At 45.4% G+C, this 54252-nt stretch carries 43 protein-coding genes and 1 pseudogene; 24 read left to right on the top strand and 20 right to left on the bottom strand.

Annotation, left to right across the window (positions count from 1 at the left end; genetic code table 11):
• Window positions 1-179: 179 nt before the first annotated feature.
• Complete coding sequence (locus tag C234_RS0108850; RefSeq protein WP_027325467.1) at window positions 180-1568, bottom strand: transposase; 1389 nt, start codon at window positions 1566-1568, stop codon at window positions 180-182.
• Between the two features lie 541 nt (window positions 1569-2109).
• On the opposite strand from C234_RS0108850, the gene C234_RS0108845 reads away from it, so the two are divergent.
• From C234_RS0108845 to leuB, 5 genes are read left to right on the top strand one after another with little or no spacing between them, the layout of a single operon-like run.
• Window positions 2110-3606, top strand: coding sequence for a 2-isopropylmalate synthase (locus C234_RS0108845; protein ID WP_027325466.1), 1497 nt, complete (start codon window positions 2110-2112; stop codon window positions 3604-3606).
• A 4-nt stretch (window positions 3607-3610) separates the two neighbouring features.
• Window positions 3611-5005 (top strand): 3-isopropylmalate dehydratase large subunit, encoded by a 1395-nt coding sequence (gene leuC / locus C234_RS0108840; RefSeq protein WP_027325465.1) that lies wholly within the window; start codon window positions 3611-3613, stop codon window positions 5003-5005.
• Between the two features lie 21 nt (window positions 5006-5026).
• A complete protein-coding gene (leuD, locus tag C234_RS0108835; RefSeq protein WP_027325464.1) occupies window positions 5027-5620 on the top strand; it encodes a 3-isopropylmalate dehydratase small subunit in 594 nt (197 codons plus the stop codon).
• Window positions 5596-7125 (top strand): alpha-isopropylmalate synthase regulatory domain-containing protein, encoded by a 1530-nt coding sequence (locus C234_RS0108830; RefSeq protein ID WP_027325463.1) that lies wholly within the window; start codon window positions 5596-5598, stop codon window positions 7123-7125. The genes leuD and C234_RS0108830 overlap by 25 nt, the downstream gene beginning before the upstream one ends.
• Before the next feature lie 32 nt (window positions 7126-7157).
• The gene (leuB, locus tag C234_RS0108825) at window positions 7158-8228 is read left to right on the top strand and encodes a 3-isopropylmalate dehydrogenase (RefSeq protein ID WP_027325462.1); all 1071 of its coding nucleotides are present in this window, start codon (window positions 7158-7160) and stop codon (window positions 8226-8228) included.
• A 130-nt stretch (window positions 8229-8358) separates the two neighbouring features.
• Here leuB and C234_RS0108820 read toward each other — a convergent pair whose 3' ends face one another.
• Both C234_RS0108820 and C234_RS0108815 read right to left on the bottom strand, forming a co-directional pair.
• A complete protein-coding gene (locus C234_RS0108820) occupies window positions 8359-9039 on the bottom strand; it encodes a phosphatase PAP2 family protein (protein WP_027325461.1) in 681 nt (226 codons plus the stop codon).
• 22 nt (window positions 9040-9061) lie between these two features.
• Entirely contained in the window at window positions 9062-10894 is a 1833-nt protein-coding gene (locus tag C234_RS0108815) for an LTA synthase family protein (RefSeq protein WP_027325460.1), read from the bottom strand.
• Between the two features lie 90 nt (window positions 10895-10984).
• On the opposite strand from C234_RS0108815, the gene cysK reads away from it, so the two are divergent.
• Window positions 10985-11935 carry a cysteine synthase A gene (cysK, locus tag C234_RS0108810; protein WP_027325459.1) on the top strand — a complete coding sequence of 317 codons (951 nt, stop codon included), beginning with the start codon at window positions 10985-10987 and terminating at the stop codon, window positions 11933-11935.
• Between the two features lie 30 nt (window positions 11936-11965).
• Window positions 11966-12802, top strand: coding sequence for a tetratricopeptide repeat protein (locus C234_RS0108805; RefSeq protein WP_051290217.1), 837 nt, complete (start codon window positions 11966-11968; stop codon window positions 12800-12802).
• Window positions 12803-13142: 340 nt separating this feature from the next.
• Here the strand turns inward: C234_RS0108805 and recQ are convergent, their stop codons facing one another.
• A complete protein-coding gene (gene recQ, locus C234_RS0108795; RefSeq protein ID WP_034537351.1) occupies window positions 13143-14954 on the bottom strand; it encodes a DNA helicase RecQ in 1812 nt (603 codons plus the stop codon).
• A gap of 157 nt (window positions 14955-15111) precedes the next feature.
• Between recQ and C234_RS0108790 the strand changes: the two genes are divergently transcribed.
• On the top strand, window positions 15112-16620 hold the full coding sequence (locus tag C234_RS0108790; protein WP_027325456.1) for a glycoside hydrolase family 10-like protein: 1509 nt from the start codon (window positions 15112-15114) through the stop codon (window positions 16618-16620).
• Window positions 16621-16623: 3 nt separating this feature from the next.
• Here C234_RS0108790 and C234_RS0108785 read toward each other — a convergent pair whose 3' ends face one another.
• The 4 genes and pseudogenes from C234_RS0108785 to purL form a co-directional block, all read right to left on the bottom strand.
• The gene (locus C234_RS0108785; RefSeq protein WP_027325455.1) at window positions 16624-17172 is read right to left on the bottom strand and encodes a chromate transporter; all 549 of its coding nucleotides are present in this window, start codon (window positions 17170-17172) and stop codon (window positions 16624-16626) included.
• Between the two features lie 45 nt (window positions 17173-17217).
• Window positions 17218-17805 carry a chromate transporter gene (locus C234_RS16200; protein ID WP_051290216.1) on the bottom strand — a complete coding sequence of 196 codons (588 nt, stop codon included), beginning with the start codon at window positions 17803-17805 and terminating at the stop codon, window positions 17218-17220.
• A 19-nt stretch (window positions 17806-17824) separates the two neighbouring features.
• Window positions 17825-18163: pseudogene (locus tag C234_RS0108775) on the bottom strand (helix-turn-helix domain-containing protein); the annotation flags it as partial.
• A gap of 500 nt (window positions 18164-18663) precedes the next feature.
• Window positions 18664-22368 (bottom strand): phosphoribosylformylglycinamidine synthase, encoded by a 3705-nt coding sequence (purL, locus tag C234_RS0108760; RefSeq protein WP_027325453.1) that lies wholly within the window; start codon window positions 22366-22368, stop codon window positions 18664-18666.
• Window positions 22369-22787: 419 nt separating this feature from the next.
• Here purL and C234_RS0108755 point away from each other — a divergent pair, with 419 nt between their 5' ends.
• The 8 genes from C234_RS0108755 to C234_RS17475 all read left to right on the top strand — a co-directional run bounded on the left by C234_RS0108755 (window position 22788) and on the right by C234_RS17475 (window position 29870).
• A complete protein-coding gene (locus C234_RS0108755; protein WP_027325452.1) occupies window positions 22788-23441 on the top strand; it encodes a LysE family translocator in 654 nt (217 codons plus the stop codon).
• Between the two features lie 12 nt (window positions 23442-23453).
• Window positions 23454-23999 (top strand): DUF4924 family protein, encoded by a 546-nt coding sequence (locus C234_RS0108750; protein ID WP_027325451.1) that lies wholly within the window; start codon window positions 23454-23456, stop codon window positions 23997-23999.
• Window positions 24000-24866 carry a dTDP-4-dehydrorhamnose reductase gene (gene rfbD / locus C234_RS0108745; protein WP_027325450.1) on the top strand — a complete coding sequence of 289 codons (867 nt, stop codon included), beginning with the start codon at window positions 24000-24002 and terminating at the stop codon, window positions 24864-24866. It begins immediately after the preceding gene.
• A gap of 49 nt (window positions 24867-24915) precedes the next feature.
• On the top strand, window positions 24916-26490 hold the full coding sequence (locus tag C234_RS0108740) for a peptide chain release factor 3 (RefSeq protein ID WP_027325449.1): 1575 nt from the start codon (window positions 24916-24918) through the stop codon (window positions 26488-26490).
• Between the two features lie 63 nt (window positions 26491-26553).
• Entirely contained in the window at window positions 26554-27132 is a 579-nt protein-coding gene (locus tag C234_RS16195; protein WP_051290215.1) for an RNA polymerase sigma factor, read from the top strand.
• 35 nt (window positions 27133-27167) lie between these two features.
• A complete protein-coding gene (locus C234_RS0108730; RefSeq protein ID WP_027325448.1) occupies window positions 27168-27992 on the top strand; it encodes a FecR family protein in 825 nt (274 codons plus the stop codon).
• Window positions 27993-28140: 148 nt separating this feature from the next.
• Window positions 28141-29304: an OmpA family protein gene (locus tag C234_RS0108725; RefSeq protein WP_027325447.1), complete on the top strand. Its 1164-nt coding sequence runs from the start codon at window positions 28141-28143 to the stop codon at window positions 29302-29304.
• 401 nt (window positions 29305-29705) lie between these two features.
• A complete protein-coding gene (locus C234_RS17475; protein WP_154656404.1) occupies window positions 29706-29870 on the top strand; it encodes a hypothetical protein in 165 nt (54 codons plus the stop codon).
• A gap of 153 nt (window positions 29871-30023) precedes the next feature.
• On the opposite strand, the gene glmM is transcribed toward C234_RS17475, so the two are convergent.
• The 4 genes from glmM to C234_RS0108690 form a co-directional block, all read right to left on the bottom strand.
• A complete protein-coding gene (gene glmM, locus C234_RS0108710) occupies window positions 30024-31412 on the bottom strand; it encodes a phosphoglucosamine mutase (protein ID WP_027325445.1) in 1389 nt (462 codons plus the stop codon).
• A 36-nt stretch (window positions 31413-31448) separates the two neighbouring features.
• The gene (gene bamK / locus C234_RS0108705; RefSeq protein WP_027325444.1) at window positions 31449-32105 is read right to left on the bottom strand and encodes a BamK family beta-barrel-assembly machinery protein; all 657 of its coding nucleotides are present in this window, start codon (window positions 32103-32105) and stop codon (window positions 31449-31451) included.
• A 119-nt stretch (window positions 32106-32224) separates the two neighbouring features.
• Window positions 32225-33262, bottom strand: a complete 1038-nt coding sequence (locus C234_RS0108700) for a DHH family phosphoesterase (protein ID WP_027325443.1) — start codon at window positions 33260-33262, stop codon at window positions 32225-32227.
• 214 nt (window positions 33263-33476) lie between these two features.
• Window positions 33477-35573: a ComEC/Rec2 family competence protein gene (locus tag C234_RS0108690; protein WP_423774566.1), complete on the bottom strand. Its 2097-nt coding sequence runs from the start codon at window positions 35571-35573 to the stop codon at window positions 33477-33479.
• A 298-nt stretch (window positions 35574-35871) separates the two neighbouring features.
• Here C234_RS0108690 and C234_RS17470 point away from each other — a divergent pair, with 298 nt between their 5' ends.
• Window positions 35872-36267, top strand: coding sequence for a hypothetical protein (locus C234_RS17470; protein ID WP_148295191.1), 396 nt, complete (start codon window positions 35872-35874; stop codon window positions 36265-36267).
• 143 nt (window positions 36268-36410) lie between these two features.
• On the opposite strand, the gene rpe is transcribed toward C234_RS17470, so the two are convergent.
• The 4 genes from rpe to C234_RS0108665 form a co-directional block, all read right to left on the bottom strand.
• Complete coding sequence (gene rpe, locus C234_RS0108680; RefSeq protein ID WP_027325441.1) at window positions 36411-37061, bottom strand: ribulose-phosphate 3-epimerase; 651 nt, start codon at window positions 37059-37061, stop codon at window positions 36411-36413.
• 98 nt (window positions 37062-37159) lie between these two features.
• Complete coding sequence (gene fmt / locus C234_RS0108675) at window positions 37160-38128, bottom strand: methionyl-tRNA formyltransferase (protein ID WP_027325440.1); 969 nt, start codon at window positions 38126-38128, stop codon at window positions 37160-37162.
• Between the two features lie 73 nt (window positions 38129-38201).
• On the bottom strand, window positions 38202-39995 hold the full coding sequence (locus C234_RS0108670; protein WP_027325439.1) for a chloride channel protein: 1794 nt from the start codon (window positions 39993-39995) through the stop codon (window positions 38202-38204).
• Window positions 39996-40559 carry an L-threonylcarbamoyladenylate synthase gene (locus C234_RS0108665; protein WP_027325438.1) on the bottom strand — a complete coding sequence of 188 codons (564 nt, stop codon included), beginning with the start codon at window positions 40557-40559 and terminating at the stop codon, window positions 39996-39998.
• A 78-nt stretch (window positions 40560-40637) separates the two neighbouring features.
• Here C234_RS0108665 and C234_RS0108660 point away from each other — a divergent pair, with 78 nt between their 5' ends.
• Window positions 40638-41072, top strand: a complete 435-nt coding sequence (locus C234_RS0108660; RefSeq protein ID WP_027325437.1) for an acyl-CoA thioesterase — start codon at window positions 40638-40640, stop codon at window positions 41070-41072.
• A gap of 378 nt (window positions 41073-41450) precedes the next feature.
• On the opposite strand, the gene rprY is transcribed toward C234_RS0108660, so the two are convergent.
• From rprY to C234_RS0108645, 3 genes are all read right to left on the bottom strand, one after another.
• Window positions 41451-42152: a response regulator transcription factor RprY gene (gene rprY / locus C234_RS0108655; RefSeq protein ID WP_021643928.1), complete on the bottom strand. Its 702-nt coding sequence runs from the start codon at window positions 42150-42152 to the stop codon at window positions 41451-41453.
• A gap of 1 nt (window position 42153) precedes the next feature.
• Window positions 42154-43710 carry a sensor histidine kinase gene (locus C234_RS0108650; protein WP_027325436.1) on the bottom strand — a complete coding sequence of 519 codons (1557 nt, stop codon included), beginning with the start codon at window positions 43708-43710 and terminating at the stop codon, window positions 42154-42156.
• A 309-nt stretch (window positions 43711-44019) separates the two neighbouring features.
• Window positions 44020-46176, bottom strand: a complete 2157-nt coding sequence (locus C234_RS0108645; protein WP_027325435.1) for an elongation factor G2 — start codon at window positions 46174-46176, stop codon at window positions 44020-44022.
• 429 nt (window positions 46177-46605) lie between these two features.
• Here C234_RS0108645 and hemW point away from each other — a divergent pair, with 429 nt between their 5' ends.
• The 6 genes from hemW (at window position 46606) to C234_RS0108615 (ending at window position 53598) form a co-directional block, all read left to right on the top strand.
• The gene (gene hemW, locus C234_RS0108640) at window positions 46606-47742 is read left to right on the top strand and encodes a radical SAM family heme chaperone HemW (RefSeq protein ID WP_027325434.1); all 1137 of its coding nucleotides are present in this window, start codon (window positions 46606-46608) and stop codon (window positions 47740-47742) included.
• A gap of 16 nt (window positions 47743-47758) precedes the next feature.
• Entirely contained in the window at window positions 47759-48304 is a 546-nt protein-coding gene (locus C234_RS0108635) for an RNA polymerase sigma-70 factor (protein ID WP_027325433.1), read from the top strand.
• Between the two features lie 209 nt (window positions 48305-48513).
• Window positions 48514-48957, top strand: a complete 444-nt coding sequence (locus tag C234_RS0108630; RefSeq protein WP_027325432.1) for a hypothetical protein — start codon at window positions 48514-48516, stop codon at window positions 48955-48957.
• Between the two features lie 13 nt (window positions 48958-48970).
• Window positions 48971-49855, top strand: a complete 885-nt coding sequence (locus C234_RS0108625) for a FecR family protein (protein ID WP_027325431.1) — start codon at window positions 48971-48973, stop codon at window positions 49853-49855.
• On the top strand, window positions 49852-52548 hold the full coding sequence (locus C234_RS0108620) for a TonB-dependent receptor (protein WP_027325430.1): 2697 nt from the start codon (window positions 49852-49854) through the stop codon (window positions 52546-52548). The genes C234_RS0108625 and C234_RS0108620 overlap by 4 nt, the downstream gene beginning before the upstream one ends.
• Before the next feature lie 6 nt (window positions 52549-52554).
• A complete protein-coding gene (locus C234_RS0108615) occupies window positions 52555-53598 on the top strand; it encodes a DUF4249 domain-containing protein (protein WP_027325429.1) in 1044 nt (347 codons plus the stop codon).
• Between the two features lie 368 nt (window positions 53599-53966).
• On the opposite strand, the gene C234_RS0108610 is transcribed toward C234_RS0108615, so the two are convergent.
• Window positions 53967-54252, bottom strand: a 286-nt coding sequence (locus C234_RS0108610; protein WP_027325428.1) for a transposase, incomplete at its 5' end; no start/stop codon positions are given.

Below are 54252 nucleotides of genomic sequence, written 5' to 3'. Positions count from 1 at the left end.
TAATTTAGGGAAAGTCATTTAATTTATTCCATTTGAGTCAACCGGCAGACTCTCCCGTATTTTTGCGATTGCACTCATCGTTATTTCTATATCATCGGCTCCGTTTTAGAGCCGATTTTTCATTTTCAATCACGTTTGGAGCCACCACCTCCGTAAAGTTGGGTTCCACGGGTGGAACTTTAGGCTGCAAGATTCCTTTGCTCTGCTTCTCTCTTTGCGAGGCTGACAACATTTGCCGTGTGGATGCCAAAGAAAATCAGTAAGATCTCTGTGGATTTTATCCTTGCGGCTACCTTTCGTAGTCCGTAATGCTCCTTCTGAGTTCCGAATGAACCTTCCATTGCTGTAGCCCGCACTCTTGCCAACTCCCTCTTTGTCGCATTCTTAACTTCATTCTTTCCCGTTCTGCCTTTCCGGGTGAATGAGGTTTCTATCTTGTTCTCCTTACAGAAAGTCCTATTGACATTGCCAGAGTATCCCTGATCACCACCTATCTTTGTCACTTGCTCACCGGTAAGCTTCCGTGCCAAGGATACACAATGCTTCAGTCTGGTACCCTCATTAAACGCATTAAAAGAGAGTTTCTCAATGAACGATATTCCATCAATCAATATATTGTTGCACTTCGCTCCAAACTCTACAGTCTTGGTCTCCTTGCCTCTGACTATCGGTCTCACATAAGGCTTGCTGAGGCTTACTATTCGATTCGGTATGCTCTCGCGGGAGTCGCCACTCCTAAAGTGCTTCTTCTGCTGTCGATATACCATCGTAATCCTCTCAAGTATATCCAACTGCTTGTCATTCAAGAGTTCATTACCCGGATGAATACGCATCTGTCTGCGGATCTCACCGAGTATCTTGCCCAGCAAGGAAAGCAGTCTCATTATCATCTTCCTAGTCTGCTTGTAAGTGTGCTTGCGCTGCTTCCTATAAGCCAGGTTCGCTTTCTCAATGTCATTGTATTTCGTTCTCTTCCTGTGCTCGCCAAGTCTGGTACTGATACAACACATCATCTTATATGCTCTCTCGACACATTCCCAAAGCAACTTCACATCGGTCGGGAAACGCATCAGGCTTTCATAGCAGCTCGCATCTGTGTAGACTGTATCAAGATTCTTCATGTATGGCTTCCAAGCATCTGCAAGTATCTTCTGCTGCTCCTGTATCTTCAACTTCTTGGACAGTTCCAACAATATGCTGTCAATTAATTTGTAGTTTGTCAACCGGCTCTCAGGACTAATACGAATTCCGCAGAAAATCTGATAATGAATGTTTCCATTCAGAGCATCCATTAACTTCGGAGCCGACAACCCGGTATACATCTTCAAGAACGCTAACGCCACCTTACCCTCAGGAGTAAAGAAACACTTTCTTCCTCTCTTAACTCTTATACTCTTCGGAGCCGCATCTATCAAACCAAACGATAGTGCCATCTCTCCAAGAGGAAGATGTGACTTGATGCGGCCAAGTTCACTGGATTTGAAAGTTTCTTCATATCGACGATAAAAATCAAACTCAGTAAATGCAATCTCTTGCTGTATATCAGATAAATTTTGTACTTTTGCCATGAGGTTTTCAACTTCATTTCCCCCGAATTTGACCTTTACCAGAGGTTCGGGGGATTTTTTATTTTCTGATACTAAGATACCAAATATTTATCAATCTGACAATCAATTGGTTGTATTTTAAACTCTTTTGTGCGACTATCCCTAATTTACCGAAATTCTGTTTAATGCTTATTCCTTTGATTGATACACCCGCTGGATTACCTCATTGTCTTGCTACTCAATCGCCCGATAACGTAATTTTGTTATTGAATAAAGAGATTTGCTTATAAAATGTTTGTTCGATGTGCAAAAATGTGATGTGTTATTTGGAAATAAAGAATTTATCCATACCTTTGCGTTGTCTTATCCAATTAATGGCAAGCATATGAATCAAATGTTTATACATATTTTGTTGAGCGGTATTATTATTCTACTATCGAGGGTTAGTGGAAGTGGGTGCTGTGCATAAATATGTATAATTAAAGGATAAACGAAAACCTTTCTCACTTCCCGGTGTGAAAGGTTTTTTTGTTTATAGGAATCTTTGAGAAAAAATAATGATATGGATAATAGGTTGTTTATTTTTGATACGACGCTTCGGGATGGCGAACAAGTACCCGGATGCCAGTTGAACACAGTGGAAAAGATTCAGGTGGCAAAGGCTTTGGAGGCTTTGGGAGTGGATGTGATTGAAGCCGGCTTTCCTGTTTCAAGTCCCGGCGATTTTAATTCCGTGATAGAGATTTCGAAAGCGGTGACTTGGCCTACTGTCTGCGCTTTGACACGTGCCGTACAGAAAGACATCGACGTGGCGGTGGAAGCGCTGCGTTTTGCCAAGCGTAAACGTATCCATACCGGTATCGGAACTTCCGATTCGCATATTAAGTATAAGTTCGGTTCGAATCGGGAGGAGATCATCGAACGGGCGGTTGCTGCCGTGAAGTATGCACGCCGTTTTGCAGAGGATGTAGAGTTTTATGCCGAAGATGCCGGACGTACCGATAACGAATATCTGGCGCGCGTCATCGAAGCGGTGATTAAAGCGGGCGCTACGGTGGTAAACATTCCGGATACTACCGGATACTGCCTTCCTGCGGAATACGGGGCTAAGATAAAATACCTGGTCGATCATGTGGAAGGTATCGACAATGCCGTTATTTCAACCCACTGCCATAACGATTTGGGAATGGCTACGGCAAATACGGTAGCCGGTATATTGAACGGAGCGCGGCAGGTGGAGGTAACAATCAATGGTATCGGCGAACGTGCGGGAAATACCGCGCTCGAGGAAATAGCGATGATCATGAAGAGTCATCATGAAATAGATATCCGGACGAATATCAATACCCGCAAGATATATTCCACCAGCCGTATGGTTTCCAGTTTGATGAATATGCCTGTACAGCCCAACAAGGCGATTGTGGGGCGGAATGCTTTCGCTCACTCTTCGGGCATCCATCAAGACGGTGTGCTGAAGAACGCGCATACGTATGAGATTATCGATCCCCGTGAAGTAGGAGTCGATGATAATTCAATCGTTCTTACTGCCCGCAGCGGACGGGCGGCACTAAAAAACCGCCTTTCTGTTTTAGGAGTGCAACTCGAGCAGGAGAAACTGGATCAGGTGTACGAAGAATTCTTGAAGCTGGCGGATAAAAAGAAAGACGTCAACGATGATGATATCCTGGTATTGGCAGGAGCCGACCGGACACAGAACCATCGGATTAAGCTAGACTATCTGCAAGTGACGAGCGGAGTAGGTGTTCGTTCGGTAGCGAGCCTGGGATTGAACATTTCGGGTGAGAAGTTTGAAGCCTGTGCTACGGGCAATGGGCCGGTAGATGCTGCCATCAAGGCCTTGAAGAAGATTGTGGACCGTAACATGACGCTGAAGGAATTTACCATTCAGGCCATCAGCAAAGGAAGTGACGACATGGGGAAAGTGCACATGCAGGTAGAGTACGACAAACAGATGTATTACGGATTCGGAGCCAACACCGATATCATAGCGGCTTCCGTCGAGGCTTATATAGATTGTATCAATAAATTTAAAATATAGATTCATGAATACGTTATTTGACAAAATATGGGATGCGCACGTGGTGGCTACGGTCGAGAACGGTCCTACGCAACTTTATATCGATCGGTTGTATTGCCACGAAGTGACCAGCCCGCAGGCGTTTGCAGGGCTTCGTGCAAGGGGGCTGAAAGTGCTGCGTCCCGAAAAAGTGTTCTGCATGCCCGACCATAACACTCCGACACACGATCAGGACAAGCCGATTGAAGACCCGGTTTCGAGGACTCAGGTGGATACGCTGAAGCAAAATGCCGAAGAATTCGGGTTGACTCATTACGGAATGATGCACCCGAAGAACGGAATCATTCACGTGGTGGGTCCGGAGCGTGCTTTGACTTTGCCGGGCATGACGATCGTTTGCGGAGATTCGCATACGTCCACTCACGGCGCTTTGGGGGCGATCGCTTTCGGCATCGGCACGAGTGAGGTGGAAATGGTTCTGGCTTCCCAATGTATATTGCAGTCTCGCCCGAAAACGATGCGCATCACCATAGACGGTGAATTGGGCAAAGGGGTAACGGCTAAGGATCTTGCTCTCTACATGATGGCGGAAATGTCTACAAGCGGCGCCACCGGTTATTTTGTGGAATATGCAGGTTCGGCTGTCCGGCGGTTGTCGATGGAGGGCAGGCTTACGCTTTGCAATCTCTCCATCGAGATGGGAGCGCGGGGAGGTATGGTGGCCCCCGACGAAGTGACGTTCGAATATTTGAAAGGACGCGAGCATGCTCCTACGGGTGAAGCGTGGCAGAAGGCGCTGGCCTATTGGAAAACATTGAAGAGCGATGACGATGCTGTATTCGATAAAGAAGTTCGTTTCCATGCCGCCGATATAGAGCCGATGATTACCTACGGCACGAACCCGGGAATGGGGATGGGAGTCACGCAACATATCCCGGTTGCGGAAAACATGGATGAAGTGACGCGGGCATCGTTTATGAAATCGCTCGACTATATGGGCTTTTCTCCCGGAGAGCGTTTGTTGGGCAAGAAGATCGATTATGTGTTTCTCGGCGCTTGTACCAACGGGCGCATCGAGGACTTCAGGGCCTTTGCCTCTGTGGTGAAAGGAAGGAAAAAGGCCGATGGCGTGGTTGCCTGGCTGGTTCCCGGTTCGTGGATGGTGGATGCGCAGATCCGTGAAGAAGGAATAGACAAGGTGCTTGCCGAGGCGGGGTTCGTGATTCGACAGCCGGGGTGTTCGGCTTGTCTGGCAATGAATGACGATAAAATCCCTGCCGGAAAGTATGCGGTTTCTACCAGTAACCGTAATTTTGAAGGGCGTCAGGGGCCGGGAAGCCGCACATTGCTGGCCAGTCCGCTGGTGGCTGCGGCAGCGGCGGTAACCGGCGTGATTACCGATCCGAGAGTGTTTATATGATTTTAAATGGCAGTTGAAGATATGAAAACGAAATTCAATATACTGACGAGCACTTGTGTGCCTCTCCCCCTCGAGAATGTGGATACGGATCAAATCATTCCCGCACGCTTTTTGAAAGCGACAACCAGAGAAGGTTTCGGAGAGAATCTGTTTCGTGACTGGCGATACCATCCGGACGGTTCTTTGAACGAAGATTTTGTTTTGAACAACCCGCTTTATGGCGGTCGGATTCTGGTTGCCGGAAAGAACTTCGGTTCGGGTTCGAGCCGTGAGCATGCAGCTTGGGCGATTGCCGATTACGGTTTCCGTGTGGTTGTTTCGAGCTTCTTTGCAGACATCCATAAAAATAACGAGCTGAATAACTTCGTTCTTCCCGTGGTGGTGACCGAAGCCTTCCTGAAAGAACTTTTCGATACCGTTTATGCCGATCCGAAAGCGGAAGTCGAAGTCGATCTTCCCCGGCAGACCATTACGAACAAAGCGACCGGTAAGAGCGAACATTTCGAAATAAATGCGTATAAAAAGCATTGTTTGATGAACGGATTGGACGATATTGATTTTTTATTGAGCAATAAAGACAAAATAGAAGCATGGGAAAAGAAAGTGTCAGAGTAGAAATCATGGACACGACACTCCGCGACGGCGAACAGACGAGCGGGGTTTCTTTCGTGCCTCATGAGAAGTTGATGATTGCCCGCCTGCTGCTGGAAGATCTTAATGTCGACCGGGTGGAAGTGGCGTCGGCACGCGTTTCAGACGGGGAGTTCGAGGCTGTGAAGATGATATGCGACTGGGCGGCCCGGCGCAACCTGCTTCACAAAGTGGAGGTTCTCGGGTTTGTCGACGGAAAAACTTCGGTCGACTGGATACAGCGAACCGGTTGCCGGGTGCTGAATCTGCTCTGCAAGGGTTCGTTGAAACATTGCAGGCAGCAGTTGAAAAAAACTCCCGAAGAGCATATTGAAGATATTCTCGATGTGATTCGTTATGCCGACGAGCAGGACATATCGGTGAATGTGTATCTGGAAGACTGGAGCAACGGCATGAAGGATTCTCCCGAATACGTGTTTCAGCTGATGGACGGCTTGCAGGGAACGAGCGTAAAGCGTTACATGCTGCCCGATACGCTTGGCATACTCAATCCGTTGCAGGTGATTGAATATATGCGGAAGATGAAGAAGCGTTATCCGGAGGTGCATTTCGATTTCCATGCGCACAACGATTACGACCTGGCAGTGAGCAATGTGTTGGCTGCCGTGTTGAGCGGAGTGAAGGGCTTGCATACCACCATCAACGGGTTGGGCGAACGGGCGGGCAACGCTCCTCTCGCCAGCGTACAGGCCATTCTGAAAGATCATTTCAACGCCGTCACCAATATCGACGAGAGCCGGCTGAATGATGTCAGCCGGGTGGTAGAGTCGTACTCCAGCATTGTGATTCCCGCCAACAAACCGATTGTGGGCGAGAATGTGTTTACGCAGGTTGCCGGCGTGCATGCCGACGGCGATAACAAAGACAATTTGTATTGCAACGATCTTCTGCCCGAACGTTTCGGACGGAAACGCGAGTATGCGCTGGGGAAAAACAGCGGCAAGGCGAATATCCGCAAAAACCTTCAGAATCTCGGGCTCGATCTGGACGAGGAATCCATGCGTAAGGTGACGGAACGTATCATCGAACTGGGCGATAAAAAAGAACTTGTCACGCAAGAGGATTTGCCGTACATCGTTTCGGATGTGCTCAAGCACGGAATGATCGGCGATAAGGTGAAATTATTGAGCTACATCGTCAATCTTGCGTATGGACTGAAGCCGATGGCGACACTGCGCATCGAAATCAACGGGAAAGAATATGAAGAGAGTTCGAGCGGCGACGGACAGTATGACGCGTTTGTGCGGGCTTTGCGTAAAATATATAAGGTGACGCTGAAAAGGAAGTTCCCGATGCTGACAAACTATTCCGTGACTATTCCGCCGGGCGGGCGGACGGACGCGTTTGTGCAGACCGTTATCACATGGAGCTACGAAGATCGGGTGTTCCGTACGCGCGGACTGGATGCCGACCAGACGGAAGCGGCTATTAAAGCGACAATCAAAATGCTGAATCTTATTGAAGAATAAAAACAGAGGAACATAAAAACAGAAAAAAGAATATGGAGTTTAAAATAGCTGTATTGGCAGGCGACGGCATCGGGCCGGAAATCTCCGTGCAGGGAGTGAAGGTGATGAGTGCCGTCTGTGAGAGGTTTGGTCACCGGGTGAGTTATGAATATGCGGTTTGCGGGGCGGATGCCATCGATAAAACCGGCGATCCGTTTCCGGAAGAGACGTTTCGTGTTTGTCGGCAGGCAGATGCCGTGCTGTTCTCTGCGGTGGGCGATCCGAAGTACGACAATGACCCTGCGGCGAAGGTGCGTCCCGAACAGGGATTGCTGGCGATGCGCAAGAAACTCGGATTGTTTGCGAACATCCGTCCGGTACAAACCTTCAAATGCCTGTTGCACAAATCTCCTTTGCGTGCCGAGTTGATAGAAAACGCCGACTTCGTTTGTATTCGCGAACTGACGGGAGGCATGTATTTCGGCGAGAAATATCAGGACAACGACAAGGCGTATGACACCAATTATTATACCCGTCCCGAAATCGAACGTATTCTGAAAGTCGGTTTCGAGTATGCGATGAAACGCAGAAAGCATCTGACGGTAGTAGATAAGGCTAATGTCCTGGCTTCCTCCCGCTTGTGGCGTCAGATTGCACAAGAGATGGCACCGTGTTATCCGGAAGTGCTGACCGACTATATGTATGTGGACAATGCAGCCATGCGCATGATTCAGGAGCCTTCTTTCTTTGATGTGATGGTGACGGAGAATACTTTCGGCGATATCCTGACGGATGAAGGTTCGGTCATCAGCGGCTCGATGGGATTGCTTCCTTCTGCTTCCATCGGCGAAGGCACTCCGGTTTTCGAGCCTATTCATGGTTCTTGGCCGCAAGCCAAAGGCCGGAATATCGCGAATCCGTTGGCTCAGATTTTATCGGTGGCGATGCTCTTCGAACATTTCGACTGTAAGGAAGAAGGCGCCCTCATCCGTAGAGCGGTGGACGCATCGCTGGAAGCGAAAGTCCGTACTCCTGAGATACAAGTCGCAGGAGAATCCGGATACGGAACCGATGAAGTGGGGCAGTGGATTGTCAGGTTTATTGAAAGCCGGAAGCGTGGTTGATAATAACCTGCTGCCGGCAGAGATTGTGTTCTGACGCGCTTTTATCAGCAGTCGGGTAGCGGTTGGGTTTCTCCTGCCCTCTTTCTTGTATTTCGCATAACTGTTGAAACGATGTCGCCGCATGTGTTTTCTACCACATCGCTATTGTGCTGTAGGTCACAATGCCGCTGAGAATAATCAGTCCGACATATATAATAAGGTTCGTTTGCCGGGGTTCCCTTTGCGGTAATTCCGGCATTCGTTTATTGATAACTATCCTACGGGCAATGAGATAAAACACCCCTGCTCCCAATATGCCGATCAGCGCGCCTGCCAGCAAATCGCCGGGATAGTGCAATCCTAAATACAAACGTGTGTACGAATTGGTGAAAGCCCAAAGCAGGATAAATATGCTTAACCATTTCCGGCGGAACAGGCAAATCAGGAAAAATGCCAGTCCGAAAGAGTTGGAGGCGTGGCACGATGGAAATCCGAATCCTCCTCCACGTTTTCCGTCGACTATATGTACCAATTCGGCGATCGGACTGCCTTCTCCCGATGGACGCAAGCGTTCCGCCAACGGGCGGATCACACCGTTGCACATCTGATCGGCAAATCCGATGGTAAGCGCAATGGCGGCTATGTAGCAGAGGGCTGTCTTCCAATGAAAGTTCCTGAACAACACATATAATATAGTGACGTACATCGGAATCCATATCAGTTTTCCGGTGAAGGCACTCATGAATTGGTCCCAAAAAGAATTGTGAAATCCGTTGAGAAACAGAAAAACTGCGGTATCGGTCTCAGATAGGTTTTGAATTAATTCATTCATGTGATAATTGTATACGGGTTGTCTATCGTTTGGCGAGGTCGTCGTAAAGTTTTTGCAGGAAAGCCTTTCCCTTTGCCAGATTGGCTCCTTTCGATCGTCCTTGATCCACTTGTACGGAATTTGACTCGCAGTTGAAAACCAGCTGATTCTCCTCTGTCACCATGCCGAAGAGCGAAGGTTCGGTGAAGTATCCGAAGTGCGGAGCATTGGGATTCAGTATGTTTTTGCTGAAAACAAATTCATCGTGCGGCAGTCCTAACTGAGCAAGCAAGGTAGCGGCAATATCTATCTGAGAGGCGTATGTGTCGATTCGCCGCGCTTCTTTTACCGCGCCTCCGATAAAGATAAGGGGAATCCTGTGCCGTTCCAGCGGATCGTCCAAAGGACGGGGATATGCTCCCCAGTGGTCGGGAACAAGTACGATCAATGTATTTTCCCATAAAGGTGTCTTTTCAATTTCTTCGACGAAGCTGCCTACGCAACTGTCTGCATAGGCAAAAGCGTTGAGCGTTTTGTTTTTCAGCCGGTGAAACGGGACCTCGAAAGGTTCGTGGCTGCTCGATGTCTGGATAAACTTCAGGAACGGTTCTTTCTGTTGCTCCTCTTTCAGATCCTTTAGAAATCGCCGGAACAGGGTGTCGTCATGAACTCCCCACTTGCCGGTGCGTTCGGACACAGGAAAATCTTTGTCGCAAACAATCTTCTCGATGCCCGCTGCAATCAGGTAAGAGCGCATGTTGGTAAAGTCCGCGTCTCCTCCGTAATAATACTCCGGATGATAGCCGGCCTGCTTCAGACTGCCCGGAATCGAAGGGAGTTTCTCCGTCTTCTCCGGATATTTCATAATACTTGTGCTCGGCTGTGCGGGGTATCCGCTGATGACAGACACTAAACCGCGGTCGGTACGGAAACTATTCGCATAGAAATTGGTAAAGAGCACCCCCTCCCGTCCGAAACGATCCATATTCACGGCTACATTGGGCGCTCCGCCGAAGGTTTCCATGATATGAGTCGAGAAACTTTCGAGAATGATAAATATTATATTCGGTCGGTTGACGGTAAATAATTGCGGAATGCTGTCCGTGGGAGCGTTCTTTTCTACGAGTCCGGCAAATAAGCGGTCGGCTTCTCCGGCTTCCATAAACCGATACTGCTTGTCGAAGTTGCTTTGATGGGTGACGGAATACATGAAGCTGAAGGCGGGATTGATGGCAGCATGGTTGAGGCGTTGTTCGCGGCTGAAGTAAACTTTGCTCAGATTCATGGTGGATACGCCGAACCCTCCACGGATAGGAATAAAGAGCAACCCGGTGAGCAATAAAAGTGTAAGCGATACTTTCGGACGGTGAAAAGGAGTCCTCAATTTTCTTTGCTTACGGATGAGCATGATATGGAAAATCCCGTAAACAATTGCCGTATAAATTGTTATCGAGAGAATGTCTAATAAAATAAACCAGATGCTGACACTTGCCATGGCGTCTTTCGGAGAAGAGAGAAAGTAGAAAAGAGGAGTCGCGTCGAGACGAAAATCCCAGAAACCGTAAAGTTCTAAATCCACAACAAAGATGCAGCCCATGGTGAATGCCACCAAACCGAAATAAATCCGGCGTATGTGGTGAAGTACCTCCGAATCGGTCCAGGCCGACACGGCCAATAAAATTCCGGGAATCAGCGTCAGGTATCCTGCCACCGATAAGTCAAGAGGTAGCCCATGCCATATGACAGAGAGATAATCGGTTAAAAAATATTCGGAGTAAAGTTCATGGTAATAAACCATGAATATAGGTTTTTGAAGAATAAACAGAAAAACAAATAAAAGATAAGTTATGAGAAATTGAAAGATTCTCTTTTTCATATGCTGTAAGCTTAAAAAGATTGAACGCCTGCAAAGGTACAACATCTTTTCTGTATCTTTGCGCATCAACCTGATAAAACGAGGTGAAAGATGGTAAAAATTGCAAAGAATTTGACCGAATTGATCGGCAATACTCCTTTAATGGAGCTTTCCGGATATAGTGGGAAGCACGGTTTGAAACAATGTCTCGTGGCTAAGTTGGAGGCATTCAATCCGGCAGGAAGTGTGAAAGACCGTGTGGGACTTTCGATGATTGAAGATGCCGAAGCTCGCGGCGTGTTGAAGCCGGGCGCTACCATCATTGAACCGACCAGCGGGAACACCGGAGTGGGACTGGCGATGGCGGCCACCGTCAAGGGATATCGGCTTATTCTTACGATGCCCGAGACGATGAGCCTGGAACGAAGGAACTTGCTGAAAGCATTGGGAGCACAAATCGTGCTGACCGATGGAGCGGGAGGGATGGCGGCTTCTGTTGCTAAAGCGCAGGAACTCTGCAAAGGTATTCCGGGTTCGGTGATTTTGCAACAGTTTGAGAATCCTTCAAACGCGGCTGCTCACGAGCGTACTACGGGCGAGGAAATCTGGCGTGATACCGATGGAAAGATAGATGCTTTTGTTGCCGGGGTAGGCACGGGAGGAACCGTTTGCGGTGTGGCGCGAGCGTTGAAGAAACACAATCCGGATGTTTATATCGTTGCGGTGGAGCCGGAATCTTCACCCGTGTTGAGAGGGGGAAAAGCGGCGCCTCATCGCATTCAGGGAATCGGCGCCAATTTTGTGCCGGGTATTTACGACGCTTCTGTGGTAGACGAGGTGATGGGCGTGCCCGACGAGGAAGCGATTCGTGCCGGGCGTGAACTTGCTTCGACAGAAGGTTTGTTGGCAGGCATCTCATCGGGAGCTGCCGTTTATGCGGCACGTCGGTTGGCGGAACGTCCGGAATTTGCCGATAAAATGATTGTCGTCTTGTTGCCCGATACGGGCGAACGGTATTTATCGACCGAACTGTTTGCTTTCGACGCCTATCCGTTGGATTGAGAATACACTTTTAATTTGATAAACGAAAATATGTGGCGAAAATATAAACTTATTTCTTTTACCGTTCTGCTTTTTCTCTGCCTTCCTTTCACGCTGTCGGCTCAAAATTATGAGGAGCTTTTCGGGCAGGCGCTTGAATGCATCGGCAAAGATAGCCTGCATCAGGCCGAAACATTGCTTCTTGAAGCTTTGAAACTGGAACCGAAGAATTCGAAAAACGTTTTGCTCTTTTCGAATCTGGGTTGGGTGCAACGCCGTTTGGGTAAGTACGATTATGCATTGGAGTCCTATTCGCTCGCGCTGAACTTCGCTCCGTCGGCCGTTCCTATTCTGCTCGACCGCGCGGCCATTTATATGGAAAGAGGCGAAACCGACCTTGCCTATGTCGATTACTGCCGGGTGATCGACGAAGACAAGCGGAATAAAGAAGCTTTGTTGATGCGGGCGTATATTTACATGCGTCGTCGTGATTATGTAGCTGCCCGGATCGACTATAACCGCTTGCTGGAAATAGAACCTTTAAGCTATAACGGGCGATTGGGACTGGCTACTTTGGAGCAGAACGAGGGAAAGTTTCGCGAATCGATCGAGATTCTGAATAAAATGATTGCGGAGAAGCCCGATGATGCCACATTGTATGTGGCGCGCGCCGACGTGGAACGGGATATGAGGCATGAAGATCTGGCATTGGTGGATCTGGACGAAGCCATTCGTCTGAATGATTCACTTGTGGATGCTTATTTGTTGCGAGGAAGCATTTATCTGTCGCGGAAAAAGAAAGCGGCGGCTAAAGCAGACTTTGAGAAAGCCATTGCATTGGGAGTGCCTCCTTCCGATTTGTACGAACAGCTCAGGCAGTGCAAATGAGTATGTTTTTATAGCTGTTCCACCGGTTGCAAAAGGTTGCTGCGGACTCTGAAAAAAAAGGCGGCGGGCTCTGAAAAAAAGGCGGCGGGCTTTGAAATCAAACACGGCGGGCTTTGAAATCAAAGGCGGCGGGCTTTTTTTGAAACGTCTTATTGATTTCAAAACAGCCTTTGTTCGAAACGTGTGATCTTTCGGCGGCAATTTCGATAGAATGAAGTGTATCGGGTGAACCGACCTAAAGATAAGGGAGTCCGCTCGTGTTTTAATGCGATGAGCAGATTGCCGGTAAAGATGAAACAAGGCAAATGTCGGTCCGCCTGCGACAGATGTTCCCGTCGGATCAGGCGTATTGACGAATCAGTTCGACAAACTCTTTTCCGTATTTCTTCTTTTTGTATTCTCCGATGCCGCTGACGGTTCCGAACTCTTCAACAGACGTAGGCCGGGCTATGCTGAGCAGGTGCAACACTTTATCCGAGAAAACGATATAGGCGGGCAGACCTTCCGCGTCGGCGAGCTGTTTTCTCAATCCGCGCAGGGCTTCGAACAAATCTTCATTCTCTGTATTCGGTAGTCCGAGGGCAATCTCTTTCATAACCGCCGCCTGTTTTTGCTTCTTCTTTTCTTTTGCTTTTGCAGGTTCTTCACGACGAATCACTACCAGCATCGCTTTCTCTCGGCCGAAGAGTATGTCGCTTCCGCTCGATGTTACTTTGAGGTGGTTGTTTTCATTATAAGCTATTTCGAAATAGCCGAGTTGGAGCATTTGAAGCAGGTAGTCGTGCCAGTCGCGCGCCGGGATTTCTCGTCCCGCGCCGAATGTTTTCAGTTCCTGATATCCTTTCCCGGTCACTTCGGCGGAATAGTTTCCGCGCAAAATATCGATCAATACGCTTATACCTACCTGTTGTTCCGTGCGTACGATGGCGCTCAACGCTTTTTGCACAATCACGCTTCCGTCAAACCGTTGCGGAGGATTTTTGCACACATCGCAGTTGCCGCAATCTTCGCCGGCAGTTTCGCCGAAATAATTGAGCAGGATTCTTCTCCGGCAAATATCGGCCTCGGCATATTGCTGCATCCGGCGGAGCTTTTCGAGGTTGATACTCTGTTGATTGCTTTCCGTGGCAAATTTGGTGAGCAGTATCAAATCGGCCAAAGAGTAGAACAATACGGTATCGCTGTTGAGACCGTCGCGTCCGGAGCGTCCGATTTCCTGATAAAAATTTTCGATGCTTTTGGGCAAGTTGTAGTGAATCACCCACCGGACATTCGATTTGTCGATGCCCATACCGAAAGCAATCGTGGCGCATACCACCTGAATGCGGTCGTTGATGAAGTCGTCCTGCGTTTCGTCCCTCTGCTTGGCGGAGAGTCCGGCATGGTATACTCCGCAGCCGATTCCGTGTTTTTTGAGTATTTGCGCCACAGTTTCCGTCTTGTTGCGACTCATGCAATAGATAATTCCGCTTTCGTTCCCGTGGCGTTGGATGAATTCCAGGATAGATTTGTTTTTCTCTTTTGTCTGAAAGCCTCGTTTCACCGTCAGGCTGAGGTTGGGACGGTCGAACGAAGATATGAAGACGCGGGGCTGCCGCAGATGCAACTGGCGGACAATATCTTCGCGGGTTATTTTGTCGGCGGTGGCGGTTAAAGCCACCATGGGGACGTTCGGGAATTTCTTGCGGAGCACGCTCATTTGCGTATATTCGGGACGGAAATCATGCCCCCATTGCGAGATGCAGTGAGCTTCGTCGATGGCAAACAAAGAGATGTTCATATCTTCCAGAAGATAATCCTTCTCGGCTATCAGCTTTTCCGGCGAGATGTATAGCAACTTGAGCTTCCCTTCGATACATGCCCGGCGAAGATTGGCGTTTTCGGTCTCGCTGTTACTGCTGTTCAGGGCGCCGGCGGCGACACCGTTTGCCTGCAAGGCCTCCACCTGGTCTTTCATCAATGAGATGAGCGGCGAAACCACAATGGCGGTTCCTTCGGAGAGCAGGGCGGGCAGTTGGTAACATATCGATTTCCCGCCGCCGGTGGGCATGAGAACGAGCGCGTCTTGCCCGTCTGCCAGATGCCGGATGATTTCTTCCTGCAAAGGGCGGAAACTGTCGTAACCGAAATATTTCTTTAAAGTCTTTTTCATCTTCCGTTTGCTTAAACTTTCCTGCAAAGGTACGTTTTGTTTATGAATTTTTATTATCCCGTGGCGGCTATTTCTGCGTCGAATGATGCTTCTATTTGTTGCAGATGGCGCAGGCTTATATTATCTTTGCCACCATTATTTACGACGAACAAATATTATGAAATTGAAACAGATTCTTTTCTTGTCGGCTCTGCTGCTGACTGTAGGAGCCGGGGCGCAGAGCAACCCGAATGGCAGATATCCGAAACGGGAATTCCGCGGCGCATGGATACAAACGGTAAACAGCCGGTTTCGCGGCATTCCTGCCGAGCAATTGAAGCAAACGCTTATCAGTCAGTTGAATTCTCTTCAGGAGGCGGGAATCAATGCGATTATCTTTCAGGTACGCCCCGAGGCGGACGCGCTGTACGCTTCGCAGCATGAACCTTGGAGCCGTTTCCTTACAGGGGAACAAGGCAGGATTCCTTCGCCTGTGTGGGATCCGATGCAGTTTATGATTGAAGCCTGCCACGAAAGGAATATGGAGTTTCATGCTTGGATCAACCCGTATCGGGTAAAGACTTCGTTGAAGAACGAATTGGCGCCTACGCATATTTACTATCAGCATCCCGAATGGTTCGTAACATACGGCGACCAGATGTTTTTCGACCCGGCGCTTCCTCATAGCCGCGAGTATATCTGCAAGATTGTGACGGACATTGTGTCGCGCTACGACGTGGATGCCATTCACATGGACGATTATTTCTACCCTTATCCCGTCAAAGGGATGGACTTTCCGGATGATGCGAGCTTCCAACGCTATGGCGGAGGATTTTCCGACAAGGCGGACTGGCGGAGGAGCAACGTGAATATTCTGATTAAAAAGATACATGAAACAGTTCGTGCGCTGAAACCGTGGGTTAAATTCGGTGTAAGCCCGTTCGGGATTTACCGGAATGAGAAAACAGACCCGTTGGGCAGCCGGACAAACGGATTGCAGAATTACGATGACTTGTATGCCGATGTTTTGCTGTGGGCACGCGAGGGATGGATAGACTACAATATTCCGCAGATATATTGGGAGGTGGGGCATAAGGCCGCCGATTATGAAACTTTGGTCAAATGGTGGGCGAGGCATGCCGAGAACCGTCCGCTGTTTATAGGGCAGTCGGTGATGAATAGCATTCAGAAGCCCGATCCGGAGAATCCTGCGATCAATCAGCTTCCCCGCAAAATGGCGTTGCAGCGTGCTTATCAGACAATCGGCGGAAGCTGTCAGTGGTATGCCGGTGCGGTGGTGGAAAACGCCGGACTTTACAGAGATGCTTTGGTTAAAGAGTATCACAAATATCCGTCGCTTGTTCCGGTGTTCGACTTCATAGACAACAAAGCTCCGGGTAAGGTGCGGAAAGTAAAAAAAGTATGGACTGAAGACGGATACATGCTCTTCTGGACGGCTCCGAAAGCAAAAACCGAGATGGACAAAGCCGTGCGGTATGTCGTTTATCGTTTTGAACCGGGTGAAAAGGTCGATATCGACGATCCTTCTCATATCGCAGGCATCACGAACAAAAACCACTTCAGGCTTCCCTATGATTCGGGGAAAAAGAAATACCGCTATGTGGTTACAGCGCTCGACCGCTTGCACAACGAATCGAAGTCGGTAAGCAAGAAAGTGAAGTTGTAATCTCTAATAAAGCAGCAAGCCGGCGATTCCGCAACCCACAATCATCAGGATGGGATTTATTTTATACTTTCGGGTTCCCACAAAAGCTGCGGTAAAAATCAATATGCTGATGACGAACGTGTAAGTGTCTGTGACGGGCGAACCGAAATTCCCGGCGTTCATCAGCATCAATGCCGCCGAAGCCAGCAACCCCACAATGGCCGGTCGTAACCCCTTGAAGACGGATGTTACGGCCGGATGTTTTTGATACTTCAGAAAGAACCTGCTGATTGTAAGCATCAGGATAAACGAAGGAAGAATGACGGCGAACGTGGCGATAACCGCACCCCACACGCTGTCGGTTGCTGTAAACCCAACATACGTGGCTGCGTTGATTCCGATAGGACCCGGCGTCATTTGGCTGACAGCTACGATGTCTGTGAATTCCTGCGCACTGATCCACTCATAACGGGCCACCACTTCACCCTGAATCATCGAAAGCATGGCGTAGCCTCCTCCGAATCCGAAAAGACCTATTTTGAAAAATGTGTAAAACAGCTGCAAGTAAATCATAGCTTCCTTTATTTTTTCTGTTTCTTAGTCTGTATGACTCTTTATTCATGGTTTTTGTTTCGTCCCGCTTACCGCATTGTTCTCCGCCGTCCGGCTCTCTTCTTTTTTTATTTTTCCCCATGCAAATCCACCTAATCCGGCTGCTATGATAATCCAAATCGGAGAGAAACCGAGCAACCAGATGAGCAATGCGGATAAAACGGGTATCCATATCGTGTAACGGTTGATGCGGGCTGCTTTGGCCATGGTGAATGTAGGTGCGGCGATTAAGGCTACCACGGCGGGGCGGATGCCTTTAAAAATGCGTTCGACTACGGGGTTGTCTTTAAAATTGTGGAAGAACAGGGCAATAGCCAGTATGATGGTAAACGACGGTAGGACAGTTCCCAGCGTAGTGACGATACTTCCGCGAACACCACGCAGTTTGTACCCGATAAAGATTGCTATGTTTACAGCCAGCACTCCCGGCGACGATTGCGCTATGGCAAGCAGATCGATGAAATCTTCCCGCGCGATCCATTTCCGTTTTGTCACAATCTCGTTTTCGATAAGGGGAACCATAGCGTATCCACCTCCGATGGTGAAAGCTCCTATCTTAAAAAAGATTCCGAACAGTTCGAAGTAGATATTCATTCTTTTCAATTTCCTCTTTTTATCTGTGTTCTCTAATCTTTTTACCGTATTGGCTGGGACTTACGTTGAAATGTTTTTTGAATACTTGCCGGAAATATCTGGCATCGTTGAATCCTGTCATTTCAGATATTTCGGTTATGTTGTGCTCTCCTTCTTTCAGTAGGCGGATCGCATATTCCAACCGGATGAGACGGATGTAATCGGCAGGCGCCTGATCCGTCAGGGATTTTAATTTGTTGTAGAAGCTGGTTCGGCTCATCCCCATCAGGCTGCAAAGCGTCTCTACATTAAACGACTGATTGTCTATGTTGTTTTCCACATGTCGTTTTACGGTAGAAATAAAGTTCCAATCCATATTTGTTCGTTTTCTGAGTTTTATAAATAAGTAGCTGGTAAGAGTTTAGAAAAAAAGAGTTATTGGGTATTATCAGGCTGTTCATGAAAATATATGCTTCTTTTTTCTGGCATTCGCAAACCGCAGCAGTTTGGATGAAAGAAAACGATATTAAAAAAAAGAAATCTTTTTCTCATATGAAACAGACCTTTTGAATTTGCTTAATTGTGTTCTTTTTTGATTTAGGAAAGATAGACAAAAATAAGTTTTTTTTTTGAGAACGCAAATTTATATTTCAGAATAACATGAAAACGTGTTTCAACAAGAAGCAATTTTATATTCTTTTATTTGCCATTGGGCATCCGGCAGATGCAGCAATCCCCTTATCAATATCTGTTTCGTTAACTGAAAAAGATTTGAATAAGGGGATTGAAAAAAGAATTTAACGTATCTATAAAGCTTTTGGAAAGCTTTGTTTATCGTTGGTTTATTCTCTCTTTCTTAGCGTTTGAATCGACTTTTATTTATTTTACTTTTGCTTCAATCCATTTCCGAGCATTAACGAATGCTTCTATCCACGGCGTAACTTGGTCGTTATTGATGCGTTCTGCCGGGTAATAAGCGTTTTGCCACGGGAAGACGGCACGTTCCAAATGGGGCATCATGGCGAGATGCCGGCCGTCCGCGCTTGCCAAAGCAGCTACCGAGTGGTCGGATCCGTTCGGATTGCCCGGATATTCGTCATAGTTGTATTTGGCCACTACATTGTATTTGTCTTCGTCATAAGGCAATGAGAACTTTCCTTCTCCGTGGGCTACCCAAATCCCCAGTTTACTGCCGCTCAACGAGCCGAACATTACGCTTCTGTTTGTAGGAATGGTGACTCCCACAAAGGTAGATTCGAACTTGTGCGAGTCGTTGTGCAGCATTTTGCCTTTCTTCTTCAGTTCCGGGTTGATAAGGTTCAGCTCCATCATCAGCTGGCAACCGTTGCAAATGCCCAAAGACAAGGTGTCTTTGCGTGCGTAAAACTTATCCAAAGCGGTTTTTGCCTTTTCGTTGAACAGGAAACCTCCCGCCCATCCTTTGGCGGAACCTAACACATCGGAATTGGAAAAGCCTCCGCAATAAACGACCATGTTCACATCTTCCAAAGTTTCACGCCCGCTGATGAGATCGGTCATCGTAACGTCTTTCACGTCGAATCCGGCGAGATAGAGCGAATAGGCCATTTCGCGTTCTCCGTTGGTTCCTTTTTCGCGGATGATAGCTGCGCGCACGCCGGTCGGAGTACGTCGGTCGGGGCTGATGCCGTATTGAGAAAGCTTGCCTTTGAACTCCGGCATAAACGCAAATTCTACGGGCTGCATCTTGTAATTTTCGAAGCGTTTTTTAGCACAACCGTTCATCGACTGTTTCCGGTCGAGCAGATAGGAAGAAGTATACCATACGTCTCTCATATAATCGATGCCAAACTGGTAAGTCGCACCGTCTTTTGATACGAGTATATGCCGTTCATCTGTCGGTTTGCCCAACTTCACGAAACCTACGCCCGCTTCTTCTAATGTTTTTTTCACTTCCTCCTTGTGTTTGTCGCTCACTTGGATGACAACACCCGGATTCTCGGCAAACAAAATTTTCACGATGTCTGCCTCTTTCAGTCTGTCGAGGTCGATTTCCATACCGCCTTCGGTGTTGGCGAAACACATTTCGAGCAATGTGGTAATGAGACCGCCGGCAGATATGTCGTGTCCTGCCAGAATCAGTTTTCTGTCAATCAGTTTCTGTATGGCAAGGAATGCGTCGCGGAAATATTCGGCGTCTTGTACGGAAGGTACGTTATCACCGATTTTTCCCAACGATTGGGCGAATGCCGAACCGCCGAGTTTCAGCTCGTCGAAGCTGAAGTCGATATGATACAAAGTGGTCTTCGCATCGTTTACCAATACGGGAGATACCACTTTTTTTACATCCGACACTTCGCCTCCGGCGGAAACAATTACGGTTCCCGGAGAAATGACTTTTTCTCCGTCGGGGTACTTCTGAGTCATCGAAAGCGAGTCTTTTCCGGTGGGCACGTTGATTTGCAGAGCGCAGCAGAAATCGCTCAACGCTTTCACGGCTGTGTACAGACGAGTATCTTCGCCTTCCTGCGAACGGCAGGGCCACATCCAGTTGGCCGAGAGGGAAATGCTGTCCATGCCTTCCGCCATCGGCGCCCATACGAGGTTTGTGAGCGCTTCGGATACGGAAAGAACCGAACCCGCCGCCGGATCTGCCAATGCTGCTTGCGGAGCGTGCCCGATAGAGGTGGCGATCCCTTTTTCGCCGCGGTAGTCAAGAGCTACCACGCCGCAGTCGCTCAACGGCAATTGAAGCTCTCCCTGGCATTGCTGGCGGGCGACTTTCCCCGTCACCGAACGGTCTACTTTATTAGTCAGCCAGTCTTTGCAGGCTACCGCTTCTAATTGAAGCACATTGGTGAGGTATTCGTGCAGTTTGGCTGCATTGTATTCCGGCGCTTTATAAGTACGTTCCACTGTTTTGTCTACCATATATGTCTTGGGCGACGAACCGAACATCTGGTCTACCGCCAAGTCGAAGGGGCGCACACCGTCGGCTTGTTGGAAAGCGAAGCGGTGATCGCCGGTGGTTTCGCCCACCACATACATCGGAGCACGTTCGCGTTCGGCTATTTTACGCACGTGTTCGAGTGCTTCCTCTTTGATGAGCAGTCCCATTCGTTCCTGACTTTCATTGGCTATAATCTCTTTGGCCGACAAAGTTTTGTCACCGATGGGCAGTTTGCTCATGTCGATTAGTCCGCCGCACTCTTCCACCAGCTCCGACAAACAGTTTACGTGCCCTGCCGAACCGTGGTCGTGAATAGAAACAATCGGGTTTGTTTCTTCTTCGCAAAGAGAGCGCACCACGTTGTTGGCACGTTTTTGCATTTCGGCGTTGGCGCGCTGCACGGCATTCAGCTCGATACCGCTGCTGTATCGTCCTGTATCGACCGAAGAAACGGAGCCTCCGCCCAGTCCGATGCGATAGTTGTCGCCGCCGATCACAACGATTTTATTTCCCGCTTCGGGCGAGCCTTTCAGGCAGTCGCGCTGTGTGCCGTAACCTACGCCTCCGGCCAGCATAATGACTTTGTCATAGCCGTAAACCTCGTTGTTCTCGGTATGTTCGAATGTAAGTACCGAACCGCAGATGAGCGGTTGCCCGAATTTGTTTCCGAAGTCCGACGCACCGTTAGAGGCTTTGATCAGAATCTGTTCGGGAGTTTGGTACAGCCATTTGCGTACCGGCAGTATCTCTTCCCAAGGGCGCTCTTCATCCGTGCGAGGGTAAGAAGTCATATAAACGGCAGTCCCCGCAATGGGCCATGAACCTTTGCCTCCGGCCATACGGTCGCGTATTTCGCCTCCGGTACCTGTGGAAGCGCCGTTGAAAGGTTCTACCGTTGTGGGGAAGTTGTGTGTTTCGGCCTTCAGCGAAATTACGCTTTTAATATCTTTGATTTGGAAAAAATCGGGTTTGGAGTGGTCGGCGGGAGCGAATTGTTCCACTATCGGACCTTCGGCAAAGGCCACATTATCTTTGTAAGCCGAGATAATCTTGTTCGGATTTTCCTGAGTGGTCTTTTTAATCATTTGGAACAGCGAAGATTCCTGTTCTACTCCGTCGATGATGAACGTTCCTCCGAATATCTTGTGGCGGCAATGTTCGGAATTGATTTGTGCGAATCCGAAAACTTCGGAATCGGTCAGCTTTCGTCCGAGGTCTTTTTCCACTTTCTTCAAATATTCCATTTCCTCTTTCGAGAGCGCCAAGCCTTCTTTCTCATTGTAGGCCTCCAGATCATCGATATAATAGATTGGCTCCGGCTGACGATTGGTCGTAAATATTTGCTGATCCAGGCCTTTATACATGCGCTGTAGCATTGGGTCGTAATCGGCTTTCTCGTCTTTCACGGGGAAAAACTCTTCAATGCGGACGATTCCTTCAATACCCATGTTTTGGGTAATCTCTACGGCATTCGTACTCCAGGGAGTAATCATTTCACGTCGGGGACCAACAAAATATCCATCTTGTTTTTCTTCGTTCTCCATCACAGCTTCGCCAAAAAGCCAGCAGAGTTTATCACTTTCATCGGGAGTGAGCCGGTGATTGCTCTCTACGGCAATCATGCTCTTGGAAGGGGTTCTGAAAAAAAGAATCATGTGTATTTTAGATTTTACGTTTTTTCTGTGGTGCAAAGATAAATAAAATCGGCGGTGGCAAGAAGAAAATACTCATAAAAAGAACATCATCATTTAAAGGGAATGTAAACTTTGTTGTTCCGCCCGGATACGATGGTGAAAAATAAGAGGAAATATGCTAAACACTTTACTTTCTGTTTAAAAAGTTATTCGTCTGCCGCCCGTGTTTCATTCGTTTTTCGTCTGTGTTTTATTCGTCTATCGAACGGCAGACGGATAAAACGCAGACGAAAGACGAACAAGTTTTATTATAAAAGTTCTAGACTGTAAAAGCATTCGAGGATAATATTCGTATGGATTCGAGGAACATGCAAAGCGTATGTTCCGAAAAAACGTTAATATACTAGCTTCTTCTCATAAAAAAGTGCGATATTTGCCGCATGATTCAGTTGGAAACTATATTTGATATTTTAATTAAAGGCTTTATCATAGGCATTGTAGTGTCCGCACCTTTAGGCCCGGTAGGGGTTCTTTGCATCCAGCGTACGCTGAACAAAGGACGTTGGTACGGATTTGTGACCGGCTTAGGAGCTTCGTTGAGCGATATTGCTTACGCGTTGCTTACAGGCTATGGTATGAGTTTTGTTTTCGATTACATTAATAAGAATATATTTTACTTACAGCTATTAGGCAGCATTATGTTGCTTATTTTTGGAATTTACACTTTTCGGAGCAATCCTGTGCATTCCATTCGACCGGCTTCGTCAAACAAAGGTTCTTACTTTCATAATTTTATTACCGCTTTTTTCGTCACTCTCTCCAATCCTTTGATTATTCTTCTTTTTATCGGACTTTTTGCCCGCTTTGCTTTTGTACAACCGGGAGTATTGGTATTTGAAGAGATCACGGGATATGTTGCTATTGTTTTGGGGGCATTGGTGTGGTGGTTTGGAATCACTTTTTTTGTAAATAAAGTGCGTACGAAGTTTAATTTGCGTGGCATCTGGATTTTGAATCGTGTGATTGGCGGTGTCGTGATACTGGCCTCGGTCGCAGGGTTAATTTATACATTGCTTGGAGAGTCGCTTTATTAAAAAGGAAGACGTATGAATCGGATAGCACAGCAACTGAAGGAAAAAAACATTGCGGAATATCTTATATATATGTGGCAGGAAGAAGATTTGATTCGTGCCTATGATTGTGAACTCGATGGATTGGCTGCCAATATCATTGCTCGCTACCCGGAGGAGCAACGGGCTGAAATGACGGAATGGTATCGGAACCTTATCACTATGATGAGGGAGGAGGGGGTGAGAGACAAAGGGCATCTTCAGATTAACAAGAATGTTGTTATTAATTTGACGGATCTTCATAACACATTGCTCGCTTCGTCTCAATACCCTTTTTATAACGCCGCTTATTTCAAAGCCTTGCCATTTGTTATAGAATTGCGTAACAAAAGCGGGAAAAAAGATGAGCCTGAATTGGAAACTTGTTTCGAAGCGTTGTATGGAGTATTATTGCTTCGTCTGCAAAAGAAAGCCATCAGTGAGGAAACTTTGAAAGCGATTGAAGCGATCAGCAGTTTCCTTTCCATGCTGGCAAATTATTATGATAAAGACAGCAAAGGCGAATTAAAATTAGCGGAGTAAATGAGAATCTTAGTAACAGGTGCCAAGGGACAGCTTGGAAACGAAATGCAAGCTTTGGCACATGAAAATCGGCAACATATTTATTACTTTACGGATGTACAGGAACTGGATGTCTGTAATGAAGAGTCTGTACGGAAGTATGTTTCCGGAAAGGAAATCGAACTGATTGTGAATTGTGCCGCTTACACGGCAGTGGATAGGGCGGAGGATGAGAAAGAACTTGCCTGGCAATTGAATGCTGTAGCTCCGGGAATCTTGGCACGGGCTGCCAAGATTGTTAATGCCGGGATGATTCATATTTCTACGGATTATGTATTCGACGGCGTTTCGCATATTCCTTATACGGAAAAGTGTATGCCTTCTCCGGTTTCTGTATACGGGTTTAGCAAATTGGAAGGAGAAAAAGAGGTTATGCGGCATTGTGAAGATGCGGTAGTGATTCGCACTGCATGGCTTTATTCTGTCTATGGGAGTAATTTTGTGAAAACGATGATCCGATTAGGGAAAGAACGTGAAGAGTTGAGGGTAGTGTTCGATCAGATCGGAACACCTACTTATGCCAAAGATTTGGCACGGGCTATTTATTCTATTATAAATAGAGGTATAGTCAGAGGAGTCTACCACTTCAGCAATGAAGGAGTTTGCTCATGGTACGATTTCGCATTGAAAATTCACCGATTGGCAGGCATAACCTCCTGTAAAGTGAAACCTTTGCATACGGAAGAATATGACTCAAAAGCAAATCGCCCTTATTATTCAGTGCTTGATAAGACAAAAATAAAAGAGACGTTTCATCTTGAGATTCCTCATTGGGAGGACAGCCTCAGGGTTTGTATGGAATCTTTAAATTTGAGAAAACAGGAATGAATAAGGTTACCCAAAGTGTACTTACATTCTTAATGTCCATTTTATAAATATGGTTGACAATTCAGAAATACAAAGGCGGCGAACGTTCGCCATTATTGCCCATCCCGATGCGGGAAAAACTTCTTTGACCGAGAAACTGTTGCTTTTTGGCGGACAGATTCAGGTTGCCGGTGCGGTAAAGAGTAATAAAATTAAGAAGACTGCGACTTCCGACTGGATGGAGATTGAAAAACAGCGTGGAATTTCGGTTACTACTTCTGTTATGGAGTTCGACTATCGGGATTATAAGATTAACATTCTCGATACACCGGGACACCAGGATTTTGCGGAAGATACGTATCGTACGCTTACTGCCGTAGACAGCGTAATCATTGTGGTCGACGGCGCAAAAGGTGTGGAAACACAGACAAGAAAATTGATGGAAGTTTGCCGTATGCGGAATACGCCGGTCATCATTTTTGTCAACAAGATGGACCGTGAAGGAAAAGATCCTTTCGACTTGCTTGATGAGCTGGAAGAAGAACTTATGATTCAGGTTCGGCCATTATCGTGGCCTATCGAACAAGGCCCTCGCTTTAAAGGAGTATACAATATATATGAGCAAAAGCTTGATTTATATCAACCGTCGAAGCAGATAGTGACGGAAAAAGTGGAAATCGATATAAATACCGAAGAGCTGGACGGGCAGATTGGCAAGCCATTGGCAGATAAGCTGAGGAGTGACTTGGAACTGATTGAAGGCGTTTATCCGGAATTCGATGTGGAGACATATCTGGAAGGTCATTGCGCACCGGTTTTTTTTGGTTCGGCATTGAATAATTTTGGAGTACAGGAGTTGCTGAACTGTTTTGTAGAAATAGCTCCAAGCCCCCGTCCTGTGCAGGCGGAAGAGCGTGAAGTGAAACCGGAAGAACACAAATTTACCGGATTTATCTTTAAAATTACGGCGAATATCGACCCGAATCACCGCTCGTGTGTAGCTTTTTGCAAAGTATGTTCAGGCAAATTTGTTCGCAATGCGCCTTATCTTCATGTACGTCATGGGAAAAGCATGCGTTTTTCGTCGCCGACGCAATTTATGGCACAGCGCAAAACCACAATCGACGAAGCTTATGCGGGAGATATTATCGGATTGCCGGATAACGGAACCTTTAAAATCGGCGATACGCTGACTGAAGGCGAATTGCTTCATTTCCGCGGACTGCCCAGCTTCTCTCCGGAAATGTTTAAGTATATCGAAAATGCCGATCCGATGAAACAGAAACAGCTGGCGAAGGGGATTGATCAATTGATGGACGAAGGGGTGGCTCAGCTTTTTGTCAATCAGTTTAACGGACGTAAGATTATCGGTACGGTAGGGCAATTGCAATTTGAAGTAATACAGTACCGTTTGTTGAATGAATACAACGCTTCTTGCCGCTGGGAGCCGGTAAGTCTTTATAAAGCCTGCTGGGTGGAAAGCGATGATATCGAAGAGTTGGAAGCTTTTAAAAAACGCAAATATCAATATATGGCGAAAGATCGTGAAGGGCGCGACGTCTTTTTGGCCGATTCATCTTATGTGCTTCAAATGGCACAAATAGATTTTAAGCATATAAAGTTTCACTTTACAAGTGAGTTTTGATTTCTGATTTGAGTATTTTAACGAATTATTCCGGTAAAAAAGGACTTTTTATTTCTGATATTAATGGCGGGAGATACTATCAATAATACGAATGCGGCATTCTGGAGGAAAATTCAGAAAGGAGATGAAGATGCTTTCAGGCAGCTTTATGAACAGAATGCAGATTGGCTTTATGGATATGGTATGAAGATAGCCGGTGATGATGATCTGGTAACAGAGGCTATACAAACGTTATTTGTATACATCTTTGAAAAGAGAAAGACTTGTTCTGTGCCAAAGTCAATTACTGCTTATCTTTGTATTTCCTTGAAACGTATTCTAATCAATGAACTGAAGAAGGATCATAACGGAACTTTCAGGTCGTTGGAAGAGGTGGAAACGAGTGAATATAGATTTGATTTGGAGATAGATGTAGAAACTGCTATTGTTCGGTCGGAAATGAAAAAAGAACAGCTGAACTTTCTGCAAAAAGAACTTAATAGTCTGACTAAGCAACAGCGCGAAGTTTTGTATTTGAAATATTACAAAGGGCTTAGCTCCGATGAAATTGCTGAGGTGATGGGATTGACTTCTCGCACTGTTTATAATACTGCTTATATGGCAATATCCAGGTTGAGAGGACGTTTGGTCCCATTGTTGTAATTAAAGTTAGCGATTGCTTTATTGTGTTGAATGAAATGAAGGATTGGAAAGAAATATTAGAAAAATATTTGGAAGAAGGAAAGCTGCCTTTAATCGACTCGGTATTTACACGTAAAGTCGAAGTAGGCGAGACTTTAAAGAAGCTGCGTCAAGAGAGCCGTTTGACTCAGACTGAGAAGAAAAATAGATTGTTTCGTAAAAACATGCTATATTGGAGCGCTGCGGCAATGTTTGCTATTCTTTTGGGGATAGGCGCTTATTTTCTGTCCGAAGAAAAACAATCTACGGGCACAATGATGGTGGAATGCGAATTGCCGGATGGGAGTCGCGTGCAAATGATGGAAAACTCAATGTTATCTTTCAATAGAATCGGATGGCTTTGGAATCGAAGTTTGCATTTAACGGGTAAGGCTTTCTTTAGTGTGATTCCCGGTAAAACTTTTGTAGTTCGCACACAAGCGGGTAATGTGTCTGTGTTGGGAACTAAATTTTGGATAGATCAAAAAGAATATGAAATAACCGTCAGTTGCAAAGAGGGGTGTGTAAAACTAGAGACTCCTGTTGGAGTGACGGCATTAGCGGCAGGTGAAAGCGTGCATTGCGACGAGAAAGAGATGGGGGTCGTTGAAAAAGAAATAAAGCTTCGGAAAATTCTGGGTTATGAAAATGATCCGTTAATAAATGTAGTGGCGGATATTGAAGAAATATTCCATATTAAGGTGATAGGACGTGAGAAATGTGAAGGATTGTTTTATAGCGGCCTTATTTATACGAGAAATTTGGATGAAACTTTAAAGAGAGTATTCGGATCTTTGGGAATATCTTACGAAATTCGCGGGAAAGAGGTTGTTTTATTGTGAAAAATTCCTTTAATTACAGAAAAAGAAACTTTTTGCAAACAAAATATGTTTTTTTTTTGTTTCTTTGGTAAAAAAAGAACCAAAGCTTCTCTTTAGAGTGTAAGTGCTATGAAGAGATAGCAATTAATTAATTTAAATAATTAAGACGATGAAAAAGAGATTTATTACAGCAGTTCTGATTTTTATGAGTGTTTGTGCCGTGGCACAACAGAAAGAAAATCGTGATGCCGATGGCAAAATCTTGCGTGGTCCGTATGAGACTAATAAGACTTTTGACAATTGGTTTTTTAGTGTAGGAGGTGGAGTCAACATCTACGAAGGTGAAGAAGATAGCAAAGCCGACTTTGGTAAACGCTTGGCGCCTGCGCTCGATGTTTCTATCGGTAAATGGATTACTCCATGGTCTGGAGTTCGTTTACAATACGCCGGACTTAAAGTAAAAGGCGCAACAAGACCCGGTGCTCCTTTTGCTGACGGAATGGAGAAAGATTATACGAAGAAGAAATTTGATGTAATAACTGTTCATGCCGATTATCTGTGGAATCTTTCCAATGTCATGTTGGGATATAACTCTAAGCGTGTATGGAATTTTATTCCTTATGGAGGCTTCGGTTGGGTACAAGCTAAAGGCAACGGTCATGAAGATAATGAACTTGCCGCATTTGTCGGTATTTTGAACACATTCCGTTTGGGTAAACGTGTGGATTTGACTTTGGAAGGACGTCAGATGCTTGTTAACCAAAGACTTGACGGAGTTGTTGGTGGCGCGAAAGTTGAAGGTATGTCTTCTGTAACATTAGGATTGAACTTCAAACTTGGCAAGACCGGTTTCAATCGTGTAACTATGCCGGAACCGGTAGACTTCAGTTCTTACAATGACCGCATTAATGATTTGCGCGCACAGAACGATAAATTGAGAGCTGATAATCAACAATTGTCAGATGAGTTGATAGCAGCCAGAAATCGTCAACCGGAGACTGTAACTGAAGTTATCACTGCTCCTTTGGCTCTGTTCTTCGAAATTGGTAAAGCTAAATTGGATTCTAAAGAATTGACTAATTTGGATTACTATGCTACCCACATTATGAAAGCTGATACCAACAAAACATTTACTTTGATTGGTTCTGCCGATAAAGATACCGGTACGAAGGCTTGGAATCAGAAGTTGAGTGAAAAACGTGCAGATTATGTATATAATTTGTTGGTTGAAAAATATGGTATACCTGCAGATCGCCTTGTGAAGAGAGCTGAAGGTGATACAAATAATCGTTTCAAGGAAGCTGTATTGAATCGCGTAGTTATCGTTGAATAATTTCGTATTCATTTATTTCTGAGTGTGTGAGGGGAAAAGGGGTGTTTCCTCTCACATTTTTTTTGCCTAAACTGTTTTATTACAAAAAAGAATGATTATATATAATAGTCGACTTGCAAAGCTTTTTGTAAAAGCAGAAAATAAACATTATTTTATGCTTTTCGGAATCTGCTTTACCTATCATAAACATTGTGAATATTGGGAAGAGATGGAAATGCTCATCCATAAAAGACAATATATGGAATGCATGCTTCTTGCGGCACTGCCGGCCTTTGTTTTGGCTTGTCTTTTTTCATGGTGGTTTCTATTACTTATTCCGTCCGCTTATCATATTCTGTATTGGTTGGAGCTTTTTTTGATAAAAGTTTCGTCTTTCGATAAAGAGGCTAAGAAATTCAGCAATGATAGAATGTATTTTAGAAGGAGGAAATTTGCTCCATGGACAAGATTTTATGCGCGAAAGAATGTATGATTTCCATTTTCCTTTACCTTACAAACTGATTTTTGAAAGCTCTGCTTTAAAAAAAATATTTTATAAAAGACAAGCGTTGGGGCATGATTGCTAATGAAAGAGGTACAGTCTTGAGATAAAAAGGGATATTCAGTCAATGTGCTATAACCATAAAAGCCGGTATGTGAAATGAGATATATCAATCATTTCACATACCGGCTTTCATGGTTTATCTGCTTCCTTAAAAAGTGTGTGTTAAAGCAGAGTTTTATTTTGCCAGTTCGTTGATAACATCCATAATCTGCCGTCCGATTTCCTCCGCCGCTTCCATCGTTGAAGCTTCGCTGTACACACGGATAATCGGTTCGGTGTTGCTCTTGCGCAGGTGTACCCACTTGTCGGCAAAGTCAATTTTCACTCCGTCGATATCATTGATTTCTTCATTCTTATAAAGTGCCTTCACTTTAGCCAAGATAGCGTCCACATCTATTCCGGGAGTCAGGTCTACCTTGTTTTTTGCGATAAAATAAGGAGGATACGTAGCGCGAAGTTCGCTCACTTTCTTGCCCTCATGAGCCAGATGACTGAGGAATAAAGCGATACCCACCAAGGCATCGCGTCCGTAGTGGCTTGCCGGATAAATAACTCCTCCGTTGCCTTCACCGCCGATTACGGCGTTTGTTTCTTTCATCTTCGTCACCACATTCACTTCGCCCACGGCAGAAGCATTGTATTCCATTCCGTATTTGCGTGTCACGTCGCGCAAAGCACGGGTCGAGCTTAAGTTGGAAACCGTATTGCCCGGAGTATGCTTCAACACATAATCGGCCACCGTCACCAACGTATATTCCTCGCCGTACATCGTTCCGTCTTCGCAAATCATTGCCAGACGGTCTACGTCCGGGTCTACCACAAAAGCCACGTCCGCCTTGCCGCTTTTCATCAGGTTCATGATGTCGCCCAAGTTTTTCTCAAGCGGTTCGGGGTTATGCCGGAAATCTCCGGTAGGTTCACAGTAGAGTTTTTCCACATGTTTCACTCCAAGGCGTTCGAGCAATTCGGGAAGAATGATTCCCCCCACAGAGTTCACGGCATCAATCGCCACGCGGAAATTCGCCTTCTTGATGGCCTCCACATCCACCAGTTCGAGAGCCAATACACTGTCGATATGTTTTTGGTTGTAAGAGAGGTCTTGGCGGTAAGAACCCAAGCGGTCTACATCGGCATAGTCGAATTCTTCCGCTTCGGCAATGCGAAGAACCTCCTCACCTTCGGCAGCGTTCAGGAACTCGCCTCGTTCGTTCAAAAGTTTAAGCGCGTTCCACTGTCTGGGGTTATGCGAAGCCGTCAGGATAATACCTCCCGAAGCGCCTTCCATCGTCACGGCAAGTTCGGTAGTCGGAGTAGAAGCCAAATCGATATCGACTACGTCCCATCCCATTCCCATGAGGGTTCCCACTACTACGTTCTTTACCATTTCGCCGGAAATGCGGGCGTCGCGCCCTACAACAATCTTATTGCTTTTAACTTTGCAAGTCTTGCGAATCAACGTAGCATACGCAGAAGTGAATTTTACAATATCGAGCGGATTCAATCCTTCACCCGCCCCTCCGCCAATGGTACCGCGGATTCCGGAAATCGATTTGATTAGAGTCATGGTGTTAACTAAATAATATGTTTAATGTAAGTGTTCTTAGCTTTCCGCTTTCGAGAACCCTTGAATATAATAATAGTAAGGAGTGACATACCGTTGCGCGGAAGAGTGTCCCATTTTCGACGGTATGATGAGTCGGATGCGCGCGTTATCCCAAAGATAAGGCAAAGAAAGCAACCATCCGGCAGGCACGGCAGAACTTCCATAATACTTTGACCACATATAATCCATTTCGGTAAAAATGCCGTAAGCGGATGATACGCCGTTATCTACATAACGGAAAACTGCCGGTTGCGTATATGTCTGATTTGCGTCTGCCCAGTCGGGTTGAAAGATGTTGAAACAAGCCGTTTCGCGTGTCGCCACATTCTTTTCCAAATAACGGGCGCAGATTTCTTCTCCATCCCTGAAGCGTTCTTTCGTCGTTTTATCGCCCCGGTTTATGATTTGAAGATAAACTCCGTTGGAAAAAGCCACGAACTCATCGAAATCATCTCCCGCTTCTTTCGAAGCTGTGATGGTATCTTTTTCAAATTCTTCCAATGAAATGACATGGATAGCGCTGTCTTTAATAAACTTTTTCACCGCATCTCTTTCTTCTTCCAGCATTTCTGCGTAAGTTTTCGTGTTATCGCACGATTGGAACAGGCTTCCCGCTACCCACAAGGAAATCAATATAAATATAAGTTTCTTCATTATCTGCCATTTAGATATATTCTGTACAAATGTATTTCAAATTCACGGAAAGTATGGATAGCTTGGTCGAAAGTTCGTATCTTTTAACCTTTTCCTATCCTCTTTTAACCTTCACTTTTTCACTCGTTCGCGGTCAGTAAAGGCTTATACTTGGCAAGGGCTTGTTCGAACACCGCCTTGGCCTCCTCCATCGTGCCGAAGAACTCACCGCCCGAAGCGTTCAAATGCCCGCCTCCGTTAAAGAATTCCGCCGCCAACTCGTTGCAGGGAAATTTGCCGACAGAACGAAGCGATATCTTGATTATCGGTTTTTCGGTATCTTCGCGCAAGAAGCAGGAGAAACAAACGTTCTTGATAGAGAGAGGAATGTTGACAAAGCCTTCGCTGTCGCCTTTCACATAGTCAAACTTGCCCTGCTCTTCTTTGGTCAATGTAATCAAGGCCGCATTACAATCGGAATAAACCCGCATGTTGGACAGGACGTAGCCCATCAATCGCAACCGGCTCTCAGAGTAGGTGTTGTACACTTTCCGGTAAATATCGTCCTTGTCTATTCCTTTAGAGAGCAATTCGCCGATAATGAAATAAATCTCCCGGTTGTTCGAGTTATAAGTAAATCCGCCCGTATCGGTCATCATGCCGGTGTAAATACATTCGGCTCCCTCTTTCGTGATATCGCCGAAATAGCCCATGCGGCAGATAAGGCGAAACACCAACTCGGAAGTGGAAGAAATAACGGGATAGGACATGGTGATCCGGCAAAAATCGTCCGGATACAAGTGGTGATCGATCAATATCTTGCGGGCGGGAGATGCAGCTACGGCATCTTCCATCGCATCGATGCGCTTCAGGGTGTTGAAATCCAGGCAGCAAATCACATCCGCCTCGGCAATCAGTTTATCGGCAAAGTCTTTGTAACGATCGTACAGCAGAATATCTTTGCTACCCGGCATCCATTTCAGGAAGTCGGGGAAAGCGTTGGGAACTATCACATGGACCGTTTTTTCCTGTGATTCAAGAAAATGGTACAACCCTAACGACGATCCGATGGCGTCGCCATCAGGAGATACATGGGATACGATTACGACTTTATCGGCGCGTACAAACCATTTGCTGAAATGGTCTATTTTTGCCTGTTCTATAACTTTGGTCAGCATGGTTCAATGAGGCGGCAAACGCCGACTGCGAGTTTCCCAATCGAGATTGCCACGTTTTTTGTTAGTTTAATCTTTTCATTCTGTCACGAAAGCATAGCCAAATCCTTTCCCGGCATTTGTCTTTCCGCCGGCAGACGTAAGCTGCCCGGATGAACTCCGGCGGTTTCCGGCACACTTTCATTAATTTCCGCAAATGTACAATATTTCTCCGTACTTAAAGCAAAAACCGGACAGAACCTTTATCGGGCAAGGAGATAAAGCGGATTCCCAATTGTTCGCATTCTTTTTCGAAAAGACGCCTCCGCCGGTCGGAAAGCGACGCATCCATGACCACGCACGAAGGGGCGAACAGCGGGACAAGTTCTTGCAACCGCCCGCCATAACCGCGACAAAGATAGAGGTAACGAACCGGCAACGGGCCGCGCGCTGTTTTTCCGCGCCAGCGATTATCGGCAACGATACATACACGGCAATCGTAGAAAGTAAGCAGGCGTTGGCGAATGAAGAAGTTTCCTTCGCGATGGTCGGCAATCACATGTTTCGGCTCGTTCAGCCGGCTGCGTTGCCAGAAGCGTCCTGCCGTGCGCCGCAAGCTTTCGGTATCGGGCACGCTGTCCGCATAGCTCAGCCACGAGCGCCCGTCACCCTCCACGCAGTGAACAACCGGGCAATTGGGCAGGTTGTAAAAGACAATGCTCCGCTGCGGGCGATGGCGCCAATCCGTTATCGCGCGGAAAGCGGCTAACGATAGCAGGCAAAAAAGACATGCCTGAAGGTATCGTGCCCGGCGCATGTGCGCAAAGCATAGCAGAAACATAAGAAAAAGGTAGGCGATTAGGGCTTCCGCCGGGCTAAACCGGATGTGGTCGACCGACGCGTAAGGAAGCTGTTCCGCCCACTGCACAAAACCGTTGAGTGTTTTCAGCAGCAAACGGACAGGAAGCGCCGCGACAGCCTGCGCCGCCGGAAAAGGAGTGAGCGCCAGCATCAGGACCGCCGCATAAAGAATGATTGTGACAAGCGGCAGAACCACGAGGTTGGTGAGCAGAAAATGCACGGGAAAACGGGAGAAGTAAACCCAAACGAGCGGCGCCGTGCCCACTTGCGCCGCAACGGACACACTCATCAGTCCGCCAATGTATGTGCCCGTTCGTCCTTTCAGCGAAACAAGCGGATAGATAACGGGATGCAACAACAGGATGGAAGCAACCGCCAGAAAGGACAATTGAAACCCGACATCGAACAGCCACGACGGACGATAGAGCAACATGGCGAAAGCTGTTGCAGCCAGCGTGTTGACCGACAAGGACTTTCTTGCCAACAGGCTGCCGGATATCCAGATGGAAAACATGCAGACGGAACGAACCACCGATGGCGCGAAGCCGGTGACAAAGGCGAAAAGCCACAAAACGGCCGTCAGCAGAACTGCTCCCGCCACTCTTCCTGTACGGGAACGCCTTGTCAAAGGCTTCAGGATGAATAGAAGCAACCCGGTCAGCAGGCCGATATGCAAACCCGACAAAGCCAATACGTGGCTGACTCCGGCAACCGAATAACTTTCGCGGATGTCTTCGCTCAATTCACGTTTATCGCCTACCGTGAGCGCCGAAAGCACAGCCAATTCATCACCGTCGAAACCCAACGAACGATAAATATCGAGCAATTGCCCCCGATAGTTGCCTGCCAGACCATGCCACCCGGGAGGACGGCGCATCGGGAGTTTCGTCCATTTGCCCGAAGCCGCGTATCCCGTACCTGCTGTCCCTTTACGCAAGAGAAAGCGGGCATAGTCGAATTCATCGAAGTTGTTCCGGTTTGCCGGCGGAGAAATGCGCGCGAACACCAGCAATTCGTCTCCTTCGCGCAAGGCGGCCGCAGCGGAATCCGCCTGAAAATAAACAATTGCCCGGCGAGAGACCGGACGAACGGACAGCGAATCGCGATACGACCTTACATCGACACGGCAAAGGAAACTCTTCGCTTTCCGTTCGGGCTTGTCGGACAGAGATAGGTGATACGCCGTTTCTCCTTCGGGAAAAGCGTAAACCGACTGCCGGAGAGAAAGAGTAATGGCAATCCATCCCCCGGCAAAACAAAGCATCGTTACGGACAATCCGAAACACCACCGTAGGGTATGCCGCTTCAGGAAATGACACCCGACAGACAGCACGGCAAACAGCACAAAGAGAAAAACGGGGAGAGACAAACCCGTCGGCCGGTCGAAAAACCGATCTCCGCAAAAAATGCCTGCTATCCATGGAGCAAGCAGACGCACGTAAGGATATCGATGCAACGAGGCAGTAGGCAACATGATCGCTTCAAATCCGTTATTGATACATAAAGCTTTTAAAAATTCTTTTCCCGCATCGTTCCGCTCCAAGACCTGCCGAATCCCTTCGCTTCTTCGCACTCATGTACGGACTCCTCAGAAGATTCTCTTTCTTAGTTTCATGCAGTCTGCCATTTCCATCCTCCAAACGGATAGGAGAGAGGACCTTTTATCTCCATTCCTTCGGAAGGATATAAGTCGCTGAAAAAGAGAAAGATAGTTTGTAGAGGCCGTCGATCGAAAAAAAGGCGCCAATGCTTAGAAAAAAAGGCCGCGGGCTTTGAAAAAAACACGGCGGGCTTTAAAAAAAAGGCGGCGGGCTTTGAAAAAAAGGCGGCGGGCTTTCAAACCAAACACGGCGGGCTTTGATTTAAACATTACAGGCTCTGTTTCCAAACATCAGAGGCTCTGTTTTCAAGCACCAGAAGCTCTGTTTTCAAGTACCAGAGGCTCTGTTTTCAAGTACCAGAGGCTCTGTTTTCAAGTATCAGAGGCTCTGTTTTCAAGCATCAGAGGCTCTGTTTTCAAGCACCAGAAGCTCTGTTTTCAAGCATCAGAAGCTCTGTTTTCAAGTATCAGAGGCTCTGTTTTCAAACATCAGAAGCTCTGTTTTCAAACATTACAGGCTCTGTTTTCAAACATTACAGCCTCTGTTTTCAAGCATCAGAAACGCTGATTTCAAACATTACAAGCCCTGATTCCAAGCACCAAAATCCTGTTTTCAAGCACCGCAGGCTTTAAAAACAACATCCGATTGCTTTTTCGTAAAGAGCTGAATGAGCAAAAAAACAATCGGAAGTCTGTCCGGCAACGACTTTGCTATAATCCGTGCAACATCCGAATCATTTTCTCGGGTTCAGGATCGGCGAAAATTGCATTGCCTGCAACCAGCGCATCGGCCCCGGCTTCTACCAAGCGGGCACCCGTTTCGAGGTTCACTCCGCCGTCTACTTCAATCAAAGCCTGCGAACCGGTACGTTCTATCAATGCTTTCAGCTCACGCACTTTCTCCAGCGAATGTTCGATAAACTTCTGTCCGCCGAATCCGGGATTCACACTCATCAGCAACACCATGTAGACATCGCGGATAATATCTTTCAATACATCCACCGGCGTAGCGGGGTTGATCGTCACCGCCGGCTGCATTCCGGCTTCTCTGATCTGTTGAATCACCCGGTGCAGGTGCGGACAAGCCTCATAGTGTACGTTCATCGTATGAGCGCCCAGCGCCTTTACTTCGGGAATGAATTTCTCCGGACTGACAATCATCAGGTGAACATCCAAAGGCTTCCGGCTGAGTTTTGCCACGTACTTCAAGACCGGGAAGCCAAACGAGATATTCGGCACAAACACGCCGTCCATTATGTCGATATGCACCCACTCCGCTTCGCTGCGGTTGATCATTTCAATGTCTCTCGCCAGATTTCCGAAATCTGCGGAAAGAATAGAAGGAGCGATTATTGGTTTCATTTTTCTTATTGTTTTATTAGATTAGAAATAAGTTCATTATGCTTTTACAAACTTTCACGCCGGCATTGCGCTTCCCATTGCTTCCGACCGGAGGAGAGTCAATTTACTTTATACGCTTCGGTCAGCCGGAATCCGCGAAGCAATTCGTCCGTTTTCAAACGTTTCTTACCCGGCAGTTGCAACGAAAGGATGGAGAGGAATCCGTCGGGCACGGCTATTTTGATTGTCTTCTTTCCATCGGTGACGATGGTTCCCGGAATAAGTCCGTGCTTTTCAACGTTTTTTTCGCTTTCGAAGATTTTCAGCACCACTGTTTCGCCTTCCGGGCTAATCAATTCGGTCCATGCGCCCGGATACGGAGACAGTCCGCGCACGAAGTCGTATATCTTTTTCACCGGCCGGTTCCAGTCTATCCGGCACGTCTCCTTGAAAATCTTCGGAGCCGGACGAAGTTCGCCCGCCACCGCCATCTCTTCCTGAGGCATCGGCTTCACCCTGTCGTTCAGAATATCGTCTACTGTCTCCACAACCAGCTTGCCGCCCAGCATCATCAGTTTGTCGTACACCACCTCCACATTGTCCGTGTCGGCAATGGGCACCCGTTGCTGCCGGATCACCTCGCCCGTATCTATTTCGTGCTTCAAAAAGAATGTGGTGATGCCCGTCTCCGTATCGCCGTTTATCACCGCCCAGTTGATGGGCGCCGCTCCGCGATACTGAGGCAACAGCGAAGCGTGAAGATTGAAAGTGCCCAGGCGAGGCATATTCCAAACCACTTCCGGAAGCATGCGGAAAGCCACCACAATCTGCAGGTCGGCTTTCCAGTCGCGAAGCGACTGTATAAATGATTCATCCTTCAGGTTCTGCGGTTGCAACAACGGGAGATTCTGGCCCAAAGCGTATTGCTTCACCGGAGAATACTGTATCTTATGTCCCCGTCCGGCGGGTTTATCGGGCATGGTTATGACGCCTGCCACTTTATATCCGCCTTCCACCAATTGGCGCAGACTCTCCACCGCAAAGTCGGGAGTACCCATATATACTATTCTTAAATCTTTCTTTTCCATTGCAGTTTTTTGTTAGAAATCTACTTTTATTCATACGTAAAGCCTCAATCGTCTCGTTCTCATCGCCATTTGTTTAATCTTCCGAGAAGTGTACCAACACCTCTCTGTACGAATTGAAGATTTTCGACTTCGAGACGAATCCTTCATAGCGTCCCGCCTCATCCACCACAGGCAGGTTCCATGCTTTCGTATCGTCGAAAGTCTGCATCACCTGCTCCATGCCGTCGGTATCGTATATCTTGGCAGGCGCCGAAGTCATCAGCTTGTTCACCGTAAACCGGTGGTAGAGTTCCTGACGGAACATGATGTTGCGTATGTCGTCCAACAATACGATGCCAAGCAATACGCCCGTTTTCTTATCCGTCACCGGGAACACATTCCGGTGTGACGAGGCAATGGCTTTCACCAGTTCGCCCAGTTCCATCTCCGGATGCACCTCCACGAAGTCTTTCTCCACCACATTCTCCATAGTCATCAAAGTCAGCACGGCTTTGTCTTTATGGTGAGTAAGCAATTCTCCTTTCTTTGCCAGACGCATCGAGTAGATACTGTGGGGTTCGAAAGCGATAATCGTAAGATAGGCGCTCACCGATACAATCATCAACGGGAGGAAAAGGTCGTATCCGCCGGTCAGTTCGGCTATCAAAAACACCCCTGTCAGCGGCGCGTGCATTACTCCGCTCATCACCCCCGCCATTCCCATCAAAGCAAAGTTCTTCTCGGGCAAATAAGCGGAGAAAGCGAAATCATTGCTGAAATGAGAAAAAACGAATCCGGCGATACAGCCCAGATAAAGCGAAGGAGCAAAAATACCGCCACATCCTCCGCCACCGTTCGTTGCGCTGGTGGCGAATACTTTCAGCAGAATGATAAACACAAGATAAATGAGCAGCAGGCTTCCATAGCCGTAGAAGAAAGAGTTGTCCATCACCTTGTCCCAATCGGCGGCATTGGTTCCGTTCAAAAGCAGTTCGATCGTATCGTAACCCTCGCCATATAGCGGAGGAAAAAGGAAGATAAGCACGCTCAGCATCACCCCTCCGAGAGCAAGCTTCTTGTAGGGGTTGGAAAGCTTGGCGAAGACTCCTTCCGCAAAGCTCATGGCGCGGGTGAAATAAAGAGAGACGAGCCCGCAGAGAATGCCCAGTAAAATTACGTATGGGATACGTTCCAGCTCGAAGGCCTGATCGAGGTGAAACTTAAACATGGCTTCCGTTCCGGACGTGACGTACGACACGGTGGCTGCCGTGACGGCGGAAATCAAAAGGGGAAGCAAGGAAGACATCGTCAGGTCGATCATCAGCACCTCCAGCGTAAACACCAGTCCGGCAATGGGCGCTTTAAAAATACCGGCTACGGCTCCCGCCGCTCCGCAACCCACCAGCAGCATCAGCGTGCGGTGCTCCATTTTGAAAACACTGCCCAGATTGGAGCCGATGGCCGAACCGGTGAGCACAATGGGCGCCTCGGCTCCTACCGATCCTCCGAATCCGATGGTAATGGCGCTGGCAATGGTGGACGACCAGATGTTATGTCTTTTGATTCGTCCTTGCCTGCGGGAGATGGCATACAATATCTTGGTTACCCCGTGGCTGATGTCGTCTTTCACAACGTTCCGCACAAACCAACCTGCCAAAAAGATTCCGACAATGGGATATACCAGATATAAGTAGTTAGCTCCTGTAGCGGTAAAGTTGTCGGTCAGAAAATCTTTAATCTCATGAATCAATGTTTTTAAAAACAAAGCGGCGATGGCCGAAAAAATACCTACGAGAAAGCTCAATATCAAAATAAATTTCTTCTCCTTTATGTTCTCTTCGCGCCACTTGATAAGTCGCTGCACCAAACTTACTTTTTCTTTCTCCATTTATTTCCGAATAATTTTAATGACTCCTCCCGGTTCCAGTTTAATGATACTCGAAGGCGACGGACGGCTCATGTCGTCTTGCCGAAAACTTACGATGTAGTCTACAGCCGACTTGATGTCCTCACTTATTTCGCTGAAATTGGCTGCTCCCGGTTCGCCGCTGATATTGGCGGAAGTAGACACTATCGCTTTGCGGAATTGCCGGCAGAGCTGTTTGGAAAAAGGTTCGTTGGTGATGCGGATGCCCACGCTTCCGTCTTCGGCCAGCAGGTTCGAAGCCAGGTTACGAGCTCCGGAATAGATAATCGTCATCGGTTTGTCGGCAACTTCCATCAAATCCCACGCCACATCCGGCACATCCTGCACATAGAAGTCTACCTTTACCGGCGAGTCCACAAGAACCAGCATCGCCTTGCTGTCGGCCCGTTTTTTTATTTCATACACCCGGCGCACCGCCTCTTCGTTGGTCGCATCGCATCCTATTCCCCATACCGTATCGGTGGGATAAAGAATTACGCCCCCTTCATTCATCACCTGACAGGCCTTTTTAATATCTTCTATCATTTCTTGTAATATTTCTATTGAGAATAACACACAAAAATAGTACTTTTGAGTCGAATACAAAAAGATTAGGTAAAAACAATGGAAGAAATCACTTTTCATCATACGTTGCCCATACAACTGCGTTTTAACGATGTGGACAAATTCGGGCACGTCAACAACACGGTTTATTTTTCTTTCTATGATTTGGGAAAAACAGAGTATTTTGCCAAGGTATGCCCTGAGGTGAACTGGGAAAAGGAAGGAATCGTGGTTGTGCATATTGAAGCCGAATTTCTTTCACAAATATTCGGTTCGGACCATATAGCCGTGCAAACCAAAGTTTCTGAAATCGGCACCAAGAGTTTTCACCTCATACAACGGGTAATCGATACGGAAACACAAGATGTTAAATGTGTGTGTAAATCGGTAATGGTTATGTTCGATTTGGAAAAACATGAATCGAAACCTTTGCCTAAAGAGTGGATAGAAGCTATTTGCGATTATGAGGAAGAAGACGTCAGGAGAAAAAAATGAAAATACGGCAATTCTATAGAAGACGCATCATTGTACAAAAAAATATGTAAACACTTCGATTATTTTCCAAATCTCCTTGTCATTGAAATTTCGCTGTCATTGAAATTTCGCTTGGGTAAATCATAGCTGCAAACTATAAAAAGATGACATGTGCCCATGAAAACTTGATTTTCATTTCACATGTCATCTCATATTTTCAGAAGATCGGCTGAATAAACCTTGCGGATCTTCAAGCCACCCTCACGGTTTTTGGGGCAATTGTTCTGTAAACGGCCATGTCAGGCACAAAGCTTTTTCCCTCTTTTTATCATCCATGGATGAATAAAATAAAAACGATGAAAACAAGCTTTATGCACAAGTAATTAAGGCCGGCAAGAATCAAGATTCAACTTCCGGAGTAATGAGCTTGTAGCCCTTTCCGTGAATATTGATGATCTCGATAGAATCGTCTTCTTTCAAGTGTTTACGCAATTTAGTGATGTATACATCCATACTGCGCGCATTGAAATAGTTGTCATCAATCCAGATGGTCTTCAATGCAAAATCGCGCTGTAATATTTCATTTGCATGGGCGCAAAGCAAAGCCAGAAGCTCCGATTCTTTGGTGGTCAGCTTCGTTTGCTTGTCTTCCGTAGACAAGATTTGTTTCTGCGTGTCGAAAGTAAACTTACCGATCTTATAAAGGTTGCTTTCCTTGTTTTTCTTTCCGCGCACACGTCTCAGGATCGCTTCGATTCTGAATGTAAGCTCTTCCATACTGAAAGGTTTGGTGATGTAATCATCGGCGCCTATTTTAAATCCTTCCAGAATATCTTCTTTCAACGTTTTAGCCGTCAGGAAAATGATAGGAATTTCAGCATTGGCGGCACGCACGTCCTGTGCCAATGTAAACCCGTCTTTCTTGGGCATCATCACATCGAATACGCACAAATCGTATTTGTTTTTAAGAAAAGCCTTGTAACCGGCTTCCCCATCAGGATACAACTCGGCGGAATAACCTTTTGCCTGTAAATATTCTCTTAAAAGCATGCCAAGATTCTCATCATCCTCGCACAATAAAATACGCAATTTTTCGTCCATATCAATTGTTTTTTAATAAAGGTAATGCTATAATAAATTTAGTTCCTACGTTCTGGTCGCTTTCGGCGCGGATGGTTCCCTTATGATCGACTATAATTTTTTTCACATAAGCCAATCCCAAACCAAAGCCTTTCACGTCGTGCAGATTACCCGTATGCACACGATAGAACTTATCAAATATCTTTTTTAAATTTTCTTTCTTGATACCTATCCCGTTGTCTTTTATCGAAATCATCAATTTGCCGGCTTCATTCCATGTCTTCACGTTCAACTCCAGCTCTTCTTCCGGCTTTTTATATTTCACCGCATTGTCCATCAGATTGAAAATCACGTTGGTAATATGCATCTCATCTGCAAATATAACAGGATCGGTGGCCTGAAGGTTCGATGTAATTTTGCCATTATATCTTTCTACCTTCAGCGCAAAGGTGTTAATGACTCCTGTAATCAACTCATTCGCGTCAATTTCTTTCATCTTCAGTGTGGCCTTTTGCCGGTCGAACATGGACATCTGCAAAACCTTTTCGACCTGAAAACGCAAGCGCTTGGTTTCATCGTTTATCACTCCCGATATATGCTGGAACATCTGTGGGGATTTCCCTACGGAAGGGTCTTTCAACATCTGGGCAGCCAGTGATATCGTAGAAATCGGCGTTTTAAACTCATGAGTCATGTTGTTGATAAAATCATTCTTCATTTCTGTCAGTCTCTTTTGACGGAACACAATATAAATGGTGAAAATGAATGTAACCAACAAAACGAATGTGAATATCAATGACGGAATCATGAAACTGACCGAATTGAAAATATATCCTTCTTTTCCCGGAAAATGGACTTTCAAGATACTCATTTTTGCAGGAGGGTCATTTTTGAACAGTGCCTGCTGGTAAGAATCATCGCTTCCTTTAGCCTCATAATCTGCGCAACGATACACTTCTCGGCCATCTTTATCGATGACTGTAAAATGATAGGGCAAATCTATGCCGTTATTATAGAGATTGGATTTCAAGTAATCGTCCAAATCCTTGAAGCGTACCCTGTCGCCTATCGAACGGTCGCCGGCATGATAAATCATCTGCCAAACGACTTCATCGAGCAGTGCCCGCTGATACATATACCGATTCTTAATGCTCTCTACCAACGACCGCGAAGTCTCCGGAATTGTTTTCGTTCCCCGATAGGGGGAAATCATGGCTTTGGGTAAATCCGAAGGCTTAGTAGTCATGACTTTCAATTCAAAATCCGAATACATCTTCCCGTCGCGCGATCTTACCGTAAAGCGTTGTGTTTGCTGCATCAGGCGATCTTGCTGTATGGATGCATTGTTGGCTGTCAATGCTTTTCTCTCGGCTTCAGAAATATCTTCGATCAGCCAACGTCTCGTTTCGGCATATTCCACATCTTTGGAAACCTGATTCAAACTATTTCGCACAGCCGAATCAAATTGTTCCTTACGGGTTTTAATCATCTCTTCTATATAGCTTACCTGCAAAAACAGTAAACTAAGAAAAGAAAGCCCCATCACAACACTCAATATCCAAATTGTTGACTTCTTCATGACAGCAAAATTAACACTCCCTAATTAACTTTCATCGCGTATTAACCTGAATTAACTCGGTAAAAGCGCAAATTAACTCAAATCTCGAATTTGATTAATAATCTGACTAATAAAGTAACCTCTGAGATTTAGGATGCTGCAAAAATAATGAAAAATTAACGATTTGTGCAATGAGGTACTCTTTTCTTTAAAAGGTCAGCGTTAAATGGAGAATAAGCCCGATGCGAACAGTAGAAACAGACTAATAAAAAACGAACCGGCAAGTTGTATGATACTCGTCGGTTCGTTTTTTTTAAATTATATTTATAGTTAGTCCTCAACCTGTTTAGCCTCAAAGTCTTTTATCAGCTTGTCTTGCACATCGGTCGGTACGAGCTCATAGCTGGAGAACTTCATGATAAACGAAGCTCGACCTCCGGTCAGAGAGCTAAGGGCAGTAGAATAAGACGACATTTCTTTCAATGGAACTTTAGCGACCAACTTTTCGAAGCCTTTCTCACTGCTCATTCCCATAATCATGGCACGGCGCCCTTGAAGGTCTCCCATTACATCGCCCATCTTATCCGAAGGAACAAATACTTCGACATCGTAAATAGGTTCCAAAATCTTCGGTCCGGCATTCTTAAAGGCTTCACTGAATGCATTGCGTCCGGCAAGCATGAAAGATATTTCGTTAGAATCGACAGGATGCATCTTACCGTCGTAAACAATCACGCGTACGTCACGGGCATACGATCCGGTCAAGGGGCCTTGTTCCATTCGCGACATTATTCCTTTCAATATGGCAGGCATAAAACGAGCGTCAATCGAACCGCCCACAATACTATTGATGAATACCAGTTTTCCGCCCCATTCCAATGGAATCTCTTCGGTTCCTTTCACATTAATCTTAAACTCTTGTCCATTAAACTTATAAGTTTCGGGCACAGGTATGCCTTCTTTATAAGGCTCTACGATGAGGTGTACCTCCCCAAATTGACCGGCTCCTCCCGATTGTTTCTTATGGCGATAGTCTGCACGAGCGGCTTTCGTAATAGTTTCCCGATATGGTATCTTGGGCTCTTCATATTTCACCTGAAGTTTTTCATTGTGCTCTAAACGCCATTTCAACGTGCGAAGATGGAACTCACCCTGCCCGTGTACCAATGTTTGCCTCAGTTCTTTCGATTGCTCAACTACCCATGTCGGGTCTTCTTCGCGCATACGGTTCAATATGGTCATCATCTTTTCCACATCGGCCTCATTCAGTGGCTTTATGGCACGCGAATATTTAGAATTCGGGTATTTAATGAAGTTAAACTTATACTCGCAGTCTTTACCGTTCAGCGTATTTCCGGTCTTCACATCTTTTAGCTTAACAGCCGCGCCGATATCTCCGGCCCGCAATTCTTCCACCTTGATACGATTAGCTCCGGCCACCGCATAGATTTGTGCGATACGCTCTTTCGATCCACGGTCGGCGTTCACCAAATCGTCTCCTTCGCGTACTTTTCCGCTCATCACCTTAAAGTAAGAAACTTCGCCGATATGAGGTTCGACGCTTGTTTTAAAGAAGTAAAGTGATTGAGGTCCATTTTCGTCGGGAGCCACCTCTTTTCCTTCAGTATTTTCGACTTTCGGCATTTCTGAAACAAATGGAACCACATTGCCTAAGAATTCCATCAGGCGGCGAACTCCCATATCTTTTCCTCCACAAACACAGAATACGGGGAATATTCCTCTCGCAACCAACCCTTTTCGAATACCTTCACGCATTTCGTCTTCGGAAAGAGAATCCTGTTCGAAGAATTTTTCCATCAAGCCTTCATCATTTTCGGCGGCGGCTTCGACCAATGCTTTATGCATTTCCATCGCCTTATCCATTTCGTCGGCCGGAATATCTTCAATTATCGGCGCTCCCCCCTCGGGTTTCCATGAATATTTTTTCATCAACAACACATCAATCAATGCGTTGAAACCGGGACCGGTAGAAATAGGATATTGAATAGGAACTACCTTCGCTCCGTAAGCTTCTTTCAGTTGTTCCAAAATATTATCGTAGTCGCATTTTTCATGATCAAGCTGGTTGACCAGAAAAATAACGGGTTTATTCAGTTTCTCAGTATATCGGAAGTGATTTTGCGTACCGACTTCAACGCCATATTGGCCGTTGAGAAGAACTATTGCGGTGTCGGTCACGTTGAGAGCAGTAACAGCGCTGCCAATAAAGTCGTCCGAACCTGGACAATCTATAATATTCAGTTTTTTATTGTTCCATTCTACATGAAGAACGGTAGAGAAAACAGAGTATCCGTACTCTTGTTCAACAGGGAAATAATCGCTGACCGTATTTTTTGCGGCAATTGTTCCGCGACGTTTTATAACACCACTCTCGAAAAGCATAGCTTCCACGAGAGTGGTTTTCCCAGAGCCAGAACTTCCCAATAAAGCGATGTTCTTGATTTCGTTAGTCTGATATACCTTCATAATATATAAGATTTAAAATAATTATTTTATATGCGTTTACCGCATACTTTTTTTAGCGAGTCGCAAATTAGAGATTAATTAGGGGAAAAGCAACAAATATAACAGTGTTACAAAACAATGCTATGAAACATATTTCCGATAGAGTCATGCCAAGCGAGTATGATATCCTCTTGCTTTATATTGTGGTGTGATGAGGATTGAATGTAAGTTGTTGGAGCCAAACAAAGCATCTTCAATACAAAAAGCTGTTTCAAAAGCACCCAACGGCAATGCTTGCCCTCCTCAAATAAAAAAGATAAAAAGAATGAAACAGTTATTTTTTATAACAAGTTCAATAGATTCAATGGTCAAATATAAATAAAAACTTTCAAGTCTACGAAAAAGATTTTACTTTTGCAACCGATTCGAACAAACATTGAACGGCTATCTATGGCAGGAATTTATATTCATATTCCTTTCTGCAAGACTCGATGCAGCTATTGCGATTTTTACTCTACTACCCGAAATGACTTGAAAGATAAGTTTGTAGAGGTTCTTTGCAAAGAACTTGAAATGCGAAGTGGCTATCTGGCTGATAAACGCGTAGAAACGATATATTTCGGAGGAGGCACTCCATCGCAACTGTCTGAGCAAGACTTCAAACGGATATTCAAAACCATTCGCCAATGTTTCGATACACAGCATTGCGGAGAAGTTACTTTGGAAGCCAATCCCGACGACTTGACCGAAGAATACGTGCTAATGCTCCGGGAACAACCGTTCGACCGGCTGAGCATAGGCATACAAACATTTCATAATGAGACTCTGAAGCTGCTCAACAGAAGACACGACGCTCAGACTGCCATTGAGGCTGTGGGCAGATGCAGGCAAGTCGGGTTCGATAACTTTAGCATCGACTTAATGTATGGCTTACCCGGCCAAACAATAACGCGCTGGCAACACGATCTCGCACAAGCCCTGGAACTGCGTCCTCCGCATATTTCTGCTTACCACCTCATTTATGAAGAGGGAACGCCGCTCTATAAGATGCTTCGCCTACAACAAGTGCATGAAGTGGATGAAGAGAGTAGCGTCTGTTTTTTTTCCACTTTGATGAATACATTGAGCAAAGCAGGTTACGAACATTACGAAATATCCAATTTCTGCTTACCGGACAAATACTCCCGCCACAACACTTCTTACTGGCAAGGAATACATTACTTGGGATGCGGTCCCTCGGCACATTCGTTCAACGGAACAACCCGCGAGTGGAATACATCTTCCCTCCAATGTTATATCGAAGGCATTGAAAAAGGGAAAAGGGCATTCGAAATGGAACAACTCGATTTGCCCACACGCTATAACGAATATATCATTACTTCGCTACGCACCATGTGGGGAATCTCGATCGAGAGATTGCAGAAAGAGTTTGGCGAACAGTTCTCTGCTTGCTGCCGACAAATGGCTGAGCCTTACATTGAATATGGAAAGCTGGAAGAACGAAACGGAGCATGGAAGCTTACACGGGAAGGGTTATTTATTTCAGATGGCATCATGCGCGATTTGCTATGGGTAAAAGAAGAATAGAGACGGGAGGAGGCGGATGACAGAACCGGAAATACGAAAGTTACTGCGCCAAATGAAAGAGCAGGATTCGCAAACTGCGTTCCGGCGATTCTATGACATGACTTACGACCGATTGTTTCGTATTGCATTTTATTATCTGAAAAAAGAGGAATGGGCGCAAGAAGTCGTGCTCGATGTATTCTTGAAGTTGTGGAATCGGCGCAATGTTTTGCCTGAAGTGCTGAATATAGAAGACTATTGTTTCGTTTTAATAAAAAATGCTTCGCTAAACTACCTGAAGAAAGAAATGAAGCAATCTCCACCGTTGTCCATCACCTCCTCGTGTGGACCGGAAGCCACAACTAATTCCCCCGAAGAATGCCTGATTAGCGAAGAATTGTTTGCCCGTTATGTAAAAGCTCTTGATCGTCTCCCCGAGCGTTGTCGAGAGGTCTTTATCCGTGTCCGTGAAGAGAAGCAAACTTATGCTCAAGTAGCGAAAGATCTGAATATCAGTATAAAAACCGTAGATGCACAGCTGCAAAAAGCCTTGAGTCGACTGAAAGCGGCTATCAGCAGCTAAAGGCTTACGTTATATTGTTTTTTCTACCTCGCATTTTATTTACTTAATAACCGGCAGGTGTCTTTTCTTTTTCAGCTACTCGGAAAAGAAAGAGGAGAGTATGATAGCTCTCTTGTCTTTATTTGTCTTTTTTAACAGATTTGCGATAGGGGTATTGGCAGATCCTGCGGTCTTTATGAACAGATAAACCAAATAATTATCGTAGACACATGAAAAGATTGCTTATAGAAAACAACAGGAAATTTCTCGTAATGACCTTCTGCTTGCTTACAATCTCGTGCGGAAACAGCAATGATAATTATCCGCAAGATTATGTAGGATTTAAATACGCTTTACGAAAAATATTAATTGGATGTAACCAAACGGAATTTGAAACGGAATTTAAGATTATAGCCGCTCAGAAAACAGATTATGCCAGAACTGTTGTCCTTACAACCCCCGGATCTTCTCTTGGAGAAGTGTCAGCGCTTCAACTTTTCGAAAAAGAAGTCACGCTCAAAGCCGGAGAGAAAACAGCAAGCATAAAGGTCAAGATATTCCCTAAACGAATGATAGCGGCAAAACAGAATATACAAATTAGTTGTATCCCTCAATGGAAAGAAGGAGAAATCAGTAAACTTTCCGTTCAACTTAAAAAAGTGAGTCATCAATAAAGAGTACAGAAGAATGAAATATAGCGATGCTGAGTTAGAAAAAATACTCGAAAAATTAATCGATTCTACACGATCTCCACGGAAGCAATTTTCGGCAGCAGCCGGTTATCCCCGCATAGAGAAAAAATTATTCCATCGGAAACGCCGCCAATGGCTTGGAAACGGTCTCGCAATAGCAGCTTCGGTGGCATTGGTTTGTTTATCGGCGTGGATGGTGTTTTACTACTTACAATCTACCCAAATTCAAAAAGTTTCTACTATGAACAGTATCGGCATAGTTCATCTTCCGGACGGAACAAAAGTAACTTTGAATCACCATTCTTCACTTTCTTACCCCAAACACTTCAAAAGAAAAAACAGAACAGTGACACTTACGGGAGAAGCTTTCTTCGATGTAAAAAAAGACAAAAGACATCCGTTTATTGTAGAAACGGAAGCAATCCGCGTGCAAGTATTAGGTACTCTTTTCAATATAAACGCTTATAAAAACAATTCCTGTATAGAAACGACATTGCTTGAAGGTTCAGTAGCAGTCGGTAACCGGGAAAAAACGGACTGCTTAATATTAAAACCAAATGAGAAAGCTATATATAATAAGGTAGGAGGCCGGCTTATTCGGAAGATAGCAGAAAACAGCGCTATCGACATAGCTTGGATACATGGCGAGCTGATTTTCGAATCTACTCCGTTGAAAGAGATTATACAAGAGTTGGGCAATCGGTTCAATGTCGACATCGTGATAGCCGATACCGCCATACAAAACTATCGCATTACGGCACGTTTCCCGAATGAAGAGACATTGGAAACCATTTTGTCTGTATTGCATAAAGCCGGCTATTTCGATTACACCTTAAATAATGGTAAGATAATTCTCACAACTAATCCAACTAATCAATGAATATAACAATGTTGAACTATAGACTACTCAAAGCGTGCTTGCTGACATGCCTGCTTATTGGAAGTGTTTTGTCGGCAAAAGCACAATCGCCCGAGACATACTTGAGTTTCACACTGCGTAATGCAGATATGAAAGATTTTATAAAACAGATAGAAAAATCTACCGGATATTCTTTTGTTTATGGAGAAGAGGTTAAAATAAAACGGAAAATAAGTTTAGTCGTCAAACATGAACCGTTACATGAAGTTCTCGAACATGCGTTTTCGGAAGAAGGAATCAGTTGGCAAATTTCCGGTCGTTACATTCTATTGAAGAAAAAAAGAGAAAAAAGCCGATTATCTCTTAGAAAATTTACAATTAGCGGATATGTAACAGATTTCCTTTCATCTGAAACACTGATAGGGGCAAACATCGTTGAGCGTAACCTCCAGCAGGGAACTACTACAAATTCATACGGTTTTTATAGCATCACGCTACCTGAAGGAGAGGTGAGCCTTCATTTTTCGTATCTGGGCTACCAAACAGAAATGCGTTCCTTCCGACTTCGTCAGGATACACTGCTTAACATCAGCATGAGAGACGCCAATCAACTTCAGGAAGTAGTCATTATATCAGATAAAGCAGAAGCCGGAACTATGGCAACACAAATGGGCGCAACGGAGATTCCCATGGTGCAAATTAAGAAGACTCCTAATATCTTAGGTGAAGCGGATGTGATGAAGACAATTCAGTTAATGCCCGGAGTCCAGGCCGGAACAGATGGGACAGCAGGATTGAATATCAGAGGTGGAGGTCCCGATCAAAACTTGATTTTGCTCGATGGCATACCGGTATACAATGTGGATCATCTATTCGGTTTTTTTTCGGTATTTACCCCTGAAGCCGTTAAAAAAGTCACGTTTTTCAAAAGTTCGTTTCCCGCGCGGTTTGGCGGACGTCTTTCTTCTGTGATCGATGTACGTACCAATGATGGCGATATGAAGAATTACCACGGAACGCTCAGCATCGGATTGCTAACGAGCAAAATTAACTTCGAAGGTCCGATTATAAAGGACAGAACATCGTTTAATTTTTCTGCACGTCGCTCTTACGCTGATTTATTAGCCAAACCGTTCATGGCAAAAGAAGAGAAATACAACTATTTTTTTTATGATATCAATGCTAAAATAAACCATAAATTTTCTGATCGAAGTCGTTTGTTTTTGAGTTTTTATAATGGGAAAGACCACTTCTCCAATCAGTTTGAAGAAAATGCCACCTATTTCGACGGAGGAAGAATGAACTGGGGCAACTCCATTTTATCTGCCCGCTGGAATTATATTTTCAACAATCAACTGTTTGGTAATACGACTATAGCCTTTAATAATTATTCGCTGGACATGCATTCATACTCAAACATTCGACAGATAAACGAGGGAGAAACCATCACTAATAAATACTCCGGGAACTACCGGTCGGGTATTCGCGACTGGAGTTATCTGATAGATTTCGACTATAATCCAACTCCAAACCATCATATCAAATTTGGAACGGGGTATTTATATCACAACTTTCGTCCGGAAGTGATGACTTCTAAAATAACCGAACATACTGAAAAACAAAGTGAGCAAGACACCACGTATCACAGCATAGGCAACAGTCGTATATACGCTCACGAATTATCTGCTTACGCTGAAGACAATATAAAGATAGGAGACAGAATTCGAGTTAATATGGGGTTTCATTTATCTTTCTTCAACGTACAAAAACGTAGCTATCTGTCATTGCAGCCTCGTTTATCGGCTCGTTATCAAGCGAACAGATCTATTTCTTTGAAAGCATCGTACACGAAAATGAATCAGTATGTACATTTATTGTCGTCCGCTCCCATCGCGATGCCTACGGATCTGTGGGTGCCGGTAACCAAACAAGTGAAGCCGATGCGCGCACATCAATACGCTTTGGGCGCTTATCATACGGGAATCAGTGGATGGGAATTTTCTATAGAAGGATATTACAAGAATATGCGCAATGTGTTGGAATATAAAGAAGGAGTTAGTTTTCTAGGTTCTTCCTCAGGATGGGAAAAGAAAGTTGAAATGGGTGACGGACGTTCGATGGGAGTTGAGTTGATGGCGCAGAAAACGATAGGCAAAACAACCGGATGGCTGTCATATACGCTTTCAAAAAGCGACCGGAAATTTGCTCAAGGAGGTATCAATAACGGTAAACGCTTTCCTTACAAATACGATCGCCGACATAACGTGAACCTCACCTTGAGTCACAAGTTCAGCGACGCCATCGATATGGGAGCATCGTGGGTGTTTTATACCGGAAGTGCAGCCACTATTCCCGAAGAAGAAACCATGATTATCCGCCCCGAAGGTTCAAATAATGGAAGAAGCGATTGGAGTTATTATTCTTATTATAATATTATGACTCAAAATTCTCCGCTGGACGAGGCTCCTTATGTGGAACATCGGAATAATTACCGATTGCCGTCTACTCATCGATTGAATATAGGTATCAATTTTCACAAAAAAACAAAAAGGGGAATGCGTACTTGGAATATCAGTGTATACAATGTTTACAATGCAATGAATCCGACATTCGTTTATCGGACGATGAAAGACAATCACCCCTCAAGAATGGTAATCACAAAATTTACGCTACTTCCTGTAATTCCATCATTTACATATACTTATAAATTTTAAACTGTTATGAAAATAAATATTTCCATCGTGTTCTCACTTTTTATGGTATTAATTTCTTCATGTAAAAATGAGATTCCTTTTGATATCAAAGAAAATCCTCCCAAGTTGGTAATGAATGCGTTCATCAATGCAGACAGTCTGACTAACTATCTATATCTTAATTTTACCGGACATGGCAGCCCCGGACATGTCAAAGATGCTTCGCTTGAAATACGCGTAAACGGAGAGCTAAGGGAAAAATTGCGTCCGATGGATAAAAAAGAAACAAATCATTTGTCACAATGCATGTTCAAGCTATCCGGTACATTTCTTCCCGGCGATTTGGTACGTATTGACGCGCGAACCGATGACGGCATGCATCATGCATGGGTGGAGGTCGGCGTGCCGAAACCAATGCCGCAGATACGAGAAGTCGAAACAATGAATGTTGCTTTACGACATCATGGAAGGATAGAAAACTGTCTGCGCTATAAAATCACACTGAATGATATTCCAAACGAAAGGAATTTCTATAGGCTGATTGTAGACAAGCGAACAGAGTGGGTCAGTTGGTTTGAAAACAGAAATGACTGGCAGTGGGGAAATGAAGGGAGCAAACAGAAACGAAGCATTATAACCAGTATCTATCATGATTACAGTTATATCTTTCGTGAAGATATAGTATTGACAGACGGACGTCCGCAAAGTGATGCGGAAGAGGAGAACGGGATGTTCGACAATGTTAGCAACGTATATGGGGTCTTCGATGATTCACGCTTCGAAAATTCTTCTTATGTGATGACTGTTTACAACGATCCGAAACCTCAGGCATATAATGGAATTAATAACAAATTAAGCTGCAAAGTCGATGCTGTCATACGTGTGCTTAGTATCACCGAGACAGAGTATTATTATTTAAGAGCCTTGAATATTGTAGATTCGGATGCGTTTGATGAAGTCTTGAACGAAGCCATCAATTACCCAAGTAATGTACAGGGAGGAACGGGGATTGTAAGCATCAGCACAGAGACCCATAAAACGATTCGTTTATTTGAAGAAAATTACGATTAAGCCTTAGATAGAGACTTTTTACGTTTTTCTATAAAGAAATTCATGACTAAAATGATTCTTAATTTGCTCCCGTTCATGGTTGGCGACAGATATCAATAAGCTTATCAATTCATTTCATTTTAATGCAAAATTAGGAGTTAATATTTGCTTAATAATAATTCGTTTCCGCACACAGCTGACAAATCATGTTTGATTTACTGTTTAAACTATCAAAAAGAACAACCTTCTCTTGATTTATATCAAGAAAATGCGGTAAAAAGCATCTTTTCTCCTTCTATATTTTAATGTTATAAAACACATTCCTATATTTGCGTAGGTAAAAAGAAAAACTTAAAAGAGTTTTCAATAGGTATTAGATTTTTTCGGCCCTATAACGAATCGTGTGGGTAGGCCATGTCAAGTTTACCCGACATGTAGTAGATCATTCTTATGAAGTTGTCTACGTTGCTGTATCCCCTAGCTCTTCTTTTGGCCAGTTGAATTTTAGAGTTAATACCTTCTAGCACACCATTGGTAACGCCTCTATTCTCAAAATAAGAGACTATACCAGACCAATGTGCTTTGATGGTGTTTACAAATTTGCGAAACGGTTCTAACTTGGCATCAATGGCAACATCGCACCAAAATGCCAAATAGCCCTTAGCTTCTTCTTTA

This window comes from Bacteroides pyogenes DSM 20611 = JCM 6294 (assembly GCF_000428105.1).
GTDB lineage: Bacteria > Bacteroidota > Bacteroidia > Bacteroidales > Bacteroidaceae > Bacteroides > Bacteroides pyogenes.
The sequence above is the reverse complement of the archived record's forward strand: the minus strand, read 5'-3'. Positions and strand labels throughout refer to the sequence as shown.

Excerpts from the sequence above, each read along its gene's own strand:
- C234_RS0108850 (WP_027325467.1), bottom strand. The coding sequence starts at position 1,568 with ATGGCAAAAGTACAAAATTTATCTGATATACAGCAAGAGATTGCATTT.
- C234_RS0108845 (WP_027325466.1), top strand. The coding sequence starts at position 2,110 with ATGGATAATAGGTTGTTTATTTTTGATACGACGCTTCGGGATGGCGAA.
- leuC (WP_027325465.1), top strand. The coding sequence starts at position 3,611 with ATGAATACGTTATTTGACAAAATATGGGATGCGCACGTGGTGGCTACG.
- leuD (WP_027325464.1), top strand. The coding sequence starts at position 5,027 with ATGAAAACGAAATTCAATATACTGACGAGCACTTGTGTGCCTCTCCCC.
- C234_RS0108830 (WP_027325463.1), top strand. The coding sequence starts at position 5,596 with ATGGGAAAAGAAAGTGTCAGAGTAGAAATCATGGACACGACACTCCGC.
- leuB (WP_027325462.1), top strand. The coding sequence starts at position 7,158 with ATGGAGTTTAAAATAGCTGTATTGGCAGGCGACGGCATCGGGCCGGAA.
- C234_RS0108820 (WP_027325461.1), bottom strand. The coding sequence starts at position 9,039 with ATGAATGAATTAATTCAAAACCTATCTGAGACCGATACCGCAGTTTTT.
- C234_RS0108815 (WP_027325460.1), bottom strand. The coding sequence starts at position 10,894 with ATGAAAAAGAGAATCTTTCAATTTCTCATAACTTATCTTTTATTTGTT.
- cysK (WP_027325459.1), top strand. The coding sequence starts at position 10,985 with ATGGTAAAAATTGCAAAGAATTTGACCGAATTGATCGGCAATACTCCT.
- C234_RS0108805 (WP_051290217.1), top strand. The coding sequence starts at position 11,966 with ATGTGGCGAAAATATAAACTTATTTCTTTTACCGTTCTGCTTTTTCTC.
- recQ (WP_034537351.1), bottom strand. The coding sequence starts at position 14,954 with ATGAAAAAGACTTTAAAGAAATATTTCGGTTACGACAGTTTCCGCCCT.
- C234_RS0108790 (WP_027325456.1), top strand. The coding sequence starts at position 15,112 with ATGAAATTGAAACAGATTCTTTTCTTGTCGGCTCTGCTGCTGACTGTA.
- C234_RS0108785 (WP_027325455.1), bottom strand. The coding sequence starts at position 17,172 with ATGATTTACTTGCAGCTGTTTTACACATTTTTCAAAATAGGTCTTTTC.
- C234_RS16200 (WP_051290216.1), bottom strand. The coding sequence starts at position 17,805 with ATGAATATCTACTTCGAACTGTTCGGAATCTTTTTTAAGATAGGAGCT.
- purL (WP_027325453.1), bottom strand. The coding sequence starts at position 22,368 with ATGATTCTTTTTTTCAGAACCCCTTCCAAGAGCATGATTGCCGTAGAG.
- C234_RS0108755 (WP_027325452.1), top strand. The coding sequence starts at position 22,788 with ATGATTCAGTTGGAAACTATATTTGATATTTTAATTAAAGGCTTTATC.
- C234_RS0108750 (WP_027325451.1), top strand. The coding sequence starts at position 23,454 with ATGAATCGGATAGCACAGCAACTGAAGGAAAAAAACATTGCGGAATAT.
- rfbD (WP_027325450.1), top strand. The coding sequence starts at position 24,000 with ATGAGAATCTTAGTAACAGGTGCCAAGGGACAGCTTGGAAACGAAATG.
- C234_RS0108740 (WP_027325449.1), top strand. The coding sequence starts at position 24,916 with ATGGTTGACAATTCAGAAATACAAAGGCGGCGAACGTTCGCCATTATT.
- C234_RS16195 (WP_051290215.1), top strand. The coding sequence starts at position 26,554 with ATGGCGGGAGATACTATCAATAATACGAATGCGGCATTCTGGAGGAAA.
- C234_RS0108730 (WP_027325448.1), top strand. The coding sequence starts at position 27,168 with ATGAAGGATTGGAAAGAAATATTAGAAAAATATTTGGAAGAAGGAAAG.
- C234_RS0108725 (WP_027325447.1), top strand. The coding sequence starts at position 28,141 with ATGAAAAAGAGATTTATTACAGCAGTTCTGATTTTTATGAGTGTTTGT.
- C234_RS17475 (WP_154656404.1), top strand. The coding sequence starts at position 29,706 with ATGATAGAATGTATTTTAGAAGGAGGAAATTTGCTCCATGGACAAGAT.
- glmM (WP_027325445.1), bottom strand. The coding sequence starts at position 31,412 with ATGACTCTAATCAAATCGATTTCCGGAATCCGCGGTACCATTGGCGGA.
- bamK (WP_027325444.1), bottom strand. The coding sequence starts at position 32,105 with ATGAAGAAACTTATATTTATATTGATTTCCTTGTGGGTAGCGGGAAGC.
- C234_RS0108700 (WP_027325443.1), bottom strand. The coding sequence starts at position 33,262 with ATGCTGACCAAAGTTATAGAACAGGCAAAAATAGACCATTTCAGCAAA.
- C234_RS0108690 (WP_423774566.1), bottom strand. The coding sequence starts at position 35,573 with ATGTTGCCTACTGCCTCGTTGCATCGATATCCTTACGTGCGTCTGCTT.
- rpe (WP_027325441.1), bottom strand. The coding sequence starts at position 37,061 with ATGAAACCAATAATCGCTCCTTCTATTCTTTCCGCAGATTTCGGAAAT.
- fmt (WP_027325440.1), bottom strand. The coding sequence starts at position 38,128 with ATGGAAAAGAAAGATTTAAGAATAGTATATATGGGTACTCCCGACTTT.
- C234_RS0108670 (WP_027325439.1), bottom strand. The coding sequence starts at position 39,995 with ATGGAGAAAGAAAAAGTAAGTTTGGTGCAGCGACTTATCAAGTGGCGC.
- C234_RS0108665 (WP_027325438.1), bottom strand. The coding sequence starts at position 40,559 with ATGATAGAAGATATTAAAAAGGCCTGTCAGGTGATGAATGAAGGGGGC.
- C234_RS0108660 (WP_027325437.1), top strand. The coding sequence starts at position 40,638 with ATGGAAGAAATCACTTTTCATCATACGTTGCCCATACAACTGCGTTTT.
- rprY (WP_021643928.1), bottom strand. The coding sequence starts at position 42,152 with ATGGACGAAAAATTGCGTATTTTATTGTGCGAGGATGATGAGAATCTT.
- C234_RS0108650 (WP_027325436.1), bottom strand. The coding sequence starts at position 43,710 with ATGAAGAAGTCAACAATTTGGATATTGAGTGTTGTGATGGGGCTTTCT.
- C234_RS0108645 (WP_027325435.1), bottom strand. The coding sequence starts at position 46,176 with ATGAAGGTATATCAGACTAACGAAATCAAGAACATCGCTTTATTGGGA.
- hemW (WP_027325434.1), top strand. The coding sequence starts at position 46,606 with ATGGCAGGAATTTATATTCATATTCCTTTCTGCAAGACTCGATGCAGC.
- C234_RS0108635 (WP_027325433.1), top strand. The coding sequence starts at position 47,759 with ATGACAGAACCGGAAATACGAAAGTTACTGCGCCAAATGAAAGAGCAG.
- C234_RS0108630 (WP_027325432.1), top strand. The coding sequence starts at position 48,514 with ATGAAAAGATTGCTTATAGAAAACAACAGGAAATTTCTCGTAATGACC.
- C234_RS0108625 (WP_027325431.1), top strand. The coding sequence starts at position 48,971 with ATGAAATATAGCGATGCTGAGTTAGAAAAAATACTCGAAAAATTAATC.
- C234_RS0108620 (WP_027325430.1), top strand. The coding sequence starts at position 49,852 with ATGAATATAACAATGTTGAACTATAGACTACTCAAAGCGTGCTTGCTG.
- C234_RS0108615 (WP_027325429.1), top strand. The coding sequence starts at position 52,555 with ATGAAAATAAATATTTCCATCGTGTTCTCACTTTTTATGGTATTAATT.